This is a genomic window from Lysobacter antibioticus (assembly GCF_000731095.1).
GTDB lineage: Bacteria > Pseudomonadota > Gammaproteobacteria > Xanthomonadales > Xanthomonadaceae > Lysobacter > Lysobacter antibioticus_B.
On record NZ_JMTZ01000018.1, the window covers coordinates 1 to 57,671 of the forward strand.

General features: G+C 66.3%; 45 protein-coding genes, 2 tRNA genes, 3 rRNA genes and 1 pseudogene (1 of these 51 running past the window's edge). 21 read left to right on the top strand and 30 right to left on the bottom strand.

Annotated features, from left to right (window positions below):
* Positions 1 to 288 precede the first annotated feature (288 nt).
* On the top strand, positions 289 to 666 hold the full coding sequence (locus EX88_RS0106930; RefSeq protein WP_031371277.1) for a PH domain-containing protein: 378 nt from the start codon (positions 289 to 291) through the stop codon (positions 664 to 666).
* A 118-nt stretch (positions 667 to 784) separates the two neighbouring features.
* Positions 785 to 2,014, top strand: a complete 1,230-nt coding sequence (locus EX88_RS0106935) for a multifunctional CCA addition/repair protein (RefSeq protein WP_031371278.1) — start codon at positions 785 to 787, stop codon at positions 2,012 to 2,014.
* Positions 2,015 to 2,307: 293 nt separating this feature from the next.
* Here the strand turns inward: EX88_RS0106935 and EX88_RS0106940 are convergent, their stop codons facing one another.
* The 3 genes from EX88_RS0106940 to EX88_RS0106950 all read right to left on the bottom strand — a co-directional run bounded on the left by EX88_RS0106940 (position 2,308) and on the right by EX88_RS0106950 (position 6,658).
* On the bottom strand, positions 2,308 to 4,806 hold the full coding sequence (locus EX88_RS0106940) for a TonB-dependent receptor plug domain-containing protein (protein WP_036148247.1): 2,499 nt from the start codon (positions 4,804 to 4,806) through the stop codon (positions 2,308 to 2,310).
* Positions 4,807 to 5,042: 236 nt separating this feature from the next.
* Positions 5,043 to 5,477 carry a hypothetical protein gene (locus tag EX88_RS0106945; protein WP_051884654.1) on the bottom strand — a complete coding sequence of 145 codons (435 nt, stop codon included), beginning with the start codon at positions 5,475 to 5,477 and terminating at the stop codon, positions 5,043 to 5,045.
* Positions 5,474 to 6,658 carry a class I SAM-dependent methyltransferase gene (locus EX88_RS0106950; RefSeq protein ID WP_031371281.1) on the bottom strand — a complete coding sequence of 395 codons (1,185 nt, stop codon included), beginning with the start codon at positions 6,656 to 6,658 and terminating at the stop codon, positions 5,474 to 5,476. Before EX88_RS0106950 ends, EX88_RS0106945 begins: the two co-directional genes overlap by 4 nt.
* 234 nt (positions 6,659 to 6,892) lie before the next feature.
* Here EX88_RS0106950 and EX88_RS0106955 point away from each other — a divergent pair, with 234 nt between their 5' ends.
* Entirely contained in the window at positions 6,893 to 7,738 is an 846-nt protein-coding gene (locus EX88_RS0106955) for a hypothetical protein (protein WP_152566144.1), read from the top strand.
* Between the two features lie 7 nt (positions 7,739 to 7,745).
* Here the strand turns inward: EX88_RS0106955 and EX88_RS0106960 are convergent, their stop codons facing one another.
* From EX88_RS0106960 to tsaD, 3 genes and pseudogenes are all read right to left on the bottom strand, one after another.
* Positions 7,746 to 8,570: a DUF6159 family protein gene (locus EX88_RS0106960; protein WP_031371283.1), complete on the bottom strand. Its 825-nt coding sequence runs from the start codon at positions 8,568 to 8,570 to the stop codon at positions 7,746 to 7,748.
* A 136-nt stretch (positions 8,571 to 8,706) separates the two neighbouring features.
* Complete coding sequence (gene folB, locus EX88_RS0106965) at positions 8,707 to 9,057, bottom strand: dihydroneopterin aldolase (RefSeq protein WP_031371284.1); 351 nt, start codon at positions 9,055 to 9,057, stop codon at positions 8,707 to 8,709.
* Between the two features lie 85 nt (positions 9,058 to 9,142).
* Positions 9,143 to 10,191 (bottom strand): annotated as a pseudogene (gene tsaD / locus EX88_RS0106970) (tRNA (adenosine(37)-N6)-threonylcarbamoyltransferase complex transferase subunit TsaD); the annotation flags it as partial.
* Between the two features lie 138 nt (positions 10,192 to 10,329).
* Between tsaD and rpsU the strand changes: the two are divergent.
* The 5 genes from rpsU (at position 10,330) to dnaG (ending at position 14,747) form a co-directional block, all read left to right on the top strand.
* Positions 10,330 to 10,545, top strand: coding sequence for a 30S ribosomal protein S21 (gene rpsU / locus EX88_RS0106975; protein WP_031371286.1), 216 nt, complete (start codon positions 10,330 to 10,332; stop codon positions 10,543 to 10,545).
* Between the two features lie 211 nt (positions 10,546 to 10,756).
* Positions 10,757 to 11,203: a GatB/YqeY domain-containing protein gene (locus EX88_RS0106980; RefSeq protein ID WP_031371287.1), complete on the top strand. Its 447-nt coding sequence runs from the start codon at positions 10,757 to 10,759 to the stop codon at positions 11,201 to 11,203.
* A 395-nt stretch (positions 11,204 to 11,598) separates the two neighbouring features.
* Entirely contained in the window at positions 11,599 to 11,736 is a 138-nt protein-coding gene (locus EX88_RS27460) for an SEC-C metal-binding domain-containing protein (RefSeq protein WP_223621502.1), read from the top strand.
* Between the two features lie 222 nt (positions 11,737 to 11,958).
* Positions 11,959 to 12,846: a YihY/virulence factor BrkB family protein gene (locus EX88_RS0106985; protein WP_031371288.1), complete on the top strand. Its 888-nt coding sequence runs from the start codon at positions 11,959 to 11,961 to the stop codon at positions 12,844 to 12,846.
* A 155-nt stretch (positions 12,847 to 13,001) separates the two neighbouring features.
* Positions 13,002 to 14,747: a DNA primase gene (gene dnaG / locus EX88_RS0106990; protein ID WP_031371289.1), complete on the top strand. Its 1,746-nt coding sequence runs from the start codon at positions 13,002 to 13,004 to the stop codon at positions 14,745 to 14,747.
* Positions 14,748 to 14,983: 236 nt separating this feature from the next.
* On the opposite strand, the gene EX88_RS0106995 is transcribed toward dnaG, so the two are convergent.
* The gene (locus tag EX88_RS0106995; protein WP_031371290.1) at positions 14,984 to 16,105 is read right to left on the bottom strand and encodes a dipeptidase; all 1,122 of its coding nucleotides are present in this window, start codon (positions 16,103 to 16,105) and stop codon (positions 14,984 to 14,986) included.
* A gap of 209 nt (positions 16,106 to 16,314) precedes the next feature.
* Between EX88_RS0106995 and EX88_RS0107000 the strand changes: the two genes are divergently transcribed.
* The 4 genes from EX88_RS0107000 to EX88_RS0107015 all read left to right on the top strand — a co-directional run bounded on the left by EX88_RS0107000 (position 16,315) and on the right by EX88_RS0107015 (position 21,056).
* A complete protein-coding gene (locus EX88_RS0107000) occupies positions 16,315 to 18,300 on the top strand; it encodes a S9 family peptidase (RefSeq protein WP_081930686.1) in 1,986 nt (661 codons plus the stop codon).
* A gap of 128 nt (positions 18,301 to 18,428) precedes the next feature.
* A complete protein-coding gene (locus EX88_RS23570; protein ID WP_036148250.1) occupies positions 18,429 to 19,370 on the top strand; it encodes a DNA/RNA non-specific endonuclease in 942 nt (313 codons plus the stop codon).
* A gap of 22 nt (positions 19,371 to 19,392) precedes the next feature.
* Positions 19,393 to 19,767, top strand: coding sequence for a hypothetical protein (locus EX88_RS0107010; protein ID WP_031371293.1), 375 nt, complete (start codon positions 19,393 to 19,395; stop codon positions 19,765 to 19,767).
* Positions 19,768 to 20,057: 290 nt separating this feature from the next.
* The gene (locus tag EX88_RS0107015; RefSeq protein ID WP_031371294.1) at positions 20,058 to 21,056 is read left to right on the top strand and encodes a bile acid:sodium symporter family protein; all 999 of its coding nucleotides are present in this window, start codon (positions 20,058 to 20,060) and stop codon (positions 21,054 to 21,056) included.
* 25 nt (positions 21,057 to 21,081) lie between these two features.
* Here the strand turns inward: EX88_RS0107015 and EX88_RS0107020 are convergent, their stop codons facing one another.
* The 5 genes from EX88_RS0107020 to EX88_RS0107040 form a co-directional block, all read right to left on the bottom strand.
* Positions 21,082 to 22,380, bottom strand: a complete 1,299-nt coding sequence (locus EX88_RS0107020; protein WP_031371295.1) for a metal-dependent hydrolase family protein — start codon at positions 22,378 to 22,380, stop codon at positions 21,082 to 21,084.
* Positions 22,381 to 22,448: 68 nt separating this feature from the next.
* Complete coding sequence (cyoE, locus tag EX88_RS0107025) at positions 22,449 to 23,381, bottom strand: heme o synthase (RefSeq protein WP_036148252.1); 933 nt, start codon at positions 23,379 to 23,381, stop codon at positions 22,449 to 22,451.
* A complete protein-coding gene (locus EX88_RS0107030) occupies positions 23,381 to 24,568 on the bottom strand; it encodes a COX15/CtaA family protein (protein ID WP_051884656.1) in 1,188 nt (395 codons plus the stop codon). The genes cyoE and EX88_RS0107030 overlap by 1 nt, the downstream gene beginning before the upstream one ends.
* 121 nt (positions 24,569 to 24,689) lie before the next feature.
* Positions 24,690 to 25,259 (bottom strand): hypothetical protein, encoded by a 570-nt coding sequence (locus EX88_RS0107035; RefSeq protein WP_031371298.1) that lies wholly within the window; start codon positions 25,257 to 25,259, stop codon positions 24,690 to 24,692.
* A 7-nt stretch (positions 25,260 to 25,266) separates the two neighbouring features.
* Positions 25,267 to 25,986, bottom strand: a complete 720-nt coding sequence (locus tag EX88_RS0107040) for an SURF1 family protein (protein ID WP_031371299.1) — start codon at positions 25,984 to 25,986, stop codon at positions 25,267 to 25,269.
* Positions 25,987 to 26,121: 135 nt separating this feature from the next.
* Here EX88_RS0107040 and EX88_RS0107045 point away from each other — a divergent pair, with 135 nt between their 5' ends.
* The gene (locus EX88_RS0107045; RefSeq protein ID WP_031371300.1) at positions 26,122 to 26,349 is read left to right on the top strand and encodes a twin transmembrane helix small protein; all 228 of its coding nucleotides are present in this window, start codon (positions 26,122 to 26,124) and stop codon (positions 26,347 to 26,349) included.
* 288 nt (positions 26,350 to 26,637) lie between these two features.
* On the opposite strand, the gene EX88_RS0107050 is transcribed toward EX88_RS0107045, so the two are convergent.
* The 5 genes from EX88_RS0107050 to coxB all read right to left on the bottom strand — a co-directional run bounded on the left by EX88_RS0107050 (position 26,638) and on the right by coxB (position 31,007).
* On the bottom strand, positions 26,638 to 27,516 hold the full coding sequence (locus EX88_RS0107050) for a cytochrome c oxidase subunit 3 (RefSeq protein ID WP_031371301.1): 879 nt from the start codon (positions 27,514 to 27,516) through the stop codon (positions 26,638 to 26,640).
* A 49-nt stretch (positions 27,517 to 27,565) separates the two neighbouring features.
* A complete protein-coding gene (locus EX88_RS0107055) occupies positions 27,566 to 28,183 on the bottom strand; it encodes a cytochrome c oxidase assembly protein (RefSeq protein WP_031371302.1) in 618 nt (205 codons plus the stop codon).
* Positions 28,180 to 28,311 carry a hypothetical protein gene (locus tag EX88_RS27310; protein WP_255611049.1) on the bottom strand — a complete coding sequence of 44 codons (132 nt, stop codon included), beginning with the start codon at positions 28,309 to 28,311 and terminating at the stop codon, positions 28,180 to 28,182. The genes EX88_RS0107055 and EX88_RS27310 overlap by 4 nt, the downstream gene beginning before the upstream one ends.
* 87 nt (positions 28,312 to 28,398) lie before the next feature.
* Positions 28,399 to 30,024, bottom strand: coding sequence for a cytochrome c oxidase subunit I (gene ctaD / locus EX88_RS0107065; protein WP_031371303.1), 1,626 nt, complete (start codon positions 30,022 to 30,024; stop codon positions 28,399 to 28,401).
* A gap of 26 nt (positions 30,025 to 30,050) precedes the next feature.
* Entirely contained in the window at positions 30,051 to 31,007 is a 957-nt protein-coding gene (coxB, locus tag EX88_RS0107070; RefSeq protein WP_031371304.1) for a cytochrome c oxidase subunit II, read from the bottom strand.
* A gap of 651 nt (positions 31,008 to 31,658) precedes the next feature.
* Here coxB and putA point away from each other — a divergent pair.
* Together putA and EX88_RS23575 are read left to right on the top strand one after the other, a co-directional pair.
* On the top strand, positions 31,659 to 34,835 hold the full coding sequence (putA, locus tag EX88_RS0107075; protein ID WP_031371305.1) for a bifunctional proline dehydrogenase/L-glutamate gamma-semialdehyde dehydrogenase PutA: 3,177 nt from the start codon (positions 31,659 to 31,661) through the stop codon (positions 34,833 to 34,835).
* Positions 34,836 to 35,161: 326 nt separating this feature from the next.
* Positions 35,162 to 35,623 carry a DUF3574 domain-containing protein gene (locus tag EX88_RS23575; RefSeq protein WP_081930688.1) on the top strand — a complete coding sequence of 154 codons (462 nt, stop codon included), beginning with the start codon at positions 35,162 to 35,164 and terminating at the stop codon, positions 35,621 to 35,623.
* A gap of 57 nt (positions 35,624 to 35,680) precedes the next feature.
* On the opposite strand, the gene EX88_RS0107085 is transcribed toward EX88_RS23575, so the two are convergent.
* The 3 genes from EX88_RS0107085 to EX88_RS0107095 form a co-directional block, all read right to left on the bottom strand.
* Positions 35,681 to 35,935 carry a DUF2164 domain-containing protein gene (locus EX88_RS0107085; RefSeq protein WP_031371307.1) on the bottom strand — a complete coding sequence of 85 codons (255 nt, stop codon included), beginning with the start codon at positions 35,933 to 35,935 and terminating at the stop codon, positions 35,681 to 35,683.
* Positions 35,936 to 36,066: 131 nt separating this feature from the next.
* Entirely contained in the window at positions 36,067 to 36,783 is a 717-nt protein-coding gene (locus EX88_RS0107090; RefSeq protein WP_031371308.1) for an MOSC domain-containing protein, read from the bottom strand.
* Between the two features lie 218 nt (positions 36,784 to 37,001).
* The gene (locus tag EX88_RS0107095; protein ID WP_031371309.1) at positions 37,002 to 38,381 is read right to left on the bottom strand and encodes an OmpP1/FadL family transporter; all 1,380 of its coding nucleotides are present in this window, start codon (positions 38,379 to 38,381) and stop codon (positions 37,002 to 37,004) included.
* Between the two features lie 265 nt (positions 38,382 to 38,646).
* On the opposite strand from EX88_RS0107095, the gene EX88_RS0107100 reads away from it, so the two are divergent.
* Both EX88_RS0107100 and EX88_RS0107105 read left to right on the top strand, forming a co-directional pair.
* Positions 38,647 to 39,342 (top strand): rhomboid family intramembrane serine protease, encoded by a 696-nt coding sequence (locus tag EX88_RS0107100; protein WP_031371310.1) that lies wholly within the window; start codon positions 38,647 to 38,649, stop codon positions 39,340 to 39,342.
* 257 nt (positions 39,343 to 39,599) lie between these two features.
* Entirely contained in the window at positions 39,600 to 39,917 is a 318-nt protein-coding gene (locus EX88_RS0107105) for a DUF1820 family protein (RefSeq protein WP_031371311.1), read from the top strand.
* A 129-nt stretch (positions 39,918 to 40,046) separates the two neighbouring features.
* Here the strand turns inward: EX88_RS0107105 and EX88_RS0107110 are convergent, their stop codons facing one another.
* From EX88_RS0107110 to gpmI, 3 genes are all read right to left on the bottom strand, one after another.
* On the bottom strand, positions 40,047 to 41,657 hold the full coding sequence (locus EX88_RS0107110) for a S41 family peptidase (RefSeq protein ID WP_081930690.1): 1,611 nt from the start codon (positions 41,655 to 41,657) through the stop codon (positions 40,047 to 40,049).
* Between the two features lie 110 nt (positions 41,658 to 41,767).
* Positions 41,768 to 43,060, bottom strand: coding sequence for a murein hydrolase activator EnvC family protein (locus tag EX88_RS0107120; RefSeq protein WP_051884660.1), 1,293 nt, complete (start codon positions 43,058 to 43,060; stop codon positions 41,768 to 41,770).
* Positions 43,060 to 44,610, bottom strand: a complete 1,551-nt coding sequence (gpmI, locus tag EX88_RS0107125) for a 2,3-bisphosphoglycerate-independent phosphoglycerate mutase (RefSeq protein WP_031371313.1) — start codon at positions 44,608 to 44,610, stop codon at positions 43,060 to 43,062. Before gpmI ends, EX88_RS0107120 begins: the two co-directional genes overlap by 1 nt.
* Before the next feature lie 251 nt (positions 44,611 to 44,861).
* On the opposite strand from gpmI, the gene EX88_RS0107130 reads away from it, so the two are divergent.
* The 4 genes from EX88_RS0107130 to EX88_RS0107145 all read left to right on the top strand — a co-directional run bounded on the left by EX88_RS0107130 (position 44,862) and on the right by EX88_RS0107145 (position 48,772).
* Entirely contained in the window at positions 44,862 to 45,530 is a 669-nt protein-coding gene (locus tag EX88_RS0107130; RefSeq protein ID WP_031371314.1) for a hypothetical protein, read from the top strand.
* 160 nt (positions 45,531 to 45,690) lie between these two features.
* Positions 45,691 to 47,457 (top strand): M28 family metallopeptidase, encoded by a 1,767-nt coding sequence (locus EX88_RS0107135; RefSeq protein ID WP_031371315.1) that lies wholly within the window; start codon positions 45,691 to 45,693, stop codon positions 47,455 to 47,457.
* 135 nt (positions 47,458 to 47,592) lie between these two features.
* Positions 47,593 to 47,988, top strand: a complete 396-nt coding sequence (locus tag EX88_RS0107140; RefSeq protein ID WP_200875808.1) for an MAPEG family protein — start codon at positions 47,593 to 47,595, stop codon at positions 47,986 to 47,988.
* A 43-nt stretch (positions 47,989 to 48,031) separates the two neighbouring features.
* A complete protein-coding gene (locus EX88_RS0107145; RefSeq protein WP_031371317.1) occupies positions 48,032 to 48,772 on the top strand; it encodes a 2OG-Fe dioxygenase family protein in 741 nt (246 codons plus the stop codon).
* A gap of 82 nt (positions 48,773 to 48,854) precedes the next feature.
* Here EX88_RS0107145 and EX88_RS0107150 read toward each other — a convergent pair whose 3' ends face one another.
* The 7 genes from EX88_RS0107150 to tyrS all read right to left on the bottom strand — a co-directional run.
* Complete coding sequence (locus EX88_RS0107150) at positions 48,855 to 50,393, bottom strand: glycosyl hydrolase family 28-related protein (RefSeq protein WP_031371318.1); 1,539 nt, start codon at positions 50,391 to 50,393, stop codon at positions 48,855 to 48,857.
* A 543-nt stretch (positions 50,394 to 50,936) separates the two neighbouring features.
* Positions 50,937 to 51,051, bottom strand: a 5S ribosomal RNA gene (gene rrf / locus EX88_RS0107155).
* A gap of 171 nt (positions 51,052 to 51,222) precedes the next feature.
* A 23S ribosomal RNA gene (locus tag EX88_RS0107160) occupies positions 51,223 to 54,090 on the bottom strand.
* Between the two features lie 234 nt (positions 54,091 to 54,324).
* Positions 54,325 to 54,401: transfer RNA gene (locus EX88_RS0107165), tRNA-Ile, on the bottom strand.
* Between the two features lie 32 nt (positions 54,402 to 54,433).
* Positions 54,434 to 54,509 (bottom strand) — tRNA-Ala (locus EX88_RS0107170).
* A 106-nt stretch (positions 54,510 to 54,615) separates the two neighbouring features.
* Positions 54,616 to 56,160, bottom strand: a 16S ribosomal RNA gene (locus tag EX88_RS0107175).
* Together the 16S, 23S and 5S rRNA genes with 2 tRNA genes alongside form the textbook arrangement of a ribosomal RNA operon.
* 823 nt (positions 56,161 to 56,983) lie before the next feature.
* Positions 56,984 to 57,671 carry the 3' portion of a tyrosine--tRNA ligase gene (tyrS, locus tag EX88_RS0107180; RefSeq protein ID WP_031371319.1) on the bottom strand. The gene runs 542 nt beyond the window's last position, so only the last 688 of its 1,230 coding nucleotides appear in the window; its start codon lies beyond the right edge, outside the window; its stop codon occupies positions 56,984 to 56,986.

The window sequence follows — 57,671 nt, forward strand, 5'->3', positions numbered from 1 at the left end:
TTTTGGGTAGGAGCGACGCAAGTCGCGACCAACCGCAGCGGTGAGCGAAAGCGTTAAGTATCCGAAGCCCGGACAGACGGTCGCTTTGCGCTGTGTATCCGAAACCCGAACAAACCGTCGCTTTCCGGATCGGTCGTGCCGCTTATCGAATCTGCGTCGGAGGCGCTTACGTACGCCTCTGCTTTTGGTCGCGGCTCACGCCGCTCCTACCCTTAAAGCAAGGCCTCATCGCCGCCGCCGCCAGCGCGCGCTAGGATGCAGGCCACTGCCCATCACAAGGAGATCCCCATGGGGCTGCTCGACACCTTGCTCGGCCATGCCGGCGCCAAATCCGCCGAGAAGGTCGGCGAAGACTTCCAACCCCTGCTCGCACCCGGCGAAACCGTGCAGCGCGCGTTCGGCGAGGTCCGCGACCTGATCGTGTTCACCGATCGCCGCCTGATCCTGGTCGACAAGCAGGGCGTCACCGGCCGCAAGACGGAATTCCTCAGCCTGCCGTATCGCAGCATCGTGATGTTCTCGCTCGAGACCGCCGGCCATTTCGATCTGGAAGCCGAGCTGCGCCTGTGGGTGTCGGGCCAGGCGACGCCGATCATCCGCCACCTCGGCCGCAGCGCCGGAGCGGAAGACATCGTCGCCCTGCTCGCGCAGAACTCGCCGCGTTGAGCGGCCGGGAATCGGGAAGCGGGAATCGCAACGGCTTGCTTGCAGACTTCCACGGGAGAGGCGGATCCGCTTCAACGATTCCCAACTCCCGATTCCCCATTCCCGCCTGGAGACGACCATGAAGACTTATCTCGTCGGCGGCGCGGTCCGCGACGCCCTGCTCGGCCTGCCGGCCGGCGATCGCGATTACGTGGTCGTCGGCGAAACGCCCGAGGCCATGCTGGCCGCCGGCTTCAAGGCAGTCGGCCGCGATTTCCCGGTGTTCCTGCACCCGAAGACCGGCGAGGAATACGCGCTGGCGCGCACCGAACGCAAGTCCGGGCGCGGCTACCGCGGCTTCGTGGTCGACACCGATCCTTCGGTGACGCTCGAAGACGATCTGGTCCGCCGCGATTTCACCATCAACGCGATCGCCCGCACCGACGACGGCCGCCTGGTCGACCCTTACGGCGGCGCGCGCGATATCGAAGCGCGGGTGCTGCGCCATGTCGGCCCGGCCTTCGTCGAAGACCCGCTGCGGGTGCTGCGCGCGGCGCGCTTCATGGCCCGCTTCGCCGAGCACGGTTTCAGCGTCGCCCCGGAAACCATGGCGCTGATGCGGCAGATGGCCGAATCCGGCGAGCTGTCGGCGCTGGTCGCCGAGCGCGTCTGGCAGGAACTGCGGCGTGCGCTGACCTGCGTGCGGCCTTCGGCGTTCGTGCGCACCTTGCACGACGCCGGCGCGCTGGCCGTGGTGCTGCCGGAAGTCGAGGCCTTGTACGGCGTGCCGCAGCGCCCCGAATACCACCCTGAAGTCGACACCGGCATCCACACCGAGATGGTGCTCGACATGGCCGCACAGCTCGCGCCCGGCGACGACCTGATCGGTTTCGCCGCGCTGACCCACGACCTCGGCAAGGCGCTGACCCCGGCCGAACTGCTGCCGCGCCATCACGGCCACGAACACGGCGGCCTGGAGCCGCTGCAGGCCATGTGCGAGCGCCTCAAGGTGCCGACCGAGCATCGCCTGCTCGCCGAAGCGGTTTGCCGCGAACATCTCAACGTACACCGTCTCGCCGAGATGCGCCCGCGCAGCGTTTACGAGCTGATCGCGCGCTGCGACGGTTTCCGCAACCCGAAACGGATCGAGCAGATGAGCCTGGTCTGCGAGGCCGACAAGCGCGGGCGCCTGGGGCTGCAGGACCAACCGTATCCGTCGGGCGCGGCCTTGCGCGAAGCGGTGCGCGCGGCGATGAAGGTGCGCGCGCACGAAGTCGCCCCCGGCCTGGCCGGACCCGAGGTCGGCGAAGCGGTGCGGCGTGCGCGGATCGCGGCGATCGCGGCGGTGCGCAAGGGCGCGGACGAGTAGCCGTTCCCCTGTAGGAGCGGCGCAAGCCGCGACAAACAAAGTCGGGATCGAAAGCGCGGTGTCCGAAGCTCGGACAATCGGTCGGCTTTCCCGATCGGTTGCCTGTTTTCGAATCTTCGTCGGGGGCGCTTGCGTACGCTTCTGCTTTTGGTCGCGGCTCGCGCCGCTCCTACCCTTTGCATTCGAAGAGGCGACGTGCAACGCAATCGACGCTATGGAAAAAGCCGTCGCGCTTGCGCGCGACGGCTTCGTCATGACGAGGGCGGCAACATCGCCGCCGCCCCGCCAACGCATCAGAACCGGTAGTCGATCCGGGCGTAGTAGCTGCCGCCGTTCATGCCGAACGGCAGGGTTTCCCAACCGTACTTGAAGCCGAGCTGCGGGAACGGCGCACCGGTGACGGTGTCCCACTTGTCCGGGTAGGTGTCGAAGATGTTGTTGCCGCCGACGGTCAGGCTGGTCTTGGCGTTGAACTTGTAGCGCACCGCCAGGTCGCCGAGCCACTTGCCGCCCCAACGCTGCTTGGTGCCGGGGGTGAAGCCTTCGCCGGCCACCGAACCGTAGTAGTTCGCACGCGCCGTCCATTCCCACTTGCCGATCTCGTACACGCTCTGCAGCACGTGGTGGGCGCGCGGCTGGCCGTCCTGGATCAGGGTCACCTGGGTGTCGTCGAACAGCGCTTCCGGCGACAGGATCGTCGACTGCGAGCGGCGGTCCTTGACCTCGGTCTTGTTGAAGTGGACCAGCGCGGTCAGGTTGAGCTTGGAGCCGCCGGCGAACTCGGTGTTGTGGCTGGCGACCACGTCCAGGCCGGTGGTGCGGGTGTCGATGGCATTGGTGAAGAACAGCACCTGGCCGACGCCGATCGGATCGAGGATCGCGCGGATCGGGCAGTTGCCGTTACCGGCCGCGCAGGGCTGGCCGTTGGTGCCGACGCTCTCGGGCTGGATGTTGCTGGAGAAGATGATGCGGTCGTCGATGTCGATGCGGAACACGTCCATCGTCAGCGAGAAGCGGTCGTTCGGCTTGAACACGAAGCCCAGCGAGGCGCTCTTGGAGGTTTCTTCCTTGAGCGGCTCGATGCCGAAGGCGCGCGTCACCGCGCTGTCCTGGCGCGCGGTCAGGGTGTCGGTGAGCACGCCGGCGGCGTTGAGGTTGGTCGAGCGCTGGCTGTAGAACAGCTGCTGCACGCCCGGCGCGCGGAAGCCGGTCGAGACGGTGCCGCGCACGGCGAACTGTTCGGTCGCGTCGAAACGCGCCGAGAGCTTGCCGGTGGTGGTGTTGCCGAAGTCGGAGTAATCCTCGTAGCGCACCGCGCCGCCGAGCAGGAAGCGGTCGGTCAGGTTGGTTTCGGCGTCGAGGTAGACGGCGTAGTTGTGGCGGCCGTCGTCGACGGCTTCGTTCGGCGAGAAGCCCGGGAAGCCCTGCATGCCCGGCTGGGCGGTGTCGCCGGTCTGGCCGAAGATCGGGATCGCGCGGTTGTTGGTGCGGCCGTAGGTGTAGGTCACCGGCGCACCGGGGCGGATCTGGTAGTCGTCCTGGCGGTATTCCACGCCGGTGCCGAGGTACAGCGGGTTGTCGTTGAAGCCCTTCAGGGTGCCGCGGAAATCCAGGTTGAAGGTGGTCTGGTCGAACTGCAGCGTGCCGGTGTCGGCCTTGGTCGGCGACTCGGCGTAGATGCCGCCGCCCGGCTTGGGCTCGTACCACCAGCTGACGTTGACCGAGTTGCTTTCCTCGAAGCCGAACTTGCTGCGGCCGCGGTTGATCGAGATGTCCCAATCCCAATTGTCGTTGATCGGGGCCTTGTAGCCGACCGCGAGCGAGTGGTCGTCGACGGTGGTCAGGATGTTCGGCAGGAAACCGTTCGGGTACAGCGCCGGCACCGTGCGGTTGTCGCCCGGGCTGCGGAAGAAGCCGGAGGAATCGCCTTCGCGCCTGGACAGGCCGCCGAACCAGTACAACTCGCCGTTGCCGACCGGCAGGCCGCCGTTGAACCAGAAGTAGGCGTCGGTGGCGTCGGCGTCGCCGAGGCGCTGGGTCACGCGCGGCGGGTTCACGCGCAGGCTGTCGGGGCCGGCGCGGTTGGTCTCGGCGCGGTCGCGGTATTCCAGCGACAGGTTGAGGTAGCCGCCGTCGCCGCCGAGCTTGACGCCGGTGTTGACCGAGCCCTGGTAGTTGGCGCCGTCGCCGGCGTAGTACTTGCCGGCCTGGAACGAGAGCTGGGTTTCCTCGGTCTGCTTCTTGAGGATGATGTTGATGACGCCGGAGATCGCGTCCGAACCGTACTGCGCCGCGGCGCCGTCGCGCAGCACTTCGATGCGCTCGATCGCCGACAGCGGAATGGCGTTGATGTCGGTACCGGCCGAACCGCGGCCGATGGTCTGCTGCACGTTGACCAGCGCCTGCTGATGGCGGCGCTTGCCGTTGACCAGCACCAACACCTGGTCGGGGCCGAGCGAACGCAGCGTCGCCGGACGCAGGATGTCGGTGCCGTCGCTGACGAAGGTGCGGGAGAAATTGAACGAGGGCTCCAGCATCTGCAGGATCTGACCGATCTCGGTCGCGCCGGTGGCGTTCAACTCTTCCTTGCCGATCACGTCGACCGGGGCGGCGGTCTCTTCGGCGGCGCGGCCGCGTGCGCGCGAACCGGTCACCTGCACCGCATCGAGAGTCGTCGCCTCGCGGCTGGCCGGAGCGGCGGGTTCCTGGGCGAAAGCGGAGGGGACGAAGACGCTGGCGGCCACGGCGGCGGCTACGGCTAGCGCCAGACGGTTGCGGTGCACTACGGACATGGTCGGTTCCTTGCGAGGATGAGGTCAGGCTCTGCAGAGCCCGCGGCGAGCCTCACAAATATTTAACCTTTGCGCAAGCGGCTATGTGACTGTGCCGAATGTGCCTTTGTGACCGTCCTCTACTAACCGATACAGCGGTAACCATTTTTTTGAGCCGGCCATCGGCTCGACGATCCTGAACAGCAGTGGCCCGAAGGCCGCCGAGCGACCCTCCGCCGGCCGCAGTGCGCGAAACCTCAGGTGCGCCGACGCGCCAGCCGGCGGTCCAGCCGCTGCAGCCAGCGCGAGGCCGGGGTCAGCGACACGAACAGGCCGGCGAACACGCCGAGGCTGTTGGCGGCGGCGTCGATGGCGTCGCCGGTGCGCGAATCGGTCAGGCCGGCCTGGGCGAATTCCAGCGCCACCCCGAGCGCGATCAAGCCGGCCGCGGCGATCGCCTGCGGGCGCAGCCGCGCGAACAGCATCGTCGCGTAGGCCGACATCGCCGCATACGCGGAAAAATGTTCGACTTTGTCGAAACCCGAGAACGGCGTCGGCGGCAGATCCTGCGCCGGCAACAAGGTCGCGCAGGCGACCGCGGCGATCATCGCCACGCCGATCGCGCACCACAGCGCAGGCCGCTCGAACGCGCGCAGCACGCCGCGCGCGCCAAGCTCGCTGACCCCGCTCACAGACGGAAGCTCAGATCGCCGGCCATGAAGGCCACGCCGAACTCGACGCCCTTCTCGAAGCCCATGACCTGGAAGCGCTCGCCCATTTCACTCGGCAGGGTCAGGCGTTTGACCTCGTTGAGGCGGCGCTGCTTCTCGAGTTCGTCGTCGATGCCTTCGATCCGCTGCAACACCCCGGCCAGGCCGTTGCCGAGCAGGAAGCTGGCCTGCGAGCAGTAACCGGCCAGATCGAAACCGGCCGCGACGCCGGCCTCGACCAGAGCGGTGAAATCGACCGAGGCGGTCAGGTCCTGCAGGCCCGGCCACAGCAGCGGGTCGCCGTGCATGCGGTGGCGATAGAACGCACGCAAGGTGCCGTCGACCCGATCGGGCGCGTAGAACTCGGCGCGGGCATAGCCGTAATCGACGAACAGCATGGCGCCGTTGCGCAGGCCGCCGGCGACCGCCTGGATCCAGTACGGCAACTGCGGCAACAGCTCGGAGCGATAGCCTTCGGCCAGCGGAGCTTCGAGGCGGCGCTCGGCGATGCGCACCGCCTGGGCGAGGAAATCGTCGGCCGGGCGCAACTCGCGCGCGAAGCCGTCGCCGTCGATCGCCACGTATTCCTCGAACACTTCCTCGTCTCGGATCGCGAAACGCGGCGTCGGCAGGGCATCGATGACTTCGTTGGCGAACAGCACGCCGTCCCACTCGTCGCCGAACGGCCCGTCAGGCCATTCGAGCAGATCGAACAGCGGCGGCACCAGGCGCTCGCGCAGGCGTTCGCGCTGGCGATGGCGCAACTCGGCGCTGGGTTCGAGGATCGCGTAACGGTCGGGCAAGGCGTCCAGTTCGAGCAGGCGCTTGAGCGCGACTTCGGCGAACGCGCCGGTGCCGCCGCCGAGTTCGAGGAACCGCGCCGAAGGCCCGATCTGCTGCAGCACCGGCGCCACCGCTTCGGCGACGCAGGCGGCGAAGATCGGCCCGATCTCCGGCGCGGTGACGAAATCGCCGCTTGCGCCGAACTTGCTCGCGCCGGCGCTGTAATAGCCCAGGCCCGGCGCGTACAGCGCCAGCTCCATGAAGCGCGAGAACGGAATCGCGCCGCCGTGGGCGAGGATCTGCTCGCGGATCAGGGCGGCCAGGCGCGCACTGTGGGCGAGCGCATCGGCATCGGGAGTCGGCAGATCGAAGGAATTCACGTCGGTGGCGGCGTCGCAGGCGCATCGGAAACAGGCCGACAGGATACGGCCCCGGCGCAGGCACGGCGAATCGCCAAGGTCTGCGCAGTGCAGGCTGAACGCAGGCTCGCGCGACAGCGCCGGAGGCCTGCGCGGCTAGCGCTTTGGTACTAAACCGGCGCCATTCGGGCCTGCGCGCGTTTGCGTTTCATCGCCGCCGTGCAAGATGGCCGCATCCCGCACGGAAGCCCGCCCATGAGCACCGTCGATCCGGCCGTCGAACGTCGCCGGCAAGCGCTCGAACGCATGCAACGACCGCCCCGGCCCGGCGCCGGCCTGTGGATCCTCGTGCTGATCTATTGGAGCCTGTGGGCGCTGTTCGCCTATTCGCTCGCCGACACCATCCGCTATCCGATCGCCGAAGCCTATCTGCCGCCGAGCCTGTATCCGGACAACGTCGCGCCGGCGTGGTTCTTCGGCGTGTTCGTGGGGTCATTCGGCGGCTTCATCGCCGGCTTCCTGCTGAGCTACGTGCTCAAGGAGCTGTACGGCCTGGCCGCGAGCACCTGGGGCCAGTTCGCCTCGACCCTGCTCGCATGCGCGGCGGGTTTCTGGCGCGGGGCGGGCGACTCGTGGGTGGCGCCGCTGCGGGTCGGCTCGTTCGCCGATGCGCCGGGCGTGCCCGCTCCGGACTGGGACGTCGTCGCCTGGCTCGGCTGGGGCGCGCAGTACTGGCTGCCGGCCTCGCTGGCGCTGGCGGCGCTGTGCTGCGCGGGCCTGGCCTGGCGCGCGCAGCGTCGCCACGCAGCGCGCGCCGAACGTATCCGACGCTTGCTCGCCGAAGGCCGGCGCGCGGACGCGGCGATCACCGAGGTCCACGACACCGGCGTGGAGATCTACCACGAGCTGCGCCTGCGCTTCGTCGTCCGGTTCACCGATCACGCCGGCATCGAGCGTTGGGTGACCAAGACCGGCCTGTTCGACCCGGTGCGCTTGCCGCGCGTCGGCGATGCGGCCCTGGTCTGGTTCTACCCGGACCGGGCCGGCGACGAAGACCAGATCCTGGTCGGTTTTGCGAACGGCGACGAGCCGGTCGCCTGAGCGCGGCTCAACGGCCGCGCGCTTCCAACTGCAGGCCTTCGAAACCGGCCGGCATTTCGCCGTCGACCGCATAGCGGTACAGCGCCGCCGAATACACGCCGCCGAGCGCGCTCTGGTACACGGCCAGGGCCAGCAGGACGAGCACGGTCACCGCGCCGAGCAACACCGCCAGGGCCGAAGACACCAGGCCGAGCAGGTAGGCCAGGCCGAAACCGACCACGCCGACGGCGACCATCGCCAGGCCGGTGGCCAGGCCGATGCCGACCATGCCGGCCGCGCTTTCGCCCCAGGTGCGCTTGAACATGCTCACGCTGCGCTTGACCGCATCGATCGGGCCGACGTCTTCGGCGACCAGCACCGGCACCACCAGGAAGGTCGCCATGGTCCATGCCGCGCCGAGCGCGCCGCCGATCATGCGCACGATGAAGTTGTTGTCGCGGTCCTTGAGGGCCTGCAGGATCATGCCGACGGTCGCGGCGATCGCGGCGTAACCGGCGATCGTGGGCAGGCGCGAAGCGGCGGCGCGGAAACCGTCGCCGACGGTCGGGTCGCCGCCTTCCAGGCGGATCATCGCCGCGCTGACCAGGGCGCAGTTGCAGAAGATGATCACGAAGTACTGGCAGAAATAGAACGCGAAGCCGAACAGCACGGTGCCGGGGCCGTAGCCGTCGGAGAAGATCTCCAACGCCGCGGCCGGGATCAGGAAGGTCGCCAGCACGATCAGCACGCAGACCGCCGACACCACCGGAAACACCAACAGCTCGCGATCCGAATTGAGCACCGAGGCGCTGGCCTTGGCGAGCTCCCAACTGCGCGAAAGTTTCTCGAACATCTCATGCCCCGATAACTGATCCCGGGGGCATCCTCGAACCTGCGGCCGAAAATCGCAAGCGCGGCCGCGACGGGGCGCAAATCCGGGGGCGTGCGGGGCGCTTGTGCGCGGCGCCGGCGGCCCCTGTCGAGAGGCCTCAGCGGCTGCGTTCGATCATCACCCCGACCGCGCGCGCATTGCGGATCGCGCTGGGCTTGCTGAGCTTGAGCCGCACTCGGCGCACGCCGAATTCGTCCAGCACGATCGCGGCGACGCGCTCGGCCAGGGTCTCGACCAGGCCGAACTGCGATTGCGATGCGTACTCGACGATGCGGTCGCTGATCGCCTTGTAGTCGAGAGTGTCGCCGATCGCGTCGCTGGCCGCGGGCACGCGGTTGTCGAAAGCCATCTCGAGATCGAACACCAGGGGCTGGCGGATGCGCCGCTCCCAGTCGTAGATGCCGATCACGGCGTCGATTTCGAGGCCTTCGATGAAGACGTGGTCCATGGGGGGGCCGGGAATGGGGAATCGAGAATAGGGAATCGTAAGAGCAGGGATGGTAGGCGGGATCGCGCGCCTTTGCGATTCCCGATTCTCTATTCCCGATTCCCGAACGAGCTACACCGCCTGCAACAACGCCATGTCCCAGCGCGGGGTCACTTTCACCGCCGCGCTCTCGAACTGGCCGGCCTGCAGGCGCAGGGCGCCAGCGTAGGCGATCATCGCGCCGTTGTCGGTGCAGAACGCCGGGCGCGGAAAACAGACCCGGCCGCCGCGCTTGTCCGCCATCGTCGCCAACTTGGCGCGCAGGCGCCGGTTGGCGCCGACGCCGCCGGCCACCACCAGGGTGTTGCAGCCGGCCGCATCGAGCGCGCGCCCGCATTTGATCGCCAGGGTGTCGACCACCGCGTCCTCGAACGCGCGGGCGATGTCGGCGCGGGTCTGCTCGCTCTGGTCGCTGTTGCGCCAGGCCAGCAAGACCTGGGTCTTGAGGCCGCTGAAGCTGAAGTCCAGCCCGGGCCGGTCGGTCATCGGCCGGGCGAACTTGAACAGGCCGGGGCGGCCGAGTTCGGCCTGCGCGGCCAGTTGCGGGCCGCCGGGGTACGGCAGGCCCATGAGCTTGGCGGTCTTGTCGAAGGCCTCGCCGGCGGCGTCGTCCAGGGTTTCGCCGAGCAGGCGGTACTGGCCGATCGCGTCGACCGCGACCAGCTGGGTGTGCCCGCCGGAGACCAACAGAGCCACGAACGGCGGCTGCGGGCGGCCCAGCGGGTCGTCCTCCATCAGCGGCGCCAGCAGGTGGCCTTCCATGTGGTGGACGCCGATCGCCGGCACGTCCAGGGCCCAGGCCAGCGCGCGCGCCACCCCGGCCCCGACCAGCAAGGCCCCGACCAGGCCGGGGCCGGCGGTATAGGCGACCCCGTCGAGCTCGTTCACGTCCAGGCCGGACTCGGTCAGGGTCTGGCGGATCAGCGGCAGCAGCTTGCGCACGTGGTCGCGGCTGGCCAGCTCCGGGACCACCCCGCCGTACTCGGCGTGCAGGGCGATCTGGCTGTACAGCGCATGGGCGCGCAGGCCGGCGTCGGTGTCGTAAACGGCCACACCGGTCTCGTCGCAGCTGGTTTCGATGCCCAGGACTTTCATCGGCACCCTGCTCGGCGCGCCGATTTCTGGGAGAATGTCGGATTCATGGGTGCCTATGTTGCACCTTCCGCAGGAGCATCGCTATAATGCGCGGCTCTCCCGGTCTGCCCGGGCCGGTTCCCGTTAACGAGATTACGTATGCCCAGCGTCAAAGTCCGCGAAAACGAGCCTTTCGAGTTTGCCCTGCGTCGCTTCAAGCGCACCTGCGAGAAGGCCGGTGTACTGGCTGAGACCCGCAAGCGCGAGTTCTATGAGAAGCCGACCCAGGAGCGCAAGCGCAAGGCCGCCGCGGCGGTGAAGCGCCAGGCGCGCCGCGCGTCGCGCGACGTCACCAAGCGCCAGCGCTTGTACTGATCGTTCGTTCCGCGCGACCCGGCTTCACCGCCGGCGCTCGTGGGGAACGACCATCAAGCCGGCTGCGCCTCGGGCGCTGCCGGCTTTTTGCGTTTCCGTCGCCGCAAAGCGGAACCGCATCACGCTGTCGGGCGCGCCCCGCCGGGCCCAATGCGGCCGGGGCCGCGTCGGCCGGCGACCCCTCCCCCTTTCGCAACACTAAGGTCAGACCATGAGCCTCAAGCAACGCCTCACCGACGACATGAAGGCCGCGATGAAGAGCGGCGACAAGCAGTCCCTCGGCGTGATCCGCCTGATCAACGCCGCGCTCAAGCAGAAGGAAGTCGACGAGCGCATCGAACTCGACGACACCGCGGTAATCGCGATCCTCGACAAGATGATCAAGCAGCGCCGCGACTCGGTCAGCCAGTACGAGGCGGCCGCGCGCGAGGACCTGGCTTCGATCGAACGCGACGAGATCGTGGTGATCGAGCGCTACGTTCCGGCCAAGCTCGGCGAAGCCGAGATCCTGGTCGTGCTGGAGGAAGTCATCGCCGAAGTCGGCGCGGCCGCGCCGTCCGACCTGGGCAAGCTCATGGGCCCGCTGAAGGCCAAGCTGGGCGGCAAGGCCGACATGGGCCTGGTCTCGGCGCTGGCGAAGAAGCGCCTGGCGGGCTGAGTTCACTCGATGGATGAGGGCCGGGCCTCGGGCCTGCCCTCACCCTAGCCCTCTCCCTCAAGCGGGAGAGGGGACTGTTCGGCCGGAACGGCAGAGATCACGACGCGGCTGAAGGCCGCCCGGCTTCGATCCACCACATTCGCCCGTACCGAGCCCTCTCCCGTTTACGGAGAGGGGTTGGGCCGAGGGCCGGCCAAGCAACACCCGCAACACCAAGACCCGCCCGCAAGGGCCGCACACCCGGAGGTGCACCATGAAGCGTCACAACCCCAACGCCGCCTGCTTTCGAGCCGACCCGCGAAATCACGCGTAAGCGCCGCAAGGGCTTCCCGTCCGAAACCCACGTCAAGCGCGGCCAGCGCCTGGTCCACGGCGACAAGGAACTGCTCGAGAAACTGGGCCGCAACGATCCCTGCCCGTGCGGCTCCACGCGGAGGTTCAAGGAACTGTTGCCTGCGCGACGGCCGCTACGAAGGTTCCGAACGCGATCACTACTTCAGGGACTGACGACGGCCGTCCACCGCTGTCGGTGACCGCTATCGACGAACGGCCGGGCTTGCAGCCCGGCCGTTTGCTCTCCCACGCCTCCACACCGCGCCCACGCCTCGCTAACCTGGACCCCGGATACTGAAACCGGCGATCCACGCGCCGTCATCGCGAGCCGCATGCCCCCGACCCCGACCCAACCTCTTTCCAGCGAGCGCCCGCCCGAGCGCGACGCCGCCACGGCGGCCGAAGCGGCCGATCATGGCCCGATGCAGCGCATCCACGCCCTGCAGGCGCGCCTGGAGCAAAGCTGGGTGGCCAAGTTCGCCCAGCGCTTCATCGACTACGACATCCTCGCCCTGGCCGCGGCGCTGTCCTTCTACACCCTGCTGTCGCTGGCGCCGTTGGTGCTGATGGTGCTGTGGCTGACCACCGCGCTGTACCCGTCGGCGCAGGAAGAATTCTTCCGCCAGATCGGCCTGCTGGTCGGCGACCAGGTCGAGAGCACCGCCCGCCTGATCGTCGCCAACGCCGAAAACCGCCCCGGCACCGGCTCGCTGGCGGCGCTGCTGGGCACCCTGGCCTTGTTGGTCGGCGCCTCGGCCGTGTTCGGCCAGTTGCAGGCCGCCCTCAACCGGGTGTTCCGCAGCGACGCCAAACGCCTCGGCGGCCTCGCCGCCTGGCTGCGCAAGCGCCTGCTCTCGTTCGGCATGGTCATCAGCGTCGGTTTCCTGCTGGTGGTGTCGATGGCGGTGCAGGCGGCGCTGCAGTTGCTGATCGCCTACGTGCCCGACCTGCTGCCGGTGTTCGCCGCGATCGTCTCGTTCGCGCTCTACGCCCTGGTGTTCGCAGCGATGTACCGCTGGCTGCCGGACCGCCCGGTCAGCCGGCGCCGGGCCTTGTTCGGCGGCGCCCTGACCGCGGGGCTGTTCATGCTCGGGCGCAGCGCGATCGGCCTCTATCTCGGCCAGGCCAGCCTCGGCACCGCCTACGGCCCGGCCGGCGGCCTGGTGATCATGCTGGTGTGGATGTACTACTGCGCCGTGGTGTTCCTGCTCGGCGCGCTGATCACCGCCATGCTCGACGAGCACGCCCGCGTGCGCCGGCGCCTGGCCGACGAACGCGCTATCGCCGGCCTGGATGCGTCCGGCGCCTGAGCGGCCACGCCGCGAACTCAGCGCTTAAAGCGACGACTGCGCAGATTCGAGGCCCAGCGGCCACGACCCGAACCGTCGCGGGCCGGCCGCGCATGGCATCCTAGACACCGTTAGACCACGACGAGCAACGCCGCCCCTTCGCGGGCGCCCTACGCATGGCCCGCATTCCCGACGGTTTCATCGACGACCTCCTGGCGCGCACCGACATCGTCGAGGTGATCGGTACGCGCGTGCCGTTGAAACGCCAGGGCAAGGAATACTCGGCGCGCTGCCCGTTCCACGACGAGCGCTCGCCCTCGTTCACGGTCTCGCCGACCAAGCAGTTCTATCACTGCTTCGGCTGCGGCGCGCACGGCACCGCGATCAGCTTCCTGATGAACTACGACCGCCTCGAATTCCTCGATGCGGTCGAAGAACTCGCCAAGCGGGTCGGCGTCGAAGTGCCGCGCGACACCCGCGCGCGCAACGAAGACTCCGACACCCAGGAGTTGTTCAGCACGGTCGAGGCCGCCTCGCGCTTCTTCCAGAAGCAGTACGGCCACAGCGGCAAGGCCCAGGGCTATCTCGACAGCCGCGGCGTCAGCGCCGACATCCGCGAACGCTTCGGCATCGGCTATGCGCCCGACGGTTTCAACGCCCTGCGCGACGCGCTCGGCACCGACGATCGGCGCATGAAACTGCTCGAACGCGCCGGCCTGTTCTCGAAGAACGACAGCGGCCGCGTCTACGACAAATTCCGCGACCGGGTGATGTTTCCGATCCACGACCGGCGCGGGCGCACCATCGCCTTCGGCGGCCGCGTGCTCGACAAGGAAGACGGGCCCAAATACCTCAACTCGCCGGAGACGCCGCTGTTCCACAAGGGCCGCGAACTCTACGGCTTGTGGCAGGTGCGCCAGACCCACAACAAGATCCCGCGCCTGATCGTCGTCGAAGGCTATATGGACGTGATCGCGCTGTTCCAGCACGGCGTCGACACCGCCGTGGCGACCCTGGGCACGGCGACCACGCCCGACCACGCCGAGCTGCTGTTCCGCAACGCCGCCGACGTCTATTTCTGTTTCGACGGCGACCGCGCCGGACGCGGCGCGGCCTGGAAAGCGGTCGAGTCGGTGCTGCCGCGCATGAAGGACGGGCGCCAGGCCTTCTTCCTGTTCCTGCCCGACGGCGAGGACCCGGATTCGCTGGTGCGCCAGGAAGGCGCCGACGGTTTCGACCGACGCCTGCGCGAGGCCACGCCGCTATCGCAATTCCTGTTCGACTCGCTGGCCGCCGACGTCAACCTCAACACCCTCGAAGGCAAGGGCCGCCTGGCCGAGCGCGCCAAACCGCTGCTCGCGCAGATTCCCGACGGCGCCTTCGGCGACCTGATGAAGCAGCGCCTGACCGAACTGACCGGCGTCGGCGCACGCGCCTCGCCCCCCGACACGCACGTGCCGACCCAGCGCGCCCATGGCGGCGGGCGCCACGCGCCGACGCCGAAGCGCAGCCTGGTGCGCAGCGCGATCTCGGTGCTGCTGCAGAAGCCGTCGCTGGCCGCCGCATTGACCCCGCCCTACCGTTTCGCCGAACTGCGCCAGCCCGGCATCGACCTGCTCGTCGAGATCGTCGACCTGGTCCAGCAACGCCCGGAAATCAGCACCGGCGCCCTGCTCGAACAGTTCGCCGGTCACGAACAGGCCGGCGCCCTGCAGAAGCTCGCCAGCCAGAGTTTCCCCGGCGACGACGACACCTTGCAGCGCGAGTTTCTCGATGCGGTCGCTCAACTCGACAAGCAAACGATCGAACAGCGCCTGGCCGAGTTGCAGCACCAGCACCGCGAAGTCGGCCTGAGCGCCGAGGAAAAACGCGAGCTGCTGTCGCTGCAGCAGGCGCGCCTGGCGAAGTCGCCGAGCCCCTGAGTTCTGGCCCTGCAGGAACGACGTAAGCCGCGACCCACCGAAGAGGTGATCGAAAGCGCATCGGCCGAAGCCCGGCCATTCGTCTTGCCTTGGCCGTAATGCGCTGTCCGTCCGATCTCCGGACGGAACGCTGGCATACGCCTCTCCGGTTGATCCCAGCCACCGTGTCGCCTCGTCGCAGCCGACGGTTCGCGGTCGCGGCTCGCGCCGCTCCTACCCTGTAGAGGCAACGCTTCTCATCCCCACACCTCGCCCATCACCCTGGCGAAATTACCGCCGAGGATCTTGCCGATGCGCGCATCGGAATGTCCGCGCGCCGACAGCAACACGGCCAGGGTATGGAAACGGTCGACTGTGTTGAGGTCGGGCACGAACAGATACACCTCTTCGCTTTCGCCGGCCGCCGAAATGCCGAGCCGGCGCCGTTCCTGGATCGCCTCGCGGTGTTGCTGCCTGTATTTCTCGTTCAGACGCACCGGCGAGACGAGGTTGTCGGTGCCGATGCCGACGTGGTCTTCACCGCAAACCTTCAAGGCGTATTCGAGGTGGCGGATGACGTCGGCGGCGGTGGTCTGGCCGCTCTCGCGCAGGAACGGCATCAGATAGATGCCGACCACGCCGCCGCCGTCGGCGACCGCGCGCAGTTCGGCATCGGTCTTGTTACGCGGCCGCTCGACCAGCGAGGCGCAACCGGTGTGGCTGATCAACACCGGCGCCTTCGACGCAGCGATCGCCTCGGTCGCGGTGCGACGCCCGCTGTGGGCCAGGTCGACCAGTATGCGCCGCTCGTTGAGGCGTTCGATCAGGCGGTGGCCGAAGCGGCTGAGGCCAGCGTTGCCGGGCTCCAAACAACCGTCGCCGACCAGATTGCGCAGGTTGTAGGTCAGTTGCACGGTGCGCACGCCGAGCCGGTGGAAGTCGTCGACGCGTTCGAGCTTCTCGCCGATCGGCGCGCTGTCCTGGAATTGATAGACCACGCCGAGCTTCTTCTCGCGCCGCGCGGTGTCCAGGTCGGCGCGGTTGCGCACCGCCATGAACACCTCGGGATGGGCGAGGATTTCGTTCTCCCAGAAGCCGATGCTGCGCACCGTTTCCTCGTAGGCGCCTTCGTACTGCGCGACCGGGCCGACCGTGGTCTGGAGGACGCGCAGGCCGCTGCGGCGCGCCTCGTCGACGAGTTGCGCCGACAGCGCCGCACCCGGCGCCCCGTCTTCGCCGGCGATGAAGCCGCAGCCGTCGATCACCATCGCGTCCGCATACGGCGCCCAGCGCGGCGCCGCGGCCCAGGCGCGGCCGTTGGCCCAGGCACTGGCGAGCGCGCCCGCGCCGCCGATCAGAAACGTCCTTCTGTCGATCATCGAATCCTCCCTGGATGAGCCCTCGCGCGCGGATGCGGCGAATCGTGCGCTTGGTCACGCGCTGTCGCGGCACTCTAAGGCAAACGCGCCAGCGCTCCAGCCGTGACTTTCGGGAGGGATCCTGTCGCGACGGGCGCGTTAAGCTCGGGATGCCTGCGCCAGAATTCCGCTGCGGCGGAGCGCCGGCATCCTTTCCGGGGAGAACGCCGATGTCGCTGCGCCATGCCTTGTCCATCGCTGCGCTGGCCTTGGCCTGCGTCGCTCCCGCCCTGGCCGGGGACGCGCCGAAAGGAGCCGTCGTCCGCGAGCACACCGGCAATCGCGTCAGCGAGAACCTGCCGGCGATCGCGCCGGCCCTGCTCGAACGCCTCGAGCGCTACCAAAACACCCGCGGCGCCAGCCTGGGCGGTTGGACCGGCGAGGGCTGCCTGCTGATCGCTACGCGCTTCGCCGAAACCCAGCAGGCTCATCGCGTCTGCGAGCCGCTGGGCATGCGCGAACAACTGACCTTCCATCGCGAACCGCTCAACAGCCTGGACGCCGCCCCAAAACCGCTCGATGGCTTCGTGTTCGGCAAGGACGTCGGCGGCAACGAGTTCTGGCAACTGCACTGGTTCGACCTGGCCACGCGCGAGACCGCCCTGCTCACCGACGGCAAGTCGCGCAACCAGGATGCGCGCTTCTCGGACGACGGCAAGCAACTGGCCTACAGCAGCACCGCGCGCAACGGCCGCGACATCGACGTATGGGTGATGGATCTCGCCACCCGCAAGGCGCGCGCGGTGGTGACCGAGGGCGGCACCTGGAGCGCCGCCGACTTCTCGCCGGACGGCAGGCAGTTGCTGGTGATCAAGTACGTCTCGGCCAGCGAAACCTATCCAGGCCTGGTCGAGCTGGACACCGGCAAGCTGCAGTTGTTCCCGGTCGACGGCGGCAAAGCGGCGATCAGCGATTTCCGTTTTTCCAAGGACGGCCAAGCGGTCTATTACGTCTCCAACGAAATCCTCGACGGCAAGCCGCAGGAGTTCGCCAGCCTGCGCCGGCACGAACCGGCGAGCGGCAAATTCGAGGTGCTCAGCGCCGGCATCCCCTGGGACGTCGGCAACCTCAGCCTGTCCGAGGACGGACGCCACCTGCTGTTCGTCAGCAACGAAGACGGCATCGGCAAGCTGCACGTGTTGTCGCTGCCCGGGCACAAAGAGATTGCATTGCCGGCGCTGCCGGTCGGGGTGATCGGCGGCGCCGAGTTCTCGCCCGACGGCCGGCGCATCGCCGTGTCGATCAACACCGCGACCTCGCCGAGCGACGTCTACGTGATCGAGCTGGCCGCCCAGCGGCTGGTGCGCTGGACCCGCAGCGAAGTCGGCGGGCTCGATGCCGGCCGTTTCGTCACCCCGACCTTGATCCGCTATCCGACCTTCGACCGTGTCGACGGCCAAGCGCGCACGATCCCGGCGTTCTACTACCGGCCGGCGAAAGTCGCGGCCGGCACGAAGCTGCCGGTGGTGATCCAGATCCACGGCGGCCCGGAAGCGCAGTCGCAGCCGAGCTTCAACGCCAACGCCCAGTTCCTGGCCAACGAACTCGGCGTGGCGATGCTGGTGCCGAACGTGCGCGGTTCGGCCGGCTACGGCCGCAGCTACCTGGGCCTGGACGATGCGGAGAAACGCGAAGACTCGGTCAAAGACATCGGTGCCCTGCTCGACTGGATCGGCGCCCAGCCCGAACTCGATGCGCAACGCGTCGGCGTGTACGGCGGCAGTTACGGCGGCTACATGGTGCTGGCCTCGCTGATGCACTACAGCGAGCGCATCCGCGCCGGCGTCGACGTGGTCGGCATCTCCGACTTCAGCACGTTCCTGACCAACACCGAGTCGTATCGCCGCGACCTGCGCCGCGCCGAGTACGGCGACGAGCGCCTGCCCGAGATGAAGGCGGTGTTTGATCGCATCTCGCCGCTCAGGAACGCCGGCAAGATCCGCGCGCCGCTGTTCGTCGCCCAGGGCCGCAACGACCCGCGCGTGCCCTATACCGAGGCCGAGCAGATCGTGAAGGCAGTGCGCGGCAACGGCGTGCCGGTGTGGTTCCTGATGTTCGACGACGAAGGCCATGGCTTCCAGAAGAAGGCCAACATCGACTATTTCGGTGCGGCGATGATGACCTTCTGGCAGCAGCATCTGATCGGCGGGAAGTGAAGCGGGCGCATCCGCCGGCAAGCGCGGAGTCTTCGAACTGTCATGTTTTCCTGGGGTTTCCCCCAATGGGCGCTGCGCTGCTTTGCGGCTAGATTCCAGGCTGACGCGTGCAGTCCAGGCCCCGCCCGATGACCGACCCGATCAGCCCGAACGTCCGCCTCAACGGCTCGTCACCGGGCATCGAACCACCTGCCGCATCGACCGCCGCGCAGATCCTGAGCAGCGCCGATCCGGCGCAGGCGCGCGGCGTGGTCGATGCGCTGACCGCGCCGCAATTGAGCGGCTTGCGCAGCGAGGTCGAAGCGATGCCCGTGGCCGAGCGCGAAACCCTCGCCAACGAACTCGCCGGTAAGCTCGACGCGCCGCAGTTGCGCAAGCTGGAGGCCGCGTTCGGGCGCGACGGCATCGCCGCCGCGGTCGATCGCCGCAGCGGCCCCGAGGTGCGCGCCGCCTATGCCGAGGGCGCGGGTAACGCCGACGACGACGGCCTGATCGGCCGGCTCAAGGATTGGCTCGGTCTCAGCGACCGCGCGCGCGGCGAGACCGAGGAGATTTCGGCGACGGTCGTCAACCCCGACACCGGCGAGGTCAACGACGCACGCTGGACTGTCGACGACGAAGGCCGGCCGATCCATGCCGAAGGCACCTTGCGCACCGTGTTCAGCGGGATCGAGCGCAGCGACGACGAGACCCAGGCGCAGCGCACCGCCGCCGACCGTGGCGTCGAAGGCGACCAGGGCGGGCATGTGTTCGGCCACCGCTTCGTCACCGACCAGGGCCTGAAGAACCTGTTCCCGCAGAACGGCAACTTCAACATGGGCGCCTACAAGACGCTCGAGAACGAATGGGCGGCCTGGGTCGACAAGGGCATGGACGTGCGCATCAGCATCGACCTGAGCCCGCGGGAAGCCGACCGACCGGACCGTGTTCGCATTTCCTACGACGTGATCGATCCCGCCGACGGCGGCAGGGTTTACGATCAGCGCGTCACCTTCGAGAACCGCGCCGGCCAGAGCTACGACCGGGTCGACGTCGGACAGATGGATGACCTGATCGCAGCCGCTTCCTAAATCGACACGCTCAAGGCGGGACATGAACAGAGACGAATTGCTCGGCGAGATCGCGCGCCTGATCGTGGTCGACCCCAAGGCCAGCGAACGGCCCTGGGACGGATACGCGCTGATCGCCTGGTACGGCGACGGCATCAGCCGCCTCAACGGCTTCCGCTACGACAAGGGCCAGCCGGGCGAACCGCTGACGCCGTCGGGTGTCGAGATCGAGAACCGCCTGGAACAACTGCGCAAGGTCACCCAGGTCGCCGGCAAGGCGCCGTGGCGGGTCTGCATCGTGCGCATCCACCGCGCCGACGCCGAAGTCGCGATCGACTTCGAGTACGAAGATCCGGGCCGTTGGTACGTCACCCCCGACAGCGTCGCCGAGATCGCCGAGCGCGTGCGGCCGTGCTGAACGGCTGATCGAACCCGGCCGGCTTTGGAGTAGGAGCGGCGCGAGCCGCGACCAACCGCAGCGTCGATCGAAAGCGCAACTCACCGAAGCCCGGCCGCTCGGCTGGCTTTGGCTGTTTCGAGCCGTCTGACCGGTCTTCGGACACGGCGCTGGCGCGCACTTCTGCGGTGGGTCGCGGCTCACGCTGCTCCTACCCTTGTAGCGGTGCCGGCTCGCGCCGTGGACCGCTGTGCGGCCTGCGGTCAGAATGCGGGACGTCTGCCCGAGCGTCGCATCGAGGCGAGCATCGGATGAGTTTTCTCCAGCGACTGCGCGTCGACAGCTTCACCCTGGCCCTGCTGGCGGCGGTCGCGCTGGCCTGGTGGTTTCCGCTCGGCGGCGCCCCGGCCGCAGCGCTCGACGGCTTTACCGATATCGCCATCGCCGCGCTGTTCTTCCTGCACGGCGCGCGCCTGTCGCGCGAAGCGATCCTCGCCGGCGCGCTGCATTGGCGCCTGCATCTGCTGATCTTCGCCAGCACCTTCGTCTTGTTTCCCTTGCTCGGTCTGGCGCTGAAGCCCTTGTCCGGGCGCTTGCTGACGCCGGAGCTGTACCTGGGGCTGCTGTTCCTGTGCACCCTGCCCTCGACCGTGCAGTCCTCGATCGCCTTCACCTCGATGGCCGGCGGCAACGTGCCCGCGGCGGTGTGCAGCGCCTCGGCATCGAGCCTGCTCGGTGTGTTCCTCACGCCCTTGTTGATGAGCGCATTGGCCGGCGCACAGGGCGCGATGGCGGATCCAGCCGAGGCCATCGCCAAGATCACTCTGCAATTGCTGCTTCCCTTCGTCGCCGGCCATCTGTTGCGGCGCTGGATCGGCGGCTGGGTCGAGCGCAGGCGTGCGCTGTTGCGCTATACCGACCAAGGCACGGTGCTGTTGGTGGTCTACACCGCGTTCGCCGCCTCGGTCGCGACCGGGTTGTGGCAGAGCACGCCGGTGCAGGCTTTATACGTCGTGTTCGGCGTATGTGCGCTGCTGCTCGCGGCGGTCATGCTCGCCACGACCTTCGCCGCGCGCCGCCTCGGCTTTTCGCGCGAGGACGAAATCGCGATCGTGTTCTGCGGTTCCAAGAAGAGCCTGGCCACCGGCGTGCCGATGGCCAAGATCCTGTTCGCGAGCAGCGCGCTCGGCGCGATCGTGCTGCCGGTGATGGTGTTCCACCAGATCCAGCTGATCGTCTGCGCGCAGGTCGCGCGCCGCTATGCGCGCCGGGCGAAAACCGCGGCGGTGCCCGAACAGGTCGCCGACTGAATCCCGCCGCCCTCGGCCGAGGCGCTCAGCGCGCGTCCTTGACCACTTCGCCGCCCTTGATCACCACCGGCACGGCTTCGAGCAAGGCGACGTTCCGGGTCGGGTCGCCGGCGACCGCGATGATGTCGCCCCAGCGGCCTTTCTCGATCACGCCGACGTCCTGGCTGCCCAGCGCTTCGGCCGCGTTCGCGGTCGCCGCCTGGATGGCCTGCGCCGCGCTCATGCCGTAGCGCTGCATCACCGCGAACTGGCGGCCGTTCTGCCCGTGCGGATAGACCCCGGTGTCGGTGCCGTAGACCATCTTCACCCCGGCCTGATGGGCTCGACGGAAGTTCTCGCGCTGGACATCGGCGACTTCGCGGTCCTTGCGCAGATTGTCTTCGAGCACACCGTTTTTCTTGCCCTCGGCCTGGGTGTAGTCGGTGTTGTAGATGTCCATCGACAGCCAGGTGCCGTGCTGCTTGGCCAGGCGAATGCCTTCTTCGTCGATCAGGCTGGCGTGCTCGATGGTGTCGATGCCGGCGCGGATCGCGTCCTTGATACCGCTGGTGCCGTGCGCATGCGCGGCGACCTTGAGCCCCCAGCGATGCGCCTCGTCGGCCACCGCCTTCATTTCCTCCAGGCTCAACTGCTGCTGGCCGGGCTCGGTGTTGCGCGAGAACACGCCGCCGGTGGCGCAGATCTTGATCACCTGCGCGCCGTACTTGCGCAGCTCGCGCACGTGCTGGCGCGCCTGCTCGGGCGAGTCGGCGTTGTAAGGGCTGCGCTGCTGCATCGACGGCGGGAAGAAGGTCGAGTCGCAATGGCCGCCGGTGGCGCCGAAGCCGTAGGCGGCCGAGACGATGCGCGGGCCGCTCAGCTTGCCCTCGTCGATGGCCTGGCGCAGGCCGACATCGTTCCAGGCATCGGCGCCGAGATTGCGCACCGTGGTGAAGCCGGCCGCCAGCGTGTCCTGAGCGTGCTTGACCGCGAGCACCGACCAGAAGCGGTCGTTGAACTGCAGACTGGTGTAGCCGCCGTAGGTCGGGTCGGCATCGAGATGGGTGTGCATGTCGATCAGGCCCGGCAGCAGGGTCATGCCGGGCAGGTCGAGGCGTCGAGCGCCGGCCGGCGCGGCGTCGCCGGCACGGCCGACCTCGACGATGCGGCCGTCGCGGATCAGCACCTGCGGGTTGTCGAGCAGGCGCCCGCTGCGCGAATCGAACAGCTTGGCCGCGGTGACCACCAGTTCGCGCGGCGGCGCGGCGGCGTCCTGCGCCTGCGCGGCATCGGCCGCCGACAGCGGCAACAGCGCCATGATCGAACACGCGATCCGGTTTCTCATCGACGACCTTCCCCTTGCGATTAGGCGCCGATGCGGCGCGCGATTGGACGCCCGCGCGGCGCGGGCGGTCAACGCATCCGCTGCAGCTCGAACAACGGCGCCGACTGCATCGACGACGGCAGCCAGTGATCGATCAGCAGGAATGCGAACAACACCATCAAGTAGACGATCGAGTAGTTGAAAACCCGCATCGCGTACAGTTCGTCGGGCGGGTTCATCAGCTTCCAGGCGTGGTATAGGAACACCGCGTCCAGCACCAACACCCCGAACAGATAGAAATAACCGCTCATGCCGAACACGCACGGCAGCACCGAGACGACCGTCAGCAGGATCGTATAGAACAGGATCTGCCAGCGGGTGTATTCGACGCCATGGGTGACCGGCAGCATCGGCACCATCGCCCGCGCATAGTCGGCGCGGCGGAAGATCGCCAGCGCCCAGAAATGCGGCGGCGTCCACACGAAGATGATCAGCACCAGCAACAGCGCATGGGCCCAGTCCCACTCGCCCTGCATGCCGGTGACCGCGGCCCAGCCGAGCAGCGGCGGCGCCGCGCCGGCGATGCCGCCGATGACGATGTTCTGCGGCGTGGCCCGCTTCAGGAATACGGTGTAGACCACCGCATAACCGATCAGCGAAGCAAAGGTCAGCCATGCGGTCAGCGCGTTGACCCACACCACCAGGATGGTCATCGACAACGCGGCCAGGATCAGCGCGAACACCAGCGCCTGGGTCGGCGAGACCTGCCCGGCGACGATCGGCCGCCACGACGTGCGCGCCATCTTGGCGTCGATGCGCGAGTCCAGCAGTTGGTTGATGGTCGCGGCCGAGGCCGCTGCGAGCCAGATGCCGAAGAAGCCGAGCACCGACTCGCGCAACGGCGGCAAGCCCGGCACGGCCAGAAACATGCCGACGAAAGCGGTGAACACGATCAGCGCGACGACGCGCGGCTTGGTCAGGTCCCAGTACTGCTTGGCGGTCGGGCGCTTGGCGGTATTCATCAGGCCTCCGGCGTACGCAGGCGTGCGAGCAGGGAGACGAGCGCGAACAGCAGCAGCGCGGCGCCGGCGTTGTGCGCCACCGCGACCGCGAGCGGCAGGCCGAGCTTGACGTTGGCGATGCCCAGGCCGACCTGGGCCAGGGTCAGCGCGCCGAGCAGGCTCGCCCAGCCGCGCATGCCGGGTGTGCGCAACAGCTTCACGGTCAGGCCCAGCAGATAGACGAAGACCACGCCGGCCATGATGCGGTGGGCCAGCTGGATCGCGATGCGGGCCTCGCCGTCGAGGATGCCGCCCTCGTAGTCCACGCCGATGCCGCGCCACAGCACGAAGGCTTCGCCGAAGTCGTGGCGCGGCCACCACTGGCCGACGCAGGTCGGGAAATCGTTGCCGCAGGCGAGCGCGGCATAGTTGGCGCTGGTCCAGCCGCCGAGCGCGATCTGCACGCCGAGCACGCCGATGCCGAGCATGATCAGGCGGCGTACGTTGGCCGCGTCGGCCAGGCGGATCGGGTGGCCGATCGCGCGCCACGCGGTCCACACCAGCAACGAGAACGTCAGCAGGCCGCCGAGCAGATGGCCCATGACCACCACCGGCTTGAGCAGCCAGGTCACCGTCCACATGCCGAGCAGGGCCTGGAAGATGATCACCGCCAGGGTCAGCGCCGACACCCGCGACAGATCGGTGTTGCTCCAGCGCAGCGCCGCGGCGAGCAGGATGGCTTCGCCGACGATCGCCAGCGCCGAGGCGGCGACGTGCTGGCCTTTCATGTACAGCGGTATGGCCACCGCCACGACCGCGGCCGCTGCGATCACTTGCGGCACGCCGTAGGCACGCTTGCGCGCCGACACCAACGCCAGGATCAACACCAGCACGCCGAGCAGGCCGGCGATCATACGGTGGAATTGCTCGCGCCAGGCCTTGTGCACCTCGACCGGCCGGATCGCGGTGGCGACGTGGTCGGTGATCTCGTGGGCGCTGGTCGGCCAGGCCGCGCGGCCGTAGCAGGTCGGCCAGTCCGGGCAGCTCAGGCCGGCGTTGGACAGGCGCACGAAGGCGCCGAACACGATCACGCACAGCGCCAGCGCCACCGCCAGCCAGGCGATGCGATGGAAATTCTTCGACAGGCCGGTCTTGCTCAGGCCGTTCGTGAACGGATCGGAGGATCCGGGCTTGTTGGTTACGCTCATTCGAAACTCGTTCCTACCCAACTCTGCTGCAACACTCGTGCGGCCGGGCGAGTCCCGGCGACTTGGTTCGTTTCATGCCGTTCCCGACATCCGGCTCCGGCGCGCCCGTTCTTGCCGCCGCTCACATCAGTTTCAGCAGCTTGGCCAGGTCGGCGCGCAGCCCGCCCGGATCGGTGCCGGGAGCGTAACGCAGAATCACGAAGCCGTTCGGGTCGACCACGTACAGCGGCACGCCGGCCGGGTCGCTCAGGCGCGGCAGTTGCGCGCGCAGCTCCGGCGAGGGGCCGAACACGCGCAGGCTGGCCGGGCGCTTGGCGCCGGCCGGCGGCTCGCCGAGCCAGAGCACTTCGACATGGTCGGCGTCCTTGCCGAACAGCTGCCAGACCGTGTCCAGTTGCTGCGACAACGCGACGCAGGCCTCGGCGCAATTCGGCGCCGGCGCGACCACGATGCGCCAGATCCGCGCCGGCGGGTTCCAGGCATAGACGCTGCCGTCGGCCAGGCGCGGCTGCAGCGCGCGCAAGTCGGGCTTGGGTTCGAGCAGTTCGCCGTGCTGGCGGCTCACCGCCGGGTGATGGTTGGTGAAACGCATGACCCCGGCGATCAGCATGGGCACGAAGAAGAACGCGGCGATCAGCACCAGCACCAGGCGGTTGCGATTGCGCTGCGAGGAATTCACGGGTGTGTTCATCGGTGGGTTATCGACGCTGAGGACGGAACGTGAGGATCAGGGCGGTCGCCAGCACCGCCAGGGCGAGCGCGAACCACTGCAGCGAATAGCCGCGGTGTTTGTCGGGCGGCAAGGTATTGGCGAGCAGTTCCAGGTCGCGCTCGTAACCGAGCTCGAGCGCCGGGTCCAGGCGCAGCACGCGCGGTGCGAGCGGCACCGACAGGCCGGCGGCCTCGGCGATCGCCTTCGGGTCGACCCGGGTCAGCAGCCAGCCCTCGCCTACGCGGCCGATGCCCGGGCCCAGTGCGAGACCGGTCGACGGCGGCGGCGCCAGCAGCCCGCGCAAGGCCAGCTCGCCCTCGGGCTGGGGGATGGCCGGCAGCTTGCGATCGCCGCCGAGCGGCAACCAGCCCAGGTCGACCAGCATCGGCCCGCCCTGCGCCGGCACGAAAATACGATAGACGCGCACACCGGCGCGGCCGTTGCGCTGCTGGTTGTCGAGCAGCAGGGCACCGCGTTGGTCGAACCGGCCCAGGCCCTCCGCCCAGTCGTAGTCGCGCGCCCGGGCGGGATCGTCGGCCGCGGCCAGCGGCCGCGGCGTGCGCTCGTTCAGGACCGCGGCGGCGGCATCGAGCATGGCCTGCTTCTCGACCGCGCGCCGGCCCTGCCACAGCCCCAGGTTGGCGAACAGCGCGATCGCGGCGAGCGCGAGCGTCCAGCCGAACAACAGGGTGCCGCGACGGCTCACCACATCCTCCCGGCGGGCTGCGATAATCCGCGCAGCGCATCTGCGCGCGCTTTGCGCGCCGCAAATGCATACGCGCGCGCTGCTCGCGCAATCAATGCATCCGCGCGCGCGCTGCGCGCACTTGAGGAGCCCGCGGTGAACGAGTCGCTGAAGATCCTGCTGGTGGTCGGCTTCCTGATCGTCATCCTCTGGAACCTGGGTGCAGGCCTGTATTACATGCTGGTGGACAAGGGCCAGAGCAAACGCACGGTCAATGCGCTGACCCGCCGCATCGCGCTGTCCGTCGCGCTGATCGCCATCATCCTGTTCGCGATGTGGATGGGCTGGATCGAACCGCACGGGATCGGCTCCAACCCGAACTGATCCTGGCAGGCCGGCTTGGCTGAGCGAGCACGGCGGGCGGATCACGGCGATGCAGCGTAAAAACCGCGCGGGCGACGCTTCTTTACAGAACGTCATTCCCGCGCAGGCGGGAATCCAACGACTTCAAGCGTTCCGGCACGAAAGACGCTGGATGTCCGGCTGCGCCGAAGTAAAGCAACGCCCGTCTTCGCGGAACGACGTAGACGCCGCCCCGCAGCAATAACAAAAAAACGAAAGGCCGGCAGCGCCGGCCCTCGTCGTGATTTTGCCGATTCCGCCGCGTCGCGCTTACAGCACGTAGACGAACAGGAACAAGCCCAGCCAGACCACGTCGACAAAGTGCCAGTACCAGGCCACCGCCTCGAACGCGAAGTGGTTGTCCTTGTCGAAATGGCCCTTGAGGCAACGGAACCAGATGATCGCCAGCATGATCGTGCCCAGGGTCACGTGCAGGCCGTGGAAACCGGTGAGCATGAAGAAGGTCGAACCGTAGATGCCCGAACCCAGGGTCAGGTTGAGCTCGGTGTAGGCGTGGATGTATTCCTCGGCCTGGAAGAACAGGAACAGGCAGCCCAGCAGCACGGTCAGGCCCAGCCAGAACAGCAGCGCCTTGCGGTGGCCGCCCTTGAGCGCGTGGTGCGCGGCGGTAACCGTGGAGCCCGAGGTCAGCAGGATCAGGGTGTTGAGCAGCGGCAAGCCCCAGGCCGGAATGGTCTCGAACACGCCACCGACCCCGGCCGGACCGCTGCTCGGCCAGGCGGCGCTGAACTGCGGCCACAGCAGGCTGTTGGTCATCACGCCGTCGCCTTCGCCGCCGAGCCACGGCAGGGCCAGGCTGCGCGCGTAGAACAGCGCGCCGAAGAAGGCGGCGAAGAACATCACCTCGGAGAAGATGAACCAGATCATCCCCATCCGGAACGAAACGTCGACCTGCTTGTTGTAGTTGCCGCGCACCGATTCGCGGATGACGTCGCCGAACCAGCCGAACAGCACACCGACCATCATCGCCAGGCCGACGAAGAACACCGGCTTGCCCCAGCTGACTTCGTTAAGCCAACTGGCGACGCCGATCATGGTCGTGAACAGACCGATCGAGCCGAGGAACGGCCAGCGGCTGCTGTGCGGCACGTAGTAGATGTTGGCGTCTGGCGTGTGAGCGTGGGCCATGGCGGCGTTCCAGTGATAAGTGGTGCTGGTTTGAATGGTGCTGAGCCGCTTACGGCGCCGACAGCGGCGAGGATGCGGTCTTGGACACCGATCCCTGCTGCAGGCGCGCCGTGAGCACGTCGTTCTTGGAGAAAGTGTAGGACAGCGTGATCGTCTTGATCTCGGCCGGCAGGTTCGGATCGACGATGAAACGCACCGGCATATCGCGCGACTCGCCCGCCTGCAGGGTCTGGGCGGTGAAGCAGAAACACTCGGTCTTGTTGAAATAGCCCGAAGCCCGCGCCGGCGCGACCGACGGCGAGGCGCTGCCGACGATGGCGCGGTCGGTGGTGTTGCGGGCGTAGTAGGTGGTCTCGTACTGCTCGCCCGGACGCACCTGCATGCTGAACTGGTGGGGCTTGAAGTCCCAGGGCAGCTTGGAATTGACGCTGCCGTCGAACTGCACGGTGACCATGCGGTCGGCGACGGGCGCGGCCGCTACCTGGGCATCGACCACGCCGCGTTCCAGGCGGATGCCGAACACCTTCTCGCAGGCGATGCGGTACATCGGCACCAGGGCGAAGGTGAAACCGAACGCACCCAGCGCGACCAGCACCATCAGCCGGGTCATCTTCGGGCTCGCCTGGCGGCGGACCTCGGCGTTGGCCTTGGCGTCGTTGGCGCTCATTTCGACAGCACCCCGGTCAGGATGAAGGCGACGTAGACCGCCACCGCGGCCAGCCCGAACCACAGCGCGGTGCGGCGCGCGGCCGAACGGCGGTGGGCGAGGTCGTGCTGGTCGTGGGACTGGGTCATCTTGATTCGCCTGGGCCGCGGAGGCGCGCTATCGGATCGAAGCGCTCACTGCCGGGGCCCGTCGCGGGGTCCTGTGTCCTGTCGGGTTCAGTGGGTGATGTCGCCGTGGGCCAGGTCGCCGTCGCGGATCACCGGCGGCGTGCCGAAGGTGTGGTGCGGGGCCGGGCTCGGCACCGTCCACTCCAGGCCGCGCGCGCCTTCCCAGGCCCGCGCTTCGGCCTTGGCGCCGACGCTCTTCGAGCGCAACAGGATGAAGGCCATCATGAACGGCGTGACGAACATGCCGAACGCGCCGATCGAGCTGATCAGGTTCCAGTCCGCGAACACCACGTTGTAGTCCGGGATGCGGCGCGGCATGCCGGCCAGGCCCAGGAAGTGCTGCGGGAAGAACAGCAGGTTGACGAAGATCATCGTCCACCAGAAATGGAACTTGGCCATCGGCTCGCTGTACATGCGGCCGGTCCACTTGGGCCACCAGAAGTACACCGCGGCGATGATCGAGAACAGCGCGCCGGTCACCAGCACGTAGTGGAAGTGCGCGACCACGAAGTAGGTGTCGTGGTACTGGAAGTCGGCCGGCACGATCGCGAGCATCAGGCCCGAGAAACCGCCGATGGTGAACAGGATCACGAACGAGATCGCCCACAGCATCGGCGCCTCGAACGACATCGAGCCGCGCCACATCGTGGTGACCCAGTTGAACACCTTCACGCCGGTCGGCACCGCGATCAACATGGTCGCGAACATGAAGTAGATCTCGCCACCGAGCGGCATGCCGACGGTGAACATGTGGTGGGCCCACACGATGAACGAGAGGAAGGCGATCGAAGCGGTCGCGTACACCATGGCCTGGTAGCCGAACAGCGGCTTGCGGGCGAAGGTCGGGATGATCTCCGAGACCACGCCGAACGCCGGCAGGATCATGATGTAGACCTCGGGGTGACCGAAGAACCAGAAGATGTGCTGGAACATCACCGGGTCGCCGCCGCCGGCCGCGTTGAAGAACGAGGTGGCGAAGAACTTGTCGGTCAGCAGCATCGTCACCGCGCCGGCCAGGACCGGCATCACAGCGATCAGCAGGAAGGCGGTGATCAGCCAGGTCCAGCAGAAGATCGGCATCTTCAACAGGTCCACGCCCGGGGCGCGCATGTTGAGGATGGTGGCGATGACGTTGATCGCGCCCATGATCGAGCTGATGCCCATCATGTGGATGGCGAAGATCGCGAAGGCGACGTTGTTGCCGCCCTGCAACGACAGCGGCGGGTACAGGGTCCAGCCGCCGGCCGGAGCGCCGCCCGGCAGGAACAGCGTCATCAGCAGCAGGGTGAAGGCGAACGGCAGGATCCAGAACGACCAGTTGTTCATGCGCGGCAGCGCCATGTCCGGCGCGCCGATCTGCAGCGGGATCATCCAGTTGGCCAGGCCGACGAAGGCCGGCATCACGCCGCCGAAGATCATCACCAGCGCGTGCATGGTGGTCATCTGGTTGAAGAACTCGGGATTGACGAGCTGGAGACCCGGCTCGGCCAGCTCGGCACGGATCACCACCGACATCGCCGCGCCGATGATGAACATGACGAAGCTGAAGATCAGGTACAGCGTGCCGATGTCCTTGTGGTTGGTCGAGAAGAACCAACGCTCGATGAAGCCCTGTTTGTGGGCGTGATCATCGTGGTGATCGTGATGATCGGCGACGGGGTGCGTGGCTGCCATGGCCTACCTCTAGAGAATGCTGACGATCAACCGACGACCGCTGCGTGCGGAGCCGCGGCGGTCGTGGTGTCGGTGTTCGGGGCTGCGGCGGAAGCCGGAGCGGCATCGGCCGGAGCGGCCGCAGGTGCTGCAGCCGGAGCCGCCGGCGCGGCGGCGGGCGCCGGCGCGTTCTTGGCCTTCTGCTCGGCCAGCCACTGCTGATACTCGGCCTTGGGCAGCGCGCGCACGACGATCGGCATGAAGCCGTGGTCCTTGCCGCACAGCTCGGCGCACTGGCCGCGGTAGACGCCAGGCTCCTTAATTTCGGTCCAGGCTTCGTTGACGATGCCCGGGATCGCGTCCTGCTTCCAGCCCAGGGCCGGCACCCACCAAGCGTGGATGACGTCGTCGGCGGTGATCACGAAGCGGATCTTGGTGTCGGTCGGCAGCACCAGGACGTTGTCGACGTCGAGCAGGTAGTGCTCGTGGTCGGCCTTGGTGACGAGCTTGCCGGCCTGGCGCAGTTGGTCGCTCTTGCGGTCCAGGCGGCTGGTGAAGGAGACGTTCTCGCCGAGGTAGTCGTACTTCCACATCCACTGGAAGCCGGTCACCTTGACCGTCATCGCCGCGTTGCGGGTGTCGTACATCGCGATCAGCTTGCTGGTGGCCGGGAAGGCCATCAGCACCAGCAGCGCCACCGGCACCACGGTCCAGATGATCTCGAGCTTGGTGCTGTGGGTGAAGTCCTTGTCGGCGACGGCGCCCTTGGACTTGCGGAACCTGAACATGGCCACGGCCATAGCGCCGAAGACCAGGATGCCGATCACCACGCAGACCCACAGCGCGAACATGTGCGCCGAGTAGGCGTTCATCGACTGGGCGGTCACGCCCTTGCCCATATTCAGCTGCCACGGCTTGGGATCGGCCGCCTGAGCAAACGCAAGGACAGGCAACGCCGATGCGGCGACGCCCGCTGCCCACTGCTTGAAACGACCGGCTTTCATCAGTTCGAGCCCCGAAAAATCAGTGTGGTTTTCGTTTTCGTGCTCCGCGGGCTGCCCCTCCCGCCCCGTCCGCGCCGATGTCCTGGGCGTGAGGCTGTGCGGAAGAAGGTGGCTGGCGAGCCCTGTCGAGGGCCCATCACGCCGGGATCGGCGCTACGGATAACCGAGAAATGGTAGCGGCCGCCCCGTCTTGCGGCAACCCGGAGGTGCTAGCCCCAACCGGCCCGGAAACCATCCGCGCCCCGCAGCGACAGGCTTTGCGCGCCAGTTCGGCGCCTCATACGAGTGTCGGCGACGGCCGATCGCAAGCGTGACGGATGCAAGTTGCGGTGGTCCGGCGCGCGCAACGCGCGGATCGGGCCGCTCGCCGCAGCTGCGGCGGCCGGGTCCGGCGCCGATCCGATGCTGCTGATCCGATGGCGGCGGCTGACGGTTGGCCGAGCGGTTGGCCAGCCTTGCGACGGCGCTCTCGCACCGGGCCCGCCCCGAACCGATCCGGTACAGGCCGCGACCGATAGAAAGCTCTAAAATGCCCGACTTCCCACCCCAGTGCCGGGTCCGATGTCCACCAACGTCTCTTCCACCGTCGCCCACGACGGTCCGCCGACGCGCTCGAGCGCCGCGCTTTCCAACGCGCAGCCTTCAGGCGCCATGATCAGCCCCGAACTGCCCGCACCGCCCTCGGGGCCGCGCGCGGCCCTGACCGCCGGCTGGGTCCGCGACGAAGCCGATCACGTCCGCCACCTGCTCGAACTGGCGCGCCTGCCGGCCGCCGACCGCGACGCCGCCCAGGCCACCGCGGCCGAGCTGGTCAAGCGTGTGCGCGCCCGCGCCCAGGACCAGGGCGCGATCGAAGCCTTCATGCGCCAGTACGACCTCGGCAGCGAAGAAGGCGTCCTGCTGATGTGCGTGGCCGAAGCCCTGCTGCGCATTCCGGACCAGGAAACCGCCGACAAGCTGATCCGCGACAAGCTCGGCGAAGCCGACTGGAAGCGTCACCTGGGCCAATCGGACTCGGTGCTCGTCAACGCCTCGACCTGGGGCCTGATGCTGACCGGCAAGCTGGTCGACCTCAACGACGACACCAAGCGCGACGTCCACAACGCCTTCAAGCGCCTGGTCGGCCGCGTCGGCGAACCGGTGATCCGCCTCGCCGTGCGCCAGGCGATGCGCATCATGGGCCACCAGTTCGTCATGGGCCGCACCATCGGCGAAGCGCTGTCGCGTTCGAAGAAGGGCGACAACGCCAACTATCGCTACTCCTTCGACATGCTCGGCGAAGGCGCGCTGACCACCAAGGATGCCCTGCGCTACCTGCAGGCCTACCGCGACGCGATCCATGCGATCGGCAAGAGCGCGCAGTCGGACCGCAAGTCCGGCGACAAGGACGCCGTGTTCGGCGCGCCGTCGATCTCGGTCAAGCTGTCGGCGCTGCACCCGCGCTACGAGCACGCCAAGCGTGCGCGCGTGTTCGCCGAACTGACGCCGCGCGTGCTCGAACTGGCGCAACTGGCGCGCAACTACGGCATCGGCTTCACCATCGACGCCGAAGAAGCCGACCGCCTGGAGATGTCGCTCGACGTCATCGCCGCGGCCTATAGCGACCCGTCGCTCGACGGCTGGGAAGGCTACGGCCTGGCGATCCAGGCCTATCAGAAGCGCGCGCCGGAAGCGATCGACTTCATCGCCGACCTGGCCCGCAAGACCGGCCGCCGCATTCCGGTGCGCCTGGTCAAGGGCGCCTACTGGGACAGCGAGGTCAAGCGCGCCCAGGTCGACGGACAGGCGGGCTATCCGGTGTTCACGCGCAAGCCGAACACCGACGTGTCCTACCTCGCCAACGCGCGCCGCATGCTCGAAGCCGGCGATGCGATCTACCCGATGTTCGCCACCCACAACGCCCAGACCATCGCGACGATCCACCAGCGCGCCAAGGCGATGGGCCGCGAGCGTCACTACGAGTTCCAGAAGCTGCACGGCATGGGCGACGACCTCTACGCCGAGGTCATTCCGTCGCACCGCCTCGACGTGCCCTGCCGCGTCTACGCGCCGGTCGGTTCGCACGAAGACCTGCTGCCCTACCTGGTGCGCCGCCTGCTCGAGAACGGCGCCAACTCCAGCTTCGTCAATCGCATCACCGACGAGAGCATCGCGATCGACGAGTTGATCCAGGACCCGGTCGAGACCGTCGCCGCCTTCGCCAGCATTCCCCATCCGCGCATTCCGCTTCCGGCCGACCTGTATCGCAGTTTCGGCAATGACAGGACCAATTCCATGGGCGTCAATCTCGCCAACGACCAGCAACTGCAGACCCTCGCCGCCGAAGTCAACGCCGCCGTCGGCGACTGGCGCGCCGCACCGCTGGTGCCGGGCGCGACCGTCACCGGTCCGAACATCGCCGTGACCAACCCGGCCGACCGCCGCGAAACCGTCGGCCAGTGGCAGGCCGCCGACAGCGCCACCGTCGAGCTGGCGCTGAAGAACGCGGTCGCCGCGCAGGAAGCCTGGGACTCGACCCCGGCCGCCAGCCGCGCCGCGATCCTCGAACACGCCGCCGACCTGCTCGAGCAGCGCATGCCGCAGTACATCGCGCTGTGCACCAAGGAAGCCGGCAAGACCATCCCCGACGGCGTCGCCGAAGTGCGCGAAGCGGTCGACTTCCTGCGCTATTACGGCCAGCAGGCGCGCAAGCTGTTCGCGCCGGAAGCGCTTCCGGGCCCGACCGGCGAGTCCAACACCCTGCACCTGTCCGGCCGCGGCGTGTTCGTCTGCATCAGCCCGTGGAACTTCCCGCTGGCGATCTTCGCCGGCCAGATCTCGGCCGCGCTCGCCGCCGGCAACAGCGTCATCGCCAAGCCGGCCGAGCAGACCAACCTGATCGGTTACTACGCGGTCAAGCTGCTGCACGAAGCCGGCGTGCCGGAAGCGGTGCTGCAGTTCCTGCCCGGCGACGGCGCCACCGTCGGCGCGGCGCTGACCCGCGACCCGCGCGTCGCCGGCGTCGCCTTCACCGGTTCGACCGACACCGCGCGCGCCATCAACCGCTCGCTGGCCGCGCGCGACGCCGCCATCGGCGTGCTGATCGCCGAGACCGGCGGCCAGAACGCGCTGATCGCCGACTCGTCGTCGTTGCCCGAGCAGTTGGTCAAGGACGCCATCGGTTCGGCCTTCACCTCGGCCGGCCAGCGCTGCTCGGCCGCGCGCGTGCTGTTCGTGCAGGAAGACATCGCCGACAAGGTCACCACGATGCTGGCCGGCGCCATGGCCGAGCTCAAGATCGGCAACCCCGGCCTGCTGTCGACCGACGTCGGCCCGGTGATCGACGAAGACGCGCTGAAGATGCTCGTCGAACATGCCGCGCGCATGGACAAGGAAGCGGTGAAGATCGCCGAAGTCGCGGTCGACGCCGACAGCGCACACGGCAGCTTCTTCGCGCCGCGCGCCTACACCCTGAAGTCGCTCGACCAGCTGCACAAGGAAGTGTTCGGCCCGGTGCTGCACGTGATCTGCTGGAAGGCCGATCAGCTCGACGCGGTGATCGATGCGATCAACGCGACCGGCTACGGCCTGACCCTCGGCATCCATTCGCGCATCGACGAGACCATCGAGCGCATCAGCGCGCGGGTCAAGGTCGGCAATTGCTACGTCAACCGCAACCAGATCGGCGCGGTCGTCGGCGTGCAGCCCTTCGGCGGCCAGAACCTGTCCGGCACCGGCCCGAAGGCCGGCGGCCCGCACTACCTGCCGCGCTTCACCACCGAGAAGACCATCACCGTCAACACCACCGCGGCCGGCGGCAACGCCTCGCTGCTCACGCTGGGCGATTGATCGCGATGGCCTGACCCATGGTCGCGCCGAGGCGCGGCCCATCGAGCCAGGCAACGAATACGGCGCGCCCCTCGGGTCGCGCCGTATTCGTTTGCGCATCCGTGAATCGTAGACCTTGCTCGTGCCCGGGCTCCTAAGGGTAGGAGCGGCGCGAGCCGCGACAACGAAACTTCGAGCGACCGCGCAAGTCGCGGCTTGCGCCGCTCCTACCCCGAGGCCGTCGCGCCCACTGCTCTGCGACGCGCATCGCATAACCGCCTATTGGCAGACACATCGAGGCTGGAGCCGCGCGCAAGATAGGCGTCATCGCCCGCGGAGCTACGCAGATGTCCTGCAGACCCTTGCTGTCGGCCGCCTTGCTGTGCGCACTGACGGCCTGTGCTTCGCTCGCTCCGTTGCCGATCAAACCCGGTGACCCCAGCGCCTGCGGCGAACGCCGGCTCGACCGGGTGCTGTTCGGCATGAACAGCCCCTCCGGCCCGGTCACTGACGGCCAATGGCAGGCCTTCCTGGCCGAAGTCGTCACCCCGCGCTTTCCCGAGGGTTTGACCATCTACCAGGCGCAAGGCCAGTGGCGCGGCGCCAGCGGCGAGATCGAACGCGAAGAGTCGCGCGCGATCGACCTCGTCCATACCGACAGCGCGGCCGGCCGCCAACGGGTGGTCGAGATCGCCGACGAGTACAAGCGCCGCTTCCAACAAGAAGCGGTGCTGGTGATCAGCCTGCCGACACGCGCCTGCTTCGCTCGGCAAGCCATCGGCGCGACCGAGGCATCGCCGGCCGGCTGAGCCGCGCGTCCGGCGAACGGCCCAGTCGCCCGGCCGTGCCTCGATCGCGCCCGCCCCTCAACGCCTGAAATCGGTCGGCTGCTCGAGCTGGTAGAAGGCGTCGCCGATGTCCTCGAACTTGGCCGACAACAGCGCATGGGCGTCGAGCACGCCGCGGTTGTAGAAATACGCGCCGATCTCGTCGGCGATGAAGTCGAGCATGAACTCGGCATCGAAACGGCCGATCGATTGCTTCAGCTCCTCGCTGAAATAGCGCTGCAGTTTGGCGACGATCAGCGCCTTTTCTTCGTTGGAGAACTTGATCTCGCTCATGCCTCGACGGCTCCGCATCGGTGGGGTGGACACGCCGCCCAAGGCGACGCTCGCAGCGTCTGCCGCGACCCTAGAGATAGCAAGGATGGATCGCACTCGCTGCGCCGCGCTACGACGCAGGCATTCCGGCCTCACGGCGTAACCGGGCCTTCGATGCGCGAGCTCCAATCCTCGACCGCGCCGCGCGCGAGCCGCGCCTCGACCAGCTTGCGCCACGACGGCACCAACGGCAGCGCCAGCGCGGCCTGCAGCTCTTCGCGATCCAGGGTGCGCGTATACAACATCGTGGCGATGCGTTGCAGGCTCCAGTCCGGCCACGCGCGTTCGACCAGGAGCAGCGCGTCGCCGGCCTCGACCTCGCCGGCTTCGAGCACGCGGTAATACCAGCCGGTGCGGCCGCTGGCCTGCACTCGTCGCGCCATGTCGGCGATCGCGAAACGGTCGTTGAGTTTCCAGCACGGCTGGCGCGCCTGGCTGACTTCCAGCAACGCCGAGCCGCAACGAAACCGATCGCCGAGACAGACCTCGGCCTCGGTCAGGCCGCTGCTGCTGAGGTTCTCGCCGAACGCACCGGGGCGGTCGAGCAGCGCATGCGGGCCGAGTTCCTCGCGCCAGGCGCGGTAATGATCGTAGGGATAGTGATGCACAGCCTTGTCGGGGCCGCCATGGACGCGCCGGTCGCCCTGCTCGTCGCCTTCGAGGCCCGACTCGCCGATGCGCACACGACCCGCGAGCGGCGTCTTGGCGATCGCGCTCAGGCTGCCGGGCCGCGTATAAGGCCGGGCACGCCCGCACAGCAGCGTATCGACGAGGATGCGGCGGGAATCGGAAGAGACGTCAGCGCTCAATGAGGCGTCCTGTGCCGCGGCCTGCGGCGGAGCTTGGAGGCGCGGCGAGTGCCGCAAAGCCGTCACCGGCTCTCGGCGACGGTATGCGCAGGGATTTTCGCATAGGCGCCCGATCCTGGCAGGCCGGATTCCAGCGCCGGCCGAACCGGAAGCGAAAACCGCAGGCGAAAAAAAGCCCCGCCGAAGCGGGGCTTTGGTTTACTGCGATGACGCTTCGATCAGAACTTGTACTGAGCGGCGAGGCCGAACAGATCGGCGTGGCCCTTGTACGAACCCTGCAGGGTCGAGCCGCTGCTGGAGACCGTGTTGATGGTCGGGCTGTCGATGGTGATGCGGGTATAGGCCGCATCCACGCTCAGGTGCTCGTTGGCGTTCCAGGTCAGGCCGATCGAATACAGGTTGCGATCGTTGTCGGGCAGACGCGGGGTGCGGGCGTGATCGTTGGTCGGGGTTTCGTCGATCGCGATGCCGCCGCGCAGGGTCAGCGAATCGCTGAGGTCGTACTCGGCGCCGAGCGCATACATCATCGTGTCTTCCCAGCCGAAGGCTTCGCTGGTGACCGGCGTGCCGTTGGCGCGGACGATGTCGACCGACTGCAGCGAGTGCCAGTCGGTGGCCTGGATGTCGGCCATCATGCGGAACTGGTCGGTGAACTCGTACTGCAGGCTCAGCGTGTCCACGCTCGGCGTGGTCAGCTTGGCGCCGCCCGGACCGCTGTTGTACTGGGTGATGCCGCGCGCGGCGAACAGCGCGGAGACATTGCCCGGCTTGGTGAAGTCGATCGTGCCTTCCAGCTCGTGATCGATTTCCGAGCGGTGCGAGTAACCGATCGAGAACTTGTCGGTCGGACGGAAGTGGAAGCCCACCAGCCAGCCGATGCCGTAGTCGTCGCCCTTGACCTTGGCGAAACCGTCGTTCTTCTGCGGACCGAACGGTGCGGCGACCGGGTTCGGGGTCACGCAGGCGGCGACGCTGACGCGGCAGATCGCCGAGCCGAAATCGACGGCGTTGGTCAGGGTGGCTTCGGCGCGTTCGTAGATCAGGCCGGCACCGACCGAGAAGCGGTCGGTCAGGGCGACCGCGGCCGAGAAGGTCAGGTCGATGGTCTTCACTTCGGACTCGACGGCGTTGTAACGGCCGACCCAGTCCTTGTCGTATTCGGTCTTCAGGCCGAACGGCGCGCTGAGGCTGGCGCCGAGGGTCAGCTTCTCGAACGAACCGGTCAGCGGCACCACCAGCGACAGCGCCGGAACCGGCGTCGCGTCGCCCGGGTCGCCACCGTTGCCGCCGGTGAGCGGACGCGCCAGCGGGCTGCCGGCTGCGGCCGAACCGCCGCCGGTGAACTTGGCGGTCAGGTCGATGATGGTGATGTCGCTGCGGATCGTGGTGGAGTCCACGTTGACCATCGCCGCCGGGTTGTTCGATACGACGGCGGCGTCGTTCTTGGCCACGCCGCTACCGGCGAAGCTGCGGCCCTGGTTGCGGATGCTGTTTTCGCGGATCTGGAAGCCGGTCGCACCGGCCGAACCGACACTGATGACGCCGGCGATGCCGAGCGCGAGTGCGGTCAGGCGAGAGATGCGTTGTGAGGGTTGCATGCGTGTAGTCTCCGTTGGAGTATTTTTTGTCTAACACGGCCGTATACACGGTGCCGCGGGTTAGGCCCGGTTCCGCCGGAAACCCCTCCCGACGTACGACGCCGTATGCACTATAGCGCGGCCATTAACCGAACGCTAACAATACGCCCAAGGCCGCAAACCCGTACCGTACCGATGTCGCAAAGCCACGCCCCACGGACGTTTCCGCCATTCGCCCCCCTTCCGGGAGCCGGCCCGGCCGTGCCCGACGGACGGAGCTGAGGCCATGTTCGTCGCCATTCCCTCGCGTGAGCGGACCCGGTTGCGCTGGGCGACCCCGTTGCTGTTCGCCCTGCTCTGGCTGTGCTTCATCGTCTCGGCGGTGGTGTTGCCGGACCCGGAGCAACGCCGGCTCATGCTCGAATGGGGGGCGCTGTCGGGCGGCCTGTCGAGCCCGCTGGCCTGGTGGGAAGCGATCCGCGACGGCAGCGCGCTGCGCCTGTTCAGCGCCCTGTTCCTGCATGCCGACTGGGCCCACCTGCTCGGCAACCTGGTGTTCCTGCTGATCTTCGGGCTGCCGGCCGAACGCGCCATGGGGCCGTGGCGGCTGCTGGCCTTGTTCCTGTTCGGCGGCGCGGTCGCCAACCTGGCCGCGGTGATCGCCATCGGCACCCCCGACCGGCTGATCATCGGCGCCAGCGGCGCGGTCTCGGCCCTGATCGGCGCCTACCTGGCCCTGTTCCCGAACGCCAAACTCGGGGTGGTGGTGCCGCTGGGCCTGTTCCTGCAGTTCGTCAAAGTCCCGGCGCCGTTGCTGATCGGGGTCTGGGCTCTGCTGCAGGTGGTCTTCACCTTCATCGGCCCGGCCTTCGGCGCGGTGGCCTGGTCGGCGCATCTGGCCGGTTTCGCCTTCGGCGGCGCGTTCGCCTTGATCGCGCGCGCCGGCATCGCGCGGCGGCTGCGGCGCAAGCGGGGCTATTGATCAGGAGCCGGGAATCGGGAATGGGGATTCGGGAATCGGAAAAGCACAGAGCTACGACCGACCCGCGTTAGCAGCCGCCGCCACACCGCCGCCGCCCTTACGATTCCCGATTCCCGATTCCGGATTCCCGATTCCCGGCCTCTCTGCGGTCCTCGATCACTCTTGAATCGCAGCCCGCCGGCCCCACGCTAACCACAGGCAATTGCATTACCGCTCCTACGATTCCCGAATCCCCATTCCCGATTCCCGGCTCCACAATGGCCACCCTCTACAAAGTCACCTTCCTCAACGCCGGCAAGATCTACGAGCTGTACGCGCGCAAGATCGCCTCGGGCAATCTGTGGGGGTTCACCGAGGTCAGCGAGTTGGTCTTCGACCTGCACGAAGGCTTGGTGGTCGACCCGACCGAGGAGCGTCTGCGCGATGAGTTCGGCAGCACCCGCGTGCTGCACCTGCCGATGCAGAGCATCGTGCGGATCGAGGAAGTCGAGCGCAAAGGCCAATCGGCGATCCGCGACGCCACCACCGGCGAGAAAGTGGTGACGCCGTTCCCGCTGCCGGCCAAACCGCGCTGAGCGCGGGCCGGCGAACCTCGGCAACGGTTTGCAGCGATACGAGAAGCGATACAAGAAAAGAACCCGGCCAGCGGCCGGGTTTTTCGTTTGTGCGTGGCGTAACCCGCGCCGCGATCGGCGGCACCTGCGTCAGCGACGCACGCCGGCGCCGGCCGCGGTCGCGACCGGTTTCTTGAGTTCGGCCAAGGCCGAAGCGATCGGTGCATCGCCTTCGAGCACTTCGCCGGCGTTGGTGCCGGGCGCGTCCTCTTCGTCGCCATGCAGGTGGCCGGGCAAGGTCGCCTCGCTGTAGTAGCTCGGGCGCTTGTCGTCTTCGCTCTTGGCCGCGCGCAGCAGCACGTCGGGGATGATGCCCAGGGCCTGGATCGACTTGCCGCTCGGGGTGTAATAACGCGCGGTGGTCAGCTTGACCGAGTCGCCGTTGTCGAGCGGCAGCACGGTCTGCACCGAGCCCTTGCCGAAGGTACGGCTGCCGACCACGCGCGCACGGCCGTTGTCGCGCAAGGCGCCTGCCAACACTTCCGAGGCGCTGGCCGAGCCGGCATCGACCAAAACCACCACGGGTGCGCCGTCGAGACGATCGCCGGGGGTCGCGCCGAACTCGGCGTCGCTGATCGCGATGCGGCCGCGGGTGCTGACGATCTTGCCCTTCTCGAGCAAGTCATCGGCGATCTGCACCGCCGAGGTCAGCAGCCCGCCCGGGTTGCTGCGCAGGTCGATCACCAGGCCGCGCAGCTTGCCGCCGGCCTGGGTCTTGAGTTTCTCGAGCTGGCTCTCGAAATCGGCCGCGGTGTCGGCCTGGAACGCGCTGACCCGCACATAGCCGTAGCCGGGTTCGAGCATGCGGCCTTTGACGCTGGCGACGCGGATGGTCTCACGCGCGACGGTGACGTCGAACGGTTTGTCGCGGCCTTCGCGCACGATGGTCAGCACGACCTTGCTGCCGGCCGGACCGCGCAAGGGGCCGGAGCTGTCGCCCTCGTCGACCTTGAACGGCTTGCCGTCGATCGCGGTGATCAGGTCGCCGGCCTTGATGCCGGCGCGCGCGGCCGGCGTGTCGTCGATCGGCGAGATCACCCGCAGGCTGCCGTCGGGCTGGCGCTGCAGTTCCACGCCGATGCCGTCGTAGGCGCCGCGCGACTGCTCGTCGAAATCCTCGGCGGCGACCTTGTCGAGATAGACGCTGTGCGGATCGAGATCGAACAACAGGCCGCGGATCGCCGAGTGCATCAGCTTGGCGTCGTCGACCGGTTCGACATAGGCCTGCTTGACCGCGTTGTAGACCGCGACGTAACGGCGGATTTCCTCGATCGGCACTTTCGAATCGCTGGCGTCGTCGCCCTTCTTGGCCTTGGCGGCGACGGGTTTGTCGGCGGGTTTGTCGGCGGGTTTGTCCTGGGTGGGCTTGTCCTGCACCGGGGTTGGCTCGGACGCCTTCTGCCCGGACGCGTCCTTGGCCGGCGCATCCCTGCTCGGCGCCTGCGCCGGCGGGACCGCCTGGTCCTTGGCCGGTGCTGCATCCGGCGTCGGCGGCTGCGCCGCGGGTTCGTCCGCGGCCGGTTGTTCGGCGGCGTGCTTGTCGGAAGCCTGCTTGTCGGGAGCTTGCTTGTCGGAAGCCGGTGTCTCGGGCGCCTGCTGCACCGGTGGTTGCTGCGCAGGCGTTACCTGCGACAAGGCCGGAGCGGCGCCGAACGCGAGTGCGAGCGGAAGCAGACTACGCAAAGGATGACGCAGGGACATGCACGAAGCTCCGAGACAGGTACCGGTTGGACCGCGGCAGGCGGCCCGGGTTCGACCGGCTATCTGCGCACGTTAATCGGCGCGTTTGCAAGCTTTTGTTAAATGCGCGATCAGCGTCGCAACCAGGTGTTCGGATTGACCGGTTGGCCGCCGCGGCGCAGCTCGAAATACAGGGCCGGGCGGCCATGCCCGCCGGAGCTGCCGACCGTGGCGACGCCCTCGCCTTTCCTGACCGTGGCGCCGGCGTCCTTCAGCAGGGCGTCGTTGTTCGCGTACAGGCTCATGTAGCCGTTGCCGTGGTCGATGATCAGCAGCAGGCCGTAACCGGTCATCCACTCCGAATAGACCACGGTGCCGTCGCTGACCGCCTTGACCGTGCTGCCGGCGGCGGCGCCGATCAACAGGCCCTCGCTGCTGCGGCCATCGGGCATGGTGCCGCCGAACCCGGCCAGCAAGGCGCCCGACACCGGCCAGCCCAAGCCGCCGACCTGCGGCGGCGGCGCACTGGCGACCGCGACCGGCGGTTTGCGCGGCGTGGTCGTGCGCACGGGCTTGCCCGAGGCCGCCGCGGTGGCCGCGGCTTTCGCCTCGCGCGCTTCGCGTTCGGCCTTGGCCTTGGCGGCGGCGCGGCGTTGCGCCTCGGCGCGCGCGGCGGCGGCACGCAATTTCGCCAGCAATTGCTCCAGACCTTTCGCATCGCGGCCGAGCTCGCGCTCGCGGGTGCTGCGGTCTTCGTATTTTTCGTTGATCTGCGCGACCAGCGCGGCACGCGCCTTGCGGTCCTTCTCGAGCTGGCCGAGCTGGCTGCGCTGCTGCTTGCGAGTGCTGTCGAGGGTAACGCGGCGCTCGACGATCTCGCGCTCGATCGCATCGAGTTCGCGCAGTTGCGTGCCGAGCTCGGCGATGCGGCGTGCGCGGTCGCGCTGGACGTAGCCGTGGTAGGTCAGGATGCGGCCGCTGTCGGCAACCTTGTCCTGCGACAACAACAACTTCAACGGCGCGTCGTTGCCCTGCGCATAGGCCGCGCGCAGCAGGCGCGCGAGCTCCTGGCGCTGCGAGCCGAGCTTGCCGTTGAGCTCATTGCGACGCGTCTGCAGATCCTTCAATGCGGCCTGCTCGCGCGCCAGGCGCGTTTCGGTCTCGCGCAGGGCGCGGTTGGAATGGCCGACCTGCTCGTCGGCGGCGCGCAGTCGCTGCGAAGCGTCGCCGCGCTGGCCTTCGAGTTGGCGACGCTCGGCGGCGACCGACTTCAACTCGGTCTTGATTTTCTCGAGCTTGCGTTCGGTCTCGCGGCTGCTGTTCTGCGCCGCCGCCAGCGCGGCCGACGCAGGCACGAGCAACGACGCCGCAGCGAACGCGAGCGTCGCCAGTGCCGGCAAACTCCACGCGCGCAGATTGGGCATCAGCGCTCCAGCAGGCTCTGCCCGGTCATTTCGGCCGGTTGCGCCAAGCCGAGCAGGTCGAGCATGGTCGGGGCGACGTCGCGCAGGGCGCCACCGCTGCGCAACGCGGTCTTGCGCGAGCCGAGATACACGAACGGCACCGGGCCGACCGTGTGCGCGGTGTGCGGCTGTCCGGTTTCCGGGTCGCGCATCATTTCCAGGTTGCCGTGGTCGGCGGTGATCAACAGGGCACCGCCGACTTCGCGTACTGCCGCGGCGACCGCGCCGATGGCTTGGTCGACCGCTTCGGCGGCCTTGATCGCCGCACCGAGATCGCCGGTGTGGCCGACCATGTCGGGATTGGCGATGTTGCAGACCGCGACGTCGATGGCGCCGGAACGGATCGATGCGACCAGCTTCTCGGTCAGCTCCGGGCAGCTCATTTCCGGCTGCAGATCGTAGGTCGCGACCTTCGGGCTCGGGATCAGAATGCGGCTTTCGCCGGCATACGGTTCTTCGCGGCCGCCGCTGAAGAAGAACGTCACGTGCGCGTACTTTTCGGTCTCGGCGATGCGCAACTGGGTGAGGCCGTTCGCGGCCAGCAGTTCGCCGAGGGTGTTGTGCAGATCGTCCGGGCCGAACGCGACCGGCGCCGGCAACTTGGCGTCGTACTCGGTCAGGCAGACGAAGCGCGACAGCTTCGGCCGGCGCGCCTCGTAACCGGAGAACGCCGGATCGACGAAGGCCGCGGTCAGCTGACGGGCGCGGTCGGCGCGGAAATTCATGAACACGACCGCGTCGCCGTCGGCCATCGCCGCGCTTGCGCCGGCTTCATCGGTACCGATCACCGTGGGAGCAACGAACTCGTCGGTCTCGCCGCGCGCATAAGCGGCCTCGAGGCCTGCGAGCGCGCTCGCGGCGCGATGCTCGCTGGCGGCGTCGACGATCGCGTTCCAGGCGCGCAGTTGCCGGTCCCAGCGCTGATCGCGATCCATCGCGTAGTAGCGACCGCTGATCGAAGCGATATGGGCATTGCCGACCCTCTCGCACACCTGCTGCAGGCGTTCCAGGCTCGGCGCGGCCGACTTCGGCGGCATGTCGCGGCCGTCGAGGAAGGCATGCACGGCGACCCGGGCCACGCCTTCGCGACGGGCCAGTTCGAGCATGGCGAAGATGTGCTGCTCGTGGCTGTGCACGCCGCCCGGCGAGAGCAGGCCCATCACGTGCAGGGCGGCGCCGTTCGCCTTGGCCGCGGCGCAGGCCGCGCGCAATTCTTCGTTGGCGTAGAAGCTGCCGTCCTCGATCGCCGCATCGACGCGGGTCAGGTCCTGGTAGACGATGCGGCCGGCGCCGAGATTCATGTGGCCGACTTCGGAATTGCCCATCTGCCCGTCCGGCAGGCCGACGTGACGGCCTTCGGTGTGGATCAGGGTGTGCGGTTCGCTCGCAAGCAGGGCGTGCCAGTTCGGCAGGGTCGCCTGGGCCAGGGCATTGTCGGCGGGATCGTCGCGATGGCCCCAACCGTCCAGGATCAACAACACTACGGGCTTGGGGCGGGAAGGCGCTGACACGTCGGAAGTTCCTATGACTTGGGGCAGGGGCCGCCACGGGCGGGTCCTGCGATTGTAGCGAAGCGGGGCATGAAGCCCCGTGCAACCGCCGCGCGGCGGCGGATCGGGCATGACCCGGATCGAAGCGGCGCCGGCAAGTGCTTGATCCTCAACGCCGGGCGGCGGCCGATGCAGGATTTCTTTACCCGCACGTAAACCGTTTGCGCATTGCCCGCATCTCAGTCCCTGTCCACCAAACAACGGAACACGCCATGACGAGCCCCCGCCTCACTCTCAGCCTCTCGGTCCTGATCGCTCTGTCCTCGCCGCTGGCGTTCGCCGCCGAAGGCATCAGCAAGGTCAACGGCAGCATCACCGTCGGCTCCGGCGAAAGCCAAGGCACGCTGGAAACCGTCAACGGCAGCATCAAGATCGGCGACAACGCCCGCGTCGCCGACGCCGAAACCGTCAACGGCAGCATCAGCGTCGGCGCACGCAGCCAGACCGGCGGCCTGGAGACCGTCAACGGCAGTATCCGCGTCGGCAGCAACGTCACCGCCAGCGCCGGCCTGGAAACGGTCAACGGCGGCATCTTCGTCGACCGCGGCGGCACCGTGCGCGGCGACATCGAAACCGTCAACGGCTCGATCGGCCTGGTCGACACCGACGTGACCGGCGGCATCGAAACCGTCAACGGCGATGTCACCGTCGGGGTCGACTCGCACGTCAGCGGCGGCATCCACTACGTCAAGCCCAGCGGCATCGGCATCAAGCTCAAGCCGCGCAACCCGCGCGTGGTGATCGGCCCGAACGCGCGCGTCGACGGCCCGCTGGTGTTCGAACGCGAAGTCACCCTGTACGTGCACGCCACCGCCAAGACCGGCGCGATCCGCGGCGCCACCGCGATCGCCTACAACACGCCCAAGCCGCCGGCCGAGTAAGCCGTCGATCCGCCCGGCCCGGCCCGCTGAACGGGCCGGGCCGGGTGCGTGCGCGGGAACCGCGCCCGTCAGTGGCCACGCACGGGACAACGCCACCTCAAAGTTGCCCCTAGAATGGACCTCCCCCACCCCCGGCCCACCGGCCGCTCCTGGAGGTCTGATGTCCCGTACCCTGCTCCTCACCGCCACCTCGCTGGTGGCCGCCGCTCTGGTGTTGTCGGCCTGCAACAAGCCGGCCGAAACACCGGACGCGAAGGCTCCGGCCGATGCCCCGGCGGCGACGCCCGGCACCGCCGCCGATCACGCCTTCGACGGCGCGATCAACGCCGCCGACTTCGCCCAGCACGTCAAGGTCCTGGCCTCCGACGAATTCGAGGGCCGCGCGCCCGGCAGCGCCGGCGAAGAAAAGACCGTCCAGTACCTGGAAGCGCAGTTCAAACGCCTCGGCCTGAAGCCCGGCAACGGCGACAGCTATTTCCAGACCGTGCCGATGGTCGAGACCACCGCCGACGAGGCCACCTCGCTCAAGCTCGAGGTCAAGGGCCAGCCGCGCGAACTCAAGTTCGGCAGCGACATGGTCGTCGGCACCCGCACCGGCCAGGCCGAGGTCAAGCTCGACGCCAGCGACCTGGTCTTCGTCGGCTACGGCGTCAATGCGCCCGAGCAGAAGTGGAACGATTACGCCGGCGTCGACGTCAAGGGCAAGACCGTGGTGATCCTGGTCAACGACCCGGGCTTCCACAGCCAGGACGCGACCTTGTTCGAAGGCCGGCGCATGACCTATTACGGCCGCTGGACCTACAAGTTCGAAGAAGCCGCCCGCCAGGGCGCCGCCGCCGCGCTGATCGTCCACGACGATGCCGGCGCCTCCTACGGTTGGGAGGTGGTCAAGAATTCCTGGTCCGGCGCGCAGTTCGACCTGCCGGCCAAGGACGATCCGGAACCGCGCCTGCCGGTGCAGGGCTGGATCACCGGCGACAGCGCACGCAAGCTGCTCGGCGATCTCGGTCAGAACCTCGACGAGCTCTACAAGGCAGCCGGCAAGCGCGGCTTCAAGGCGATCCCGCTGCAAGCCAAGGCCTCGGTCGATCTGAAGAGCAAGATCAGCGAGAAGTCCTCGCGCAACGTGATCGCGCGCCTCGACGGCGCCAAGCGTCCCGACGAAGCCATCGTCTACATGGCGCACTGGGATCACCTCGGCAACCACACCGGCGAAGGCGGCCACGAAGGCCACGGCGCCGGCGACGGCAAGGCCGGCGGCACCGACACGATCTACAACGGCGCGATCGACAACGCCTCCGGCGTGGCCGGCATCCTTGAGATCGCCGAAGCCTTCAGCAAGCAGACGCCGCCGCCGGACCGTTCGCTGCTGTTCGTCTCGGTGACGCTGGAAGAGTCGGGCCTGCTCGGTTCCAAGTACTACGTCGCCCATCCGACCGTCCCGCTCAACAAGACCGTCGCGGTGATCAACCTCGACGCCATGCCGATCATCGGCAAGGCCAAGGACTTCACCGTGGTCGGCTACGGCAGCTCCGAGCTCGAGGACATCCTCAAGACCATCGCCGACGGCCAGGGTCGCGTGCTGCACGCCGAAGCCACCCCGCAGGACGGCTTCTACTTCCGCTCCGATCACTTCAACTTCGCCAAGGCCGGCGTGCCCGCGCTGTACGCCAAGGGCGGCGACGATCTGCTCGAAGGCGGTACCGAAGCCGGACAGAAGGCCCAGGTCGACTATCGCGACCACCGCTATCACAAGCCCGCCGACCAGTTCGACCCGAACTGGAGGCTCGACGGCGTGGTCCAGGACCTCGATGCGCTGTACGGCGTCGGCAAGGTCCTGGCAGGCAACGAGCAGTGGCCCAACTGGTACGAAGGCAATGCCTTCCGCGCGGCGCACGACAAGTTGATGGCCGCTCCGGCCAAGTAAGCCGCCGGGTGGCCGGGCCGGACGTTCGGCCGGTCGCCCGCGACCGCAAAGCGATCAGACGACGGCGCCCCTGGGCGCCGTCGTTTTTTCCGCTAGGCTTTGCAGGCCGCGTTCCGCGGCCATGAGGGAACGCGCATGTCCATGACCATCGCTTATTGGTGCCTGTTGATCGCCGCGTTGTTGCCCTATGCCTGGGTCGCGATCGCCAAGGGCAGCGGCCAGCGCTACGACAACCGCGATCCCCGCGCCTGGCAGAGCCGTCAGGACAATCCGCGCAGCAATGCCGCGTATGCCGCGCACCTCAACGCTTTCGAGGCCTTCGCACCGTTCGCGGCCGGCGTGCTCGGCGCGCAGATGGCCGGCGTCGATACCGGCATCATCGTCGTGCTCTCGCTGGTCTTCATCGTCTGCCGCGTATTGCACGGCCTGTTCTATCTGCTGCGCAAACCGCCCCTGCGCAGCCTGGTCTGGTTCGTCGGCTTCGGTTGCGTGATCGCCTTGCTGGCGCAAGCGGCGCTGGCGGCGGTCTGACCGTTCGTCTCGACTTCGTTCGTTCCGTCTTCAAGAGTCAGGCATGAACCCCGCACCGAGTTCCGAGCACCAGGATTTCGCCGATGCCCTGCGTCGCGACGGCTTCCGTTTCGTCGCCGGCGAAGACATGCGCACGCATCTGCAGCGGCACGGTTCGCTGCAGGATTGGGCCGCGTTCGCCGACAGTTGGAACGACCTGGCGCCGGATACTTACCTCGCCAGCGTCGGCCGCCATCGCCGCCGCCGCCACGCCGTGTTCCGCGCCGGTCGCGACGGCGCGATCGCGCGCCAGCCGCATCAGCCTCACTACCAAAGCCTGAATTACAACGCATTGCAGGGCGACATCGAACGTTGGTTCGAGCCGGTACGCGACGACGTCGCCAACGGCGCCACCTTGGCGACCGTGCTCGGTTTCTGCCGCGACTTCTTCGGCCAGCTGGCGCCGCAGGTACCGGGCTGGCACATCGAACTGCATCAGTTCCGCATCGAGGCCCGCAGCGATGAAGCAGGCCAGCCCACGCCCGAAGGGGTGCACCGCGACGGCGTGGATTACGTGCTGGTACTGCTGATCGATCGCCACAACATCGTCAGCGGCACGACCACCATCCACAGCGCCGACGGCAGCCTGCTCGGCAGCTTCACCCTGACCGCCCCGCTCGACGCCGCCCTGGTCGACGATGCCCGCGTCTTCCACGGCGTAACCGCCGTGACCCCGCAAGACCCGATGCGCGAAGCGCATCGGGACGTGCTGGTGGTGACGTTTCGGGCGGTAGATGCCCGTTGACGGGAGGCGACCGTGATCCGAATCCTGCCGGAAGTGCGCAGCAGGATTCGGATCGGTCAACCGTTATCGAGACGAACCAGAATCAGCGATTGCCTCCCGATTCAAACCAATTGAGGCCGTCGGACATGAATTCGATGGTCCGATAAGCGGGCACCGTAACGCTGGCGGCGCCACCCTTGAGCTGCAATACACCGTTGCCGGTGAAGGTTACGCCGTTTAAACCGGCCTGAATGGTCACTCGCCGCCCCGGATTTCGCGGTACCAGGTCCTGAATCGCCGTCCCGCCGATCACCTGATAGAACTCTGCTCCGTAGTTGAGTTGCACCTGCGCAGCTGCCGTCATGTAAACGGCGGCGTCGCTACGGATGCCGGTAATCGACGGGCCTTCCCGGTAGTCGGCCCCCTCGATATAAGGCGAGGCCGGCGCGTCCTTGAGCGTCACACCGCTGATGACGCAACGGGCCGGGCCACCCGACTGCTTCTGGATGAGGATCGCCGGGCCGGTGAACTGACGGATCCGACACCCAGTGATCAATGTGTCGCTCGCGCCCGGCCCGAGGACAATGCCGTTGACGGTGCTGGTCAAGTCTCCGGTGATATCGCAATTCTTGATCGAATTGGCCGGACCGTTAACGATCAGCCCGCAGTAATCCGCCTTCAACCCGTTGATTTCACAGGAACTCGCGCCTGCGCCGAGCTCCACCCCCGCACCGTTGCCGAGGATGCCGCCGACCCAGCCGCCGACGATCTGCACCGCTTGTCCCTTGTTGACGACGATCCCGCGGCTGCCGCTATTGCCGCCTTCGATATTGACGTTGACGACGAAGAAATTCGTCCCGTCCTGGATCACCGGGTCGGAATCGATATAGAACGCCGGATTCTGATCGGCCTGCATCAGGATCAGGTCGTTTACGAACATGCCGCCGGTGTGCGGTCCGAAGTAGACCTGGTAGCCGGCGCATGCGTAGATGCGCGTCGACTCGATGCGCACGTCGACGGTGCGGTAGGGATTCGGACTCGCGCTGTGCGACGAACCGGTCGTATGAATGCCGTCCTCGCGAAAATAACGCAGGCGGCAATGGCGGATGAATCCGTCGGACGCCCGGAACAGCGTCATGCCGCGAAATAGCTTCGCCTGCGAATAAGAGCGAGCGTAGAAGTCGCAGTTGCGCACATCGAAGAAGGCGCAGAAATTAAAGAAAATGCACGAGCCGGTCGTCGATGTGCCGGCGTTCGCGCCAGGCGCGAACGTGAATCCGTCGATCACGGTATTCAGGCTGTTCAACATGCCGTTCTCGGTGCCGTCGCCAATCACGATGTGATCGCGGTCGGCGACATCCATCGACAGCTGCACGCCGCCCTGAGCGGCCCGCAGAACCACGCCGCGCACGATGTGCAAGGCAGCGGTCAAACGATAGTGACGCCGCGTCGCCCAGATTTCGCGGCCGGGATTATCGGTAATCGCCGCCTGGATCGCAGCAGTATCGTCCGCAACGCCGTCGCCGACGGCACCGTAGTCTTCGAAGGTGACGTAATCGTCCGCCGCCAGCGGCGCGCTTGCCGCGGATGTAGGTATTGCGCTCGCCGCCGCTGCCGCAGTCATGGCCAACGGCACGCTCATGAATTGACGCCTTTGCATGTGATTTTCCCTTGTCTATCTGGCCGAGTCCGGCGAGGCCGGGAATACATAATGCACGCCTCGAATCCCGCAGGCTGCGCCGACCAAACAAGTGATTGCCGCCAATCGATTGCGTGGTTCGATTGACTATTGAATGCACAAATATGCTTCGCGGCTCATTAATGAATCTCGCGAGATAAGCCTGTGTGGTGGTTCGAGTCCGGAAATGCGAAGCCGCGGATGTCGGCATGCCTGCGACAGGACGCCGCTTGGATGGACGGTGTCGGCGTTGTTGTTTCGGCGGGTCTCGCGGTCGCGCCTGCGACAGGACGCCGCTTGGATGGACGGTGTCGGCGTTGTTGTTTCGGCGGGTCTCGCGGTCGCGACGGACGTCGCTCCTACGGAGGCGGCGGCGGCGATTAAGGTCCGGAATCGAAACAGGCGCTGGAGTTAATGGCCTGGGATTAAGTACAGGGTATGAAGTCGCTAAAACGCGCACAAAGAAAAACGCCGCAACCTGTGGGTTGCGGCGTTTTAGGGTAAAGCCCCTGGCGATGACCTACTCTTGCATGGCTTAGGCCACACTACCATCGGCGCATGTGCGTTTCACTTCCGAGTTCGGGATGGGATCGGGTGGTTCCACACAGCTATTATCACCAGGGAGAGGGTGGAGGGTCGCAAGCTTCGGTGTATTGAAGTAGCGCACACGCTCTCGTTGGGTTGCTTCAGACGGGATGGACTCCGTCATCGGCGAATAAGTTGGAATGTAGCGAACAGTATTTGGAAGAAACGTCTTGAACGTGTCAATGAAGCCAAGGCAACTTGAGGTTATATGGTCAAGCCACACGGATCATTAGTACAGGTTAGCTCAATGCGTTGCCGCACTTACACACCCTGCCTATCAACCACCTAGTCTTGATGGTTCCTTTAGGGGACTTAAAGTCCCGGGAGATCTCATCTTGAGGCGCGCTTCCCGCTTAGATGCTTTCAGCGGTTATCGCTTCCGAACATAGCTACCCGGCAGTGCCACTGGCGTGACAACCGGAACACCAGAGGTTCGTCCACTCCGGTCCTCTCGTACTAGGAGCAGCCCCTCTCAAATCTCCAACGCCCACGACAGATAGGGACCGAACTGTCTCACGACGTTCTGAACCCAGCTCGCGTACCACTTTAAATGGCGAACAGCCATACCCTTGGGACCGACTACAGCCCCAGGATGTGATGAGCCGACATCGAGGTGCCAAACACCGCCGTCGATATGAACTCTTGGGCGGTATCAGCCTGTTATCCCCGGAGTACCTTTTATCCGTTGAGCGATGGCCCTTCCATACAGAACCACCGGATCACTAAGACCTACTTTCGTACCTGCTTGATCCGTCGATCTTGCAGTCAAGCACGCTTATGCCTTTGCACACAGTGCGCGATGTCCGACCGCGCTGAGCGTACCTTCGTGCTCCTCCGTTACACTTTGGGAGGAGACCGCCCCAGTCAAACTACCCACCATACACGGTCCCCGACCCGGATTACGGGCCTAGGTTAGAACGTCAAGCACGACAGGGTGGTATTTCAAGGATGGCTCCACCACAGCTAGCGCCATGGTTTCATAGCCTCCCACCTATCCTACACAGACGAACTCAACGTTCAGTGTAAAGCTATAGTAAAGGTTCACGGGGTCTTTCCGTCTTGCCGCGGGAACGCTGCATCTTCACAGCGATTTCAATTTCACTGAGTCTCGGGTGGAGACAGCGCCGCTGTCGTTACGCCATTCGTGCAGGTCGGAACTTACCCGACAAGGAATTTCGCTACCTTAGGACCGTTATAGTTACGGCCGCCGTTTACTGGGGCTTCGATCAAGAGCTTCGCCTTGCGGCTGACCCCATCAATTAACCTTCCAGCACCGGGCAGGCGTCACACCCTATACGTCCACTTTCGTGTTTGCAGAGTGCTGTGTTTTTGATAAACAGTCGCAGCGGCCTGGTCACTGCGGCCCCTCCCAGCTATTCACCAGAAAGGGCGCACCTTCTCCCGAAGTTACGGTGCTATTTTGCCTAGTTCCTTCACCCGAGTTCTCTCAAGCGCCTTAGAATTCTCATCCTGCCCACCTGTGTCGGTTTACGGTACGGTCTGCGTAAGCTGAAGCTTAGGAGCTTTTCCTGGAAGCGTGATATCAGCAGCCTAGTCCAAAAGGACCGGTCCTTAGTCTCAACGTTGCCCCCCCGGATTTGCCTAAGGGGACCGCCTCAACTCTCTCACCAGGACAACCAACGCCTGGCCTGCTTAACCTTCTCCGTCCCTCCATCGCACTTACGCGAGGTGCAGGAATATTAACCTGCTTCCCATCGACTACGCATTTCTGCCTCGCCTTAGGGGCCGACTCACCCTGCGTCGATTAACGTTGCGCAAGGAAACCTTGGGCTTTCGGCGTGCGGGCTTTTCACCCGCATTATCGTTACTCATGTCAGCATTCGCACTTCCGATACCTCCAGCGGACTTCTCAATCCACCTTCAACGGCTTACGGAACGCTCCTCTACCGCGCATCACAAAGTGATGCACCCCAAGCTTCGGTTTATCGCTTAGCCCCGTTAAATCTTCCGCGCAGACCGACTCGACCAGTGAGCTATTACGCTTTCTTTAAAGGGTGGCTGCTTCTAAGCCAACCTCCTGGCTGTCTGTGCCTTTCCACATCGTTCACCACTTAGCGATAAATTTGGGACCTTAGCTGTGGGTCTGGGTTGTTTCCCTTTTCACGACGGACGTTAGCACCCGCCGTGTGTCTCCCGGATAGTACGTACTGGTATTCGGAGTTTGCCATGGTTTGGTAAGTCGCAATGACCCCCTAGCCATAACAGTGCTCTACCCCCAGTAGTATTCGTCCGAGGCGCTACCTAAATAGCTTTCGAGGAGAACCAGCTATCTCCGGGTTCGATTAGCTTTTCACTCCTAATCACACCTCATCCCCTACCTTTGCAACGGGAGTGGGTTCGGGCCTCCAGTTGATGTTACTCAACCTTCACCCTGGGCATGACTAGATCACCCGGTTTCGGGTCTACTGCCCGCGACTATGCGCCCTTATCAGACTCGGTTTCCCTTCGCCTCCCCTATACGGTTAAGCTTGCCACGAACAGTAAGTCGCTGACCCATTATACAAAAGGTACGCAGTCACTCCTTGCGGAGCTCCTACTGCTTGTACGCACACGGTTTCAGGGTCTATTTCACTCCCTTCACCAGGGTTCTTTTCGCCTTTCCCTCACGGTACTAGTTCACTATCGGTCGGTCAGGAGTATTTAGCCTTGGAGGATGGTCCCCCCATGTTCAGACAGGGTTTCTCGTGCCCCGCCCTACTCGATTTCATCGCATCAGCCCCTTCGCATACAGGGCTGTCACCTTCTATGGCCGAGCTTTCCAACTCGTTTTGCTGAAGCTGATGCAACTTAAGGGCTAGTCCCCGTTCGCTCGTCACTACTTAGGGAATCTCGGTTGATTTCTTTTCCTCCGGGTACTTAGATATTTCAGTTCTCCGGGTTCGCTTCCAGCAGCTATGTATTCACTGCAGGATACCTATTGCTAGGTGGGTTTCCCCATTCGGACATCGCGGGATCAATGCTTATTGCCAGCTCCCCCGCGCTTTTCGCAGGCTGTCACGTCCTTCATCGCCTCTGACCGCCAAGGCATCCACCGTGTGCGCTTATTCGCTTGACCATATAACCCCAAGTTGCCTCAGGATTATTGATTTACGAACAAATCAACAACTTCAAATGTTAGGGCCTCTTGGGCCCCGCCTTAGCCTCACGACACGTTTGGACATTCCGTCTCAAAACGCTCGCTACATTCCAGTTTTTCAAAGAACACTTCAAAGGCTTCAGCGCCTTCGAAGTTTCAAATCTTTATGTGTGCGCAGTTCAGAGTTTTGTCTCGCTCCAGCTTTCGCCAGGGTGGTGGGTCTGGGAGGACTCGAACCACCGGCCTCACCCTTATCAGGGGTGCGCTCTAACCACCTGAGCTACAGACCCAATTCGTCCCTAAGGACTACTTACTGGCTAGGTGGTGGAGCTTGTCGGGATCGAACCGACGACCCCCTGCTTGCAAAGCAGGTGCTCTCCCAGCTGAGCTAAAGCCCCATCGAAACGGGACGACTCCTCGATCACCCCAAGGCGATCGGGAACTCTGAAATGCAGGTCACTTGTGCGGACGTCTGGACAGGCAATTAACTGTCTTTTTGTCTCTAAAGGAGGTGATCCAGCCGCACCTTCCGATACGGCTACCTTGTTACGACTTCACCCCAGTCATCGGCCACACCGTGGCAAGCGCCCTCCCGAAGGTTAAGCTACCTGCTTCTGGTGCAACAAACTCCCATGGTGTGACGGGCGGTGTGTACAAGGCCCGGGAACGTATTCACCGCAGCAATGCTGATCTGCGATTACTAGCGATTCCGACTTCACGGAGTCGAGTTGCAGACTCCGATCCGGACTGAGATAGGGTTTCTGGGATTGGCTTGCCCTCGCGGGTTTGCAGCCCTCTGTCCCTACCATTGTAGTACGTGTGTAGCCCTGGTCGTAAGGGCCATGATGACTTGACGTCATCCCCACCTTCCTCCGGTTTGTCACCGGCGGTCTCCTTAGAGTTCCCACCATTACGTGCTGGCAACTAAGGACAAGGGTTGCGCTCGTTGCGGGACTTAACCCAACATCTCACGACACGAGCTGACGACAGCCATGCAGCACCTGTCTCACGGTTCCCGAAGGCACCAATCCATCTCTGGAAAGTTCCGTGGATGTCAAGACCAGGTAAGGTTCTTCGCGTTGCATCGAATTAAACCACATACTCCACCGCTTGTGCGGGCCCCCGTCAATTCCTTTGAGTTTCAGTCTTGCGACCGTACTTCCCAGGCGGCGAACTTAACGCGTTAGCTTCGATACTGAGAGCCAAGTTGCTCCCAACATCCAGTTCGCATCGTTTAGGGCGTGGACTACCAGGGTATCTAATCCTGTTTGCTCCCCACGCTTTCGTGCCTCAGTGTCAGTGCTGGTCCAGGTAGTCGCCTTCGCCACAGATGTTCCTCCCGATATCTACGCATTTCACTGCTACACCGGGAATTCCACTACCCTCTACCGCACTCTAGTAAGCCAGTTTCCAATGCCATTCCCAGGTTGAGCCCAGGGCTTTCACATCAGACTTAACAAACCACCTACGCACGCTTTACGCCCAGTAATTCCGAGTAACGCTTGCACCCTTCGTATTACCGCGGCTGCTGGCACGAAGTTAGCCGGTGCTTATTCTTCCGGTACCGTCATGACCTCGGGGTATTAACCCGAAGCTTTTCTTTCCGGACAAAAGTGCTTTACAACCCGAAGGCCTTCTTCACACACGCGGCATGGCTGGATCAGGCTTGCGCCCATTGTCCAATATTCCCCACTGCTGCCTCCCGTAGGAGTCTGGACCGTGTCTCAGTTCCAGTGTGGCTGATCATCCTCTCAGACCAGCTACGGATCGTCGCCTTGGTGGGCCTTTACCCCGCCAACTAGCTAATCCGACGTCGGCTCATCTATCTGCGCGAAGCCCGAAGGTCCTCCGCTTTCACCCGTAGGTCGTATGCGGTATTAGCGTAAGTTTCCCTACGTTATCCCCCACAAATAGGCAGATTCCGACGTATTCCTCACCCGTCCGCCACTCGCCACCCAAGGAGCAAGCTCCTCTGTGCTGCCGTTCGACTTGCATGTGTTAGGCCTGCCGCCAGCGTTCACTCTGAGCCAGGATCAAACTCTTCACTTAAATGTTTCGATTCCAGCCTTGCGGCTTTCATCAATGCTTTGAGTGCAGACTTCGCCCCAGGCCCTCATTACTCAATTACTCGCATTTGCATGCTTTCTTCAATCACTTGGACTCTGTTACGAACGTCTGCAAGATGGACAATCATCCACCCGCCAGACGCCCGCACAAGTCACCTGCGCACACTGTCAAAGATCGTCGAAACCGGCCTCAGCGCCTTGTTTCGTGCTCGTCACCGAAGTGCCCGAGCGAGCCGCACACTATACAGCAGTTTTCGTGAACGTCAACACCTGTCCGCGAAACTTCTTGCTGCTTCCCGACTCGCCGTCCGCTTCGTTTTTCCGAAGCTTCCGTCTCACCGGGCCGCGCATCTTACAGCATGTTTTCGACTCGTCAACACTTATCGAAACCGCCGTTTTCTGCGCCCCGCCAACCTTACAAACCGGTCAGCGGGCCGCGCATCTTACAGCAATGTTTCAGACCGTCAACACCTGTCGAAACCGCCCTTTCTGCGCGTCCCCGCCAATCGATACATCCGGTCAGCGGGGCCGCGCATTATGCATACATGAACAGGGCTTGGGAAGCGATTTCGAAAAAAATGAACAGGGAATTTCGCGGCCGCGGTGGAAAGCCTTATGCGACGGGCTTAACGCGTGGTTTGCGACCTGGGTCGGCCCTCACCCCGCCCCTCTCCCGCAGGCGGGAGAGGGAGAAGAACACCGCTAGAGGGATGCACCTCGCCGCTTGAGTGGCGTATCGCAGGCCGGAGGCTCATCGGCGGCGCCGGCATCCGCAAGCGTCGCAATGCAGCCAGCCGCCCCTCTGCTCATGCGGCGACCAGGCGAACCCGGGCGAAATTGCGCTTGCCCACGGCAAGCACGCCCTCGAACCCAGGGGTGAATACCTGCTGCGGGTCTTCTATGACGTTGCCGTCGACCTTCACCGCCCGCTCCTTGAGCTTGCGGTTGCCTTCGGCATTGCTCGGCATCAACCCGGCGGCCACCAGCAAGGCGGCAATACGCAGCCCCTCGGCCGGCACGCCGACGTCGGTCAGCGGCAGGGAGGCGATATCGCCCTCGCCGCGCACTGCGGCATTCCAGCCCGCCATGGCCTGCTCGGCGGCCTGAGCCCCATGGAAGCGGGCGGCCAGTTCGCGCGCCAGGCGCATCTTGAGGTCGCGCGGGTTGAGCTGGCCCGCGGCGATCTCGTCTTTAAGACGGGCCGCCTCGGCGATGCCGATCTCGAAGCTCAGCAGGTCGATCCAGCGCCACATCAGCACGTCGTCGATCTTCATCGTCTTGGTGACGATATCGATGGCCGGCTCGTTGATGCCTATGTAGTTGCCGAGCGACTTGGACATCTTGTTGACGCCGTCCAGACCTTCCAGCAGCGGCATGGTCAGGACGATCTGGGCCGGCTGGCCGTGGTGCTCCTGCAGGCCGCGCCCCATCAACAGATTGAATTTCTGGTCGGTGCCGCCGAGTTCGACGTCGCACTGCAGCGCTACCGAGTCG

Bases quoted from the DNA above. Each gene is read 5' to 3' on its own strand.
- EX88_RS0106930 (WP_031371277.1), top strand. From the start codon at position 289: ATGGGGCTGCTCGACACCTTGCTCGGCCATGCCGGCGCCAAATCCGCC.
- EX88_RS0106935 (WP_031371278.1), top strand. From the start codon at position 785: ATGAAGACTTATCTCGTCGGCGGCGCGGTCCGCGACGCCCTGCTCGGC.
- EX88_RS0106940 (WP_036148247.1), bottom strand. From the start codon at position 4,806: ATGTCCGTAGTGCACCGCAACCGTCTGGCGCTAGCCGTAGCCGCCGCC.
- EX88_RS0106955 (WP_152566144.1), top strand. From the start codon at position 6,893: ATGAGCACCGTCGATCCGGCCGTCGAACGTCGCCGGCAAGCGCTCGAA.
- EX88_RS0106960 (WP_031371283.1), bottom strand. From the start codon at position 8,570: ATGTTCGAGAAACTTTCGCGCAGTTGGGAGCTCGCCAAGGCCAGCGCC.
- folB (WP_031371284.1), bottom strand. From the start codon at position 9,057: ATGGACCACGTCTTCATCGAAGGCCTCGAAATCGACGCCGTGATCGGC.
- rpsU (WP_031371286.1), top strand. From the start codon at position 10,330: ATGCCCAGCGTCAAAGTCCGCGAAAACGAGCCTTTCGAGTTTGCCCTG.
- EX88_RS0106980 (WP_031371287.1), top strand. From the start codon at position 10,757: ATGAGCCTCAAGCAACGCCTCACCGACGACATGAAGGCCGCGATGAAG.
- EX88_RS0106985 (WP_031371288.1), top strand. From the start codon at position 11,959: ATGCAGCGCATCCACGCCCTGCAGGCGCGCCTGGAGCAAAGCTGGGTG.
- dnaG (WP_031371289.1), top strand. From the start codon at position 13,002: ATGGCCCGCATTCCCGACGGTTTCATCGACGACCTCCTGGCGCGCACC.
- EX88_RS0106995 (WP_031371290.1), bottom strand. From the start codon at position 16,105: ATGATCGACAGAAGGACGTTTCTGATCGGCGGCGCGGGCGCGCTCGCC.
- EX88_RS0107000 (WP_081930686.1), top strand. From the start codon at position 16,315: ATGTCGCTGCGCCATGCCTTGTCCATCGCTGCGCTGGCCTTGGCCTGC.
- EX88_RS23570 (WP_036148250.1), top strand. From the start codon at position 18,429: ATGACCGACCCGATCAGCCCGAACGTCCGCCTCAACGGCTCGTCACCG.
- EX88_RS0107010 (WP_031371293.1), top strand. From the start codon at position 19,393: ATGAACAGAGACGAATTGCTCGGCGAGATCGCGCGCCTGATCGTGGTC.
- EX88_RS0107015 (WP_031371294.1), top strand. From the start codon at position 20,058: ATGAGTTTTCTCCAGCGACTGCGCGTCGACAGCTTCACCCTGGCCCTG.
- EX88_RS0107020 (WP_031371295.1), bottom strand. From the start codon at position 22,380: ATGAGAAACCGGATCGCGTGTTCGATCATGGCGCTGTTGCCGCTGTCG.
- cyoE (WP_036148252.1), bottom strand. From the start codon at position 23,381: ATGAATACCGCCAAGCGCCCGACCGCCAAGCAGTACTGGGACCTGACC.
- EX88_RS0107030 (WP_051884656.1), bottom strand. From the start codon at position 24,568: ATGAGCGTAACCAACAAGCCCGGATCCTCCGATCCGTTCACGAACGGC.
- EX88_RS0107035 (WP_031371298.1), bottom strand. From the start codon at position 25,259: ATGAACACACCCGTGAATTCCTCGCAGCGCAATCGCAACCGCCTGGTG.
- EX88_RS0107050 (WP_031371301.1), bottom strand. From the start codon at position 27,516: ATGGCCCACGCTCACACGCCAGACGCCAACATCTACTACGTGCCGCAC.
- EX88_RS0107055 (WP_031371302.1), bottom strand. From the start codon at position 28,183: ATGAGCGCCAACGACGCCAAGGCCAACGCCGAGGTCCGCCGCCAGGCG.
- EX88_RS27310 (WP_255611049.1), bottom strand. From the start codon at position 28,311: ATGACCCAGTCCCACGACCAGCACGACCTCGCCCACCGCCGTTCGGCC.
- ctaD (WP_031371303.1), bottom strand. From the start codon at position 30,024: ATGGCAGCCACGCACCCCGTCGCCGATCATCACGATCACCACGATGAT.
- coxB (WP_031371304.1), bottom strand. From the start codon at position 31,007: ATGAAAGCCGGTCGTTTCAAGCAGTGGGCAGCGGGCGTCGCCGCATCG.
- putA (WP_031371305.1), top strand. From the start codon at position 31,659: ATGATCAGCCCCGAACTGCCCGCACCGCCCTCGGGGCCGCGCGCGGCC.
- EX88_RS23575 (WP_081930688.1), top strand. From the start codon at position 35,162: ATGTCCTGCAGACCCTTGCTGTCGGCCGCCTTGCTGTGCGCACTGACG.
- EX88_RS0107085 (WP_031371307.1), bottom strand. From the start codon at position 35,935: ATGAGCGAGATCAAGTTCTCCAACGAAGAAAAGGCGCTGATCGTCGCC.
- EX88_RS0107095 (WP_031371309.1), bottom strand. From the start codon at position 38,381: ATGCAACCCTCACAACGCATCTCTCGCCTGACCGCACTCGCGCTCGGC.
- EX88_RS0107100 (WP_031371310.1), top strand. From the start codon at position 38,647: ATGTTCGTCGCCATTCCCTCGCGTGAGCGGACCCGGTTGCGCTGGGCG.
- EX88_RS0107105 (WP_031371311.1), top strand. From the start codon at position 39,600: ATGGCCACCCTCTACAAAGTCACCTTCCTCAACGCCGGCAAGATCTAC.
- EX88_RS0107110 (WP_081930690.1), bottom strand. From the start codon at position 41,657: ATGTCCCTGCGTCATCCTTTGCGTAGTCTGCTTCCGCTCGCACTCGCG.
- EX88_RS0107120 (WP_051884660.1), bottom strand. From the start codon at position 43,060: ATGCCCAATCTGCGCGCGTGGAGTTTGCCGGCACTGGCGACGCTCGCG.
- EX88_RS0107130 (WP_031371314.1), top strand. From the start codon at position 44,862: ATGACGAGCCCCCGCCTCACTCTCAGCCTCTCGGTCCTGATCGCTCTG.
- EX88_RS0107135 (WP_031371315.1), top strand. From the start codon at position 45,691: ATGTCCCGTACCCTGCTCCTCACCGCCACCTCGCTGGTGGCCGCCGCT.
- EX88_RS0107140 (WP_200875808.1), top strand. From the start codon at position 47,593: ATGTCCATGACCATCGCTTATTGGTGCCTGTTGATCGCCGCGTTGTTG.
- EX88_RS0107145 (WP_031371317.1), top strand. From the start codon at position 48,032: ATGAACCCCGCACCGAGTTCCGAGCACCAGGATTTCGCCGATGCCCTG.
- EX88_RS0107150 (WP_031371318.1), bottom strand. From the start codon at position 50,393: ATGAGCGTGCCGTTGGCCATGACTGCGGCAGCGGCGGCGAGCGCAATA.